General features: G+C 52.4%; 60 protein-coding genes (1 of these 60 only partly in view). 29 read left to right on the top strand and 31 right to left on the bottom strand.

Going from position 1 to position 56,381, the window contains the following annotated elements; all coding sequences use genetic code 11:
- Window positions 1-5 precede the first annotated feature (5 nt).
- Together U868_RS0102275 and U868_RS0102270 are read right to left on the bottom strand one after the other, a co-directional pair.
- A complete protein-coding gene (locus U868_RS0102275) occupies window positions 6-2,183 on the bottom strand; it encodes a TonB-dependent siderophore receptor (protein ID WP_025151873.1) in 2,178 nt (725 codons plus the stop codon).
- A 117-nt stretch (window positions 2,184-2,300) separates the two neighbouring features.
- Window positions 2,301-3,713, bottom strand: a complete 1,413-nt coding sequence (locus U868_RS0102270; RefSeq protein ID WP_240182642.1) for a DHA2 family efflux MFS transporter permease subunit — start codon at window positions 3,711-3,713, stop codon at window positions 2,301-2,303.
- Between the two features lie 124 nt (window positions 3,714-3,837).
- Here U868_RS0102270 and U868_RS0102265 point away from each other — a divergent pair, with 124 nt between their 5' ends.
- Both U868_RS0102265 and U868_RS0102260 read left to right on the top strand, forming a co-directional pair.
- Complete coding sequence (locus U868_RS0102265) at window positions 3,838-4,275, top strand: MarR family winged helix-turn-helix transcriptional regulator (protein ID WP_025151871.1); 438 nt, start codon at window positions 3,838-3,840, stop codon at window positions 4,273-4,275.
- 131 nt (window positions 4,276-4,406) lie between these two features.
- A complete protein-coding gene (locus tag U868_RS0102260; protein ID WP_025151870.1) occupies window positions 4,407-4,997 on the top strand; it encodes a class I SAM-dependent methyltransferase in 591 nt (196 codons plus the stop codon).
- A 63-nt stretch (window positions 4,998-5,060) separates the two neighbouring features.
- Here U868_RS0102260 and U868_RS0102255 read toward each other — a convergent pair whose 3' ends face one another.
- Window positions 5,061-5,411, bottom strand: a complete 351-nt coding sequence (locus U868_RS0102255) for a hypothetical protein (RefSeq protein WP_025151869.1) — start codon at window positions 5,409-5,411, stop codon at window positions 5,061-5,063.
- Window positions 5,412-5,810: 399 nt separating this feature from the next.
- Between U868_RS0102255 and U868_RS23340 the strand changes: the two genes are divergently transcribed.
- Window positions 5,811-6,605 (top strand): DUF4225 domain-containing protein, encoded by a 795-nt coding sequence (locus tag U868_RS23340; protein ID WP_025151868.1) that lies wholly within the window; start codon window positions 5,811-5,813, stop codon window positions 6,603-6,605.
- Window positions 6,602-6,928 carry a hypothetical protein gene (locus U868_RS0102240; RefSeq protein ID WP_025151867.1) on the top strand — a complete coding sequence of 109 codons (327 nt, stop codon included), beginning with the start codon at window positions 6,602-6,604 and terminating at the stop codon, window positions 6,926-6,928. The genes U868_RS23340 and U868_RS0102240 overlap by 4 nt, the downstream gene beginning before the upstream one ends.
- Before the next feature lie 41 nt (window positions 6,929-6,969).
- Here U868_RS0102240 and U868_RS0102235 read toward each other — a convergent pair whose 3' ends face one another.
- From U868_RS0102235 to aroQ, 7 genes are all read right to left on the bottom strand, one after another.
- Window positions 6,970-7,443: an Hcp family type VI secretion system effector gene (locus U868_RS0102235; protein WP_025151866.1), complete on the bottom strand. Its 474-nt coding sequence runs from the start codon at window positions 7,441-7,443 to the stop codon at window positions 6,970-6,972.
- A 589-nt stretch (window positions 7,444-8,032) separates the two neighbouring features.
- On the bottom strand, window positions 8,033-8,329 hold the full coding sequence (gene fis / locus U868_RS0102220) for a DNA-binding transcriptional regulator Fis (RefSeq protein ID WP_004240545.1): 297 nt from the start codon (window positions 8,327-8,329) through the stop codon (window positions 8,033-8,035).
- Window positions 8,330-8,349: 20 nt separating this feature from the next.
- Window positions 8,350-9,321, bottom strand: coding sequence for a tRNA dihydrouridine synthase DusB (gene dusB / locus U868_RS0102215; RefSeq protein ID WP_025151864.1), 972 nt, complete (start codon window positions 9,319-9,321; stop codon window positions 8,350-8,352).
- Window positions 9,322-9,611: 290 nt separating this feature from the next.
- Window positions 9,612-10,496, bottom strand: a complete 885-nt coding sequence (gene prmA, locus U868_RS0102210; RefSeq protein ID WP_025151863.1) for a 50S ribosomal protein L11 methyltransferase — start codon at window positions 10,494-10,496, stop codon at window positions 9,612-9,614.
- A gap of 63 nt (window positions 10,497-10,559) precedes the next feature.
- Entirely contained in the window at window positions 10,560-11,909 is a 1,350-nt protein-coding gene (gene accC, locus U868_RS0102205; protein ID WP_025151862.1) for an acetyl-CoA carboxylase biotin carboxylase subunit, read from the bottom strand.
- An 11-nt stretch (window positions 11,910-11,920) separates the two neighbouring features.
- Window positions 11,921-12,382: an acetyl-CoA carboxylase biotin carboxyl carrier protein gene (gene accB, locus U868_RS0102200; RefSeq protein WP_025151861.1), complete on the bottom strand. Its 462-nt coding sequence runs from the start codon at window positions 12,380-12,382 to the stop codon at window positions 11,921-11,923.
- A 17-nt stretch (window positions 12,383-12,399) separates the two neighbouring features.
- On the bottom strand, window positions 12,400-12,858 hold the full coding sequence (gene aroQ, locus U868_RS0102195) for a type II 3-dehydroquinate dehydratase (RefSeq protein WP_025151860.1): 459 nt from the start codon (window positions 12,856-12,858) through the stop codon (window positions 12,400-12,402).
- A gap of 1,015 nt (window positions 12,859-13,873) precedes the next feature.
- On the opposite strand from aroQ, the gene mreB reads away from it, so the two are divergent.
- The 10 genes from mreB to U868_RS0102135 all read left to right on the top strand — a co-directional run bounded on the left by mreB (window position 13,874) and on the right by U868_RS0102135 (window position 25,681).
- Window positions 13,874-14,917, top strand: a complete 1,044-nt coding sequence (mreB, locus tag U868_RS0102180) for a rod shape-determining protein MreB (protein WP_004236290.1) — start codon at window positions 13,874-13,876, stop codon at window positions 14,915-14,917.
- Between the two features lie 113 nt (window positions 14,918-15,030).
- On the top strand, window positions 15,031-16,143 hold the full coding sequence (gene mreC, locus U868_RS0102175) for a rod shape-determining protein MreC (protein WP_025151859.1): 1,113 nt from the start codon (window positions 15,031-15,033) through the stop codon (window positions 16,141-16,143).
- Complete coding sequence (gene mreD / locus U868_RS0102170) at window positions 16,140-16,628, top strand: rod shape-determining protein MreD (RefSeq protein ID WP_025151858.1); 489 nt, start codon at window positions 16,140-16,142, stop codon at window positions 16,626-16,628. The genes mreC and mreD overlap by 4 nt, the downstream gene beginning before the upstream one ends.
- Window positions 16,629-16,675: 47 nt before the next feature.
- Entirely contained in the window at window positions 16,676-17,287 is a 612-nt protein-coding gene (locus U868_RS0102165) for a Maf family protein (protein ID WP_025151857.1), read from the top strand.
- On the top strand, window positions 17,284-18,753 hold the full coding sequence (gene rng / locus U868_RS0102160; RefSeq protein WP_025151856.1) for a ribonuclease G: 1,470 nt from the start codon (window positions 17,284-17,286) through the stop codon (window positions 18,751-18,753). Before U868_RS0102165 ends, rng begins: the two co-directional genes overlap by 4 nt.
- Before the next feature lie 78 nt (window positions 18,754-18,831).
- Complete coding sequence (yhdP, locus tag U868_RS0102155; protein WP_025151855.1) at window positions 18,832-22,611, top strand: AsmA2 domain-containing protein YhdP; 3,780 nt, start codon at window positions 18,832-18,834, stop codon at window positions 22,609-22,611.
- The gene (gene nit1, locus U868_RS0102150; RefSeq protein ID WP_025151854.1) at window positions 22,608-23,465 is read left to right on the top strand and encodes a deaminated glutathione amidase; all 858 of its coding nucleotides are present in this window, start codon (window positions 22,608-22,610) and stop codon (window positions 23,463-23,465) included. The genes yhdP and nit1 overlap by 4 nt, the downstream gene beginning before the upstream one ends.
- A 3-nt stretch (window positions 23,466-23,468) precedes the next feature.
- Window positions 23,469-24,914 (top strand): metalloprotease TldD, encoded by a 1,446-nt coding sequence (gene tldD, locus U868_RS0102145; RefSeq protein ID WP_025151853.1) that lies wholly within the window; start codon window positions 23,469-23,471, stop codon window positions 24,912-24,914.
- Window positions 24,914-25,381, top strand: a complete 468-nt coding sequence (locus tag U868_RS0102140; RefSeq protein ID WP_025151852.1) for a ribonuclease domain-containing protein — start codon at window positions 24,914-24,916, stop codon at window positions 25,379-25,381. Before tldD ends, U868_RS0102140 begins: the two co-directional genes overlap by 1 nt.
- A 3-nt stretch (window positions 25,382-25,384) precedes the next feature.
- Window positions 25,385-25,681, top strand: coding sequence for a barstar family protein (locus U868_RS0102135; protein WP_029990494.1), 297 nt, complete (start codon window positions 25,385-25,387; stop codon window positions 25,679-25,681).
- Here U868_RS0102135 and yjgA read toward each other — a convergent pair.
- Window positions 25,678-26,226: a ribosome biogenesis factor YjgA gene (gene yjgA, locus U868_RS0102130; RefSeq protein WP_025151850.1), complete on the bottom strand. Its 549-nt coding sequence runs from the start codon at window positions 26,224-26,226 to the stop codon at window positions 25,678-25,680. The two genes, U868_RS0102135 and yjgA, sit on opposite strands and share 4 nt — an antisense overlap.
- 172 nt (window positions 26,227-26,398) lie before the next feature.
- On the opposite strand from yjgA, the gene pmbA reads away from it, so the two are divergent.
- Window positions 26,399-27,739, top strand: a complete 1,341-nt coding sequence (gene pmbA, locus U868_RS0102125) for a metalloprotease PmbA (RefSeq protein WP_025151849.1) — start codon at window positions 26,399-26,401, stop codon at window positions 27,737-27,739.
- 73 nt (window positions 27,740-27,812) lie between these two features.
- Here pmbA and U868_RS26115 read toward each other — a convergent pair whose 3' ends face one another.
- The 13 genes from U868_RS26115 to U868_RS0102060 form a co-directional block, all read right to left on the bottom strand.
- Complete coding sequence (locus U868_RS26115) at window positions 27,813-27,941, bottom strand: hypothetical protein (RefSeq protein ID WP_262860974.1); 129 nt, start codon at window positions 27,939-27,941, stop codon at window positions 27,813-27,815.
- Between the two features lie 108 nt (window positions 27,942-28,049).
- Complete coding sequence (gene rnk / locus U868_RS0102115; RefSeq protein WP_025151848.1) at window positions 28,050-28,460, bottom strand: nucleoside diphosphate kinase regulator; 411 nt, start codon at window positions 28,458-28,460, stop codon at window positions 28,050-28,052.
- 192 nt (window positions 28,461-28,652) lie between these two features.
- Window positions 28,653-28,925 carry a PTS phosphocarrier protein NPr gene (gene npr / locus U868_RS0102110; protein WP_004240520.1) on the bottom strand — a complete coding sequence of 91 codons (273 nt, stop codon included), beginning with the start codon at window positions 28,923-28,925 and terminating at the stop codon, window positions 28,653-28,655.
- A gap of 3 nt (window positions 28,926-28,928) precedes the next feature.
- Window positions 28,929-29,780 carry an RNase adapter RapZ gene (gene rapZ, locus U868_RS0102105; RefSeq protein ID WP_025151847.1) on the bottom strand — a complete coding sequence of 284 codons (852 nt, stop codon included), beginning with the start codon at window positions 29,778-29,780 and terminating at the stop codon, window positions 28,929-28,931.
- Between the two features lie 69 nt (window positions 29,781-29,849).
- Window positions 29,850-30,317 (bottom strand): PTS IIA-like nitrogen regulatory protein PtsN, encoded by a 468-nt coding sequence (gene ptsN / locus U868_RS0102100; protein WP_004236310.1) that lies wholly within the window; start codon window positions 30,315-30,317, stop codon window positions 29,850-29,852.
- Window positions 30,318-30,436: 119 nt separating this feature from the next.
- The gene (gene hpf / locus U868_RS0102095; protein WP_025151846.1) at window positions 30,437-30,724 is read right to left on the bottom strand and encodes a ribosome hibernation promoting factor; all 288 of its coding nucleotides are present in this window, start codon (window positions 30,722-30,724) and stop codon (window positions 30,437-30,439) included.
- Window positions 30,725-30,747: 23 nt separating this feature from the next.
- Window positions 30,748-32,184 (bottom strand): RNA polymerase factor sigma-54, encoded by a 1,437-nt coding sequence (gene rpoN, locus U868_RS0102090; protein ID WP_025151845.1) that lies wholly within the window; start codon window positions 32,182-32,184, stop codon window positions 30,748-30,750.
- 24 nt (window positions 32,185-32,208) lie between these two features.
- Entirely contained in the window at window positions 32,209-32,934 is a 726-nt protein-coding gene (gene lptB / locus U868_RS0102085) for an LPS export ABC transporter ATP-binding protein (RefSeq protein WP_025151844.1), read from the bottom strand.
- Between the two features lie 6 nt (window positions 32,935-32,940).
- Window positions 32,941-33,477 (bottom strand): lipopolysaccharide ABC transporter substrate-binding protein LptA, encoded by a 537-nt coding sequence (gene lptA, locus U868_RS0102080; RefSeq protein ID WP_036411301.1) that lies wholly within the window; start codon window positions 33,475-33,477, stop codon window positions 32,941-32,943.
- Window positions 33,458-34,039, bottom strand: coding sequence for an LPS export ABC transporter periplasmic protein LptC (lptC, locus tag U868_RS0102075; RefSeq protein WP_025151842.1), 582 nt, complete (start codon window positions 34,037-34,039; stop codon window positions 33,458-33,460). The genes lptA and lptC overlap by 20 nt, the downstream gene beginning before the upstream one ends.
- Before the next feature lie 40 nt (window positions 34,040-34,079).
- Entirely contained in the window at window positions 34,080-34,643 is a 564-nt protein-coding gene (gene kdsC, locus U868_RS0102070; RefSeq protein ID WP_025151841.1) for a 3-deoxy-manno-octulosonate-8-phosphatase KdsC, read from the bottom strand.
- A gap of 9 nt (window positions 34,644-34,652) precedes the next feature.
- Entirely contained in the window at window positions 34,653-35,621 is a 969-nt protein-coding gene (gene kdsD / locus U868_RS0102065) for an arabinose-5-phosphate isomerase KdsD (protein ID WP_025151840.1), read from the bottom strand.
- A gap of 51 nt (window positions 35,622-35,672) precedes the next feature.
- Window positions 35,673-36,632, bottom strand: coding sequence for a calcium/sodium antiporter (locus U868_RS0102060; protein WP_025151839.1), 960 nt, complete (start codon window positions 36,630-36,632; stop codon window positions 35,673-35,675).
- Between the two features lie 298 nt (window positions 36,633-36,930).
- On the opposite strand from U868_RS0102060, the gene mlaF reads away from it, so the two are divergent.
- From mlaF to murA, 7 genes are all read left to right on the top strand, one after another.
- Complete coding sequence (gene mlaF / locus U868_RS0102055) at window positions 36,931-37,734, top strand: phospholipid ABC transporter ATP-binding protein MlaF (RefSeq protein ID WP_025151838.1); 804 nt, start codon at window positions 36,931-36,933, stop codon at window positions 37,732-37,734.
- A gap of 7 nt (window positions 37,735-37,741) precedes the next feature.
- Window positions 37,742-38,524, top strand: coding sequence for a lipid asymmetry maintenance ABC transporter permease subunit MlaE (gene mlaE / locus U868_RS0102050; protein ID WP_015422977.1), 783 nt, complete (start codon window positions 37,742-37,744; stop codon window positions 38,522-38,524).
- Window positions 38,525-38,527: 3 nt separating this feature from the next.
- Window positions 38,528-39,052 (top strand): outer membrane lipid asymmetry maintenance protein MlaD, encoded by a 525-nt coding sequence (gene mlaD, locus U868_RS0102045; protein WP_024474518.1) that lies wholly within the window; start codon window positions 38,528-38,530, stop codon window positions 39,050-39,052.
- Between the two features lie 118 nt (window positions 39,053-39,170).
- Window positions 39,171-39,800: a phospholipid-binding protein MlaC gene (mlaC, locus tag U868_RS0102040; protein ID WP_025151837.1), complete on the top strand. Its 630-nt coding sequence runs from the start codon at window positions 39,171-39,173 to the stop codon at window positions 39,798-39,800.
- Entirely contained in the window at window positions 39,800-40,090 is a 291-nt protein-coding gene (gene mlaB, locus U868_RS0102035) for a lipid asymmetry maintenance protein MlaB (RefSeq protein ID WP_025151836.1), read from the top strand. Before mlaC ends, mlaB begins: the two co-directional genes overlap by 1 nt.
- Window positions 40,091-40,266: 176 nt before the next feature.
- Complete coding sequence (ibaG, locus tag U868_RS0102030) at window positions 40,267-40,521, top strand: BolA family iron metabolism protein IbaG (RefSeq protein WP_004236327.1); 255 nt, start codon at window positions 40,267-40,269, stop codon at window positions 40,519-40,521.
- 67 nt (window positions 40,522-40,588) lie between these two features.
- Entirely contained in the window at window positions 40,589-41,854 is a 1,266-nt protein-coding gene (murA, locus tag U868_RS0102025) for a UDP-N-acetylglucosamine 1-carboxyvinyltransferase (protein WP_025151835.1), read from the top strand.
- Between the two features lie 56 nt (window positions 41,855-41,910).
- Here the strand turns inward: murA and degS are convergent, their stop codons facing one another.
- From degS to U868_RS0102000, 5 genes are all read right to left on the bottom strand, one after another.
- Complete coding sequence (degS, locus tag U868_RS0102020) at window positions 41,911-42,999, bottom strand: outer membrane-stress sensor serine endopeptidase DegS (RefSeq protein WP_025151834.1); 1,089 nt, start codon at window positions 42,997-42,999, stop codon at window positions 41,911-41,913.
- A gap of 192 nt (window positions 43,000-43,191) precedes the next feature.
- Window positions 43,192-44,019, bottom strand: coding sequence for a taurine dioxygenase (gene tauD / locus U868_RS0102015; protein WP_205275472.1), 828 nt, complete (start codon window positions 44,017-44,019; stop codon window positions 43,192-43,194).
- 20 nt (window positions 44,020-44,039) lie between these two features.
- A complete protein-coding gene (gene tauC / locus U868_RS0102010) occupies window positions 44,040-44,831 on the bottom strand; it encodes a taurine ABC transporter permease TauC (RefSeq protein WP_025151832.1) in 792 nt (263 codons plus the stop codon).
- A gap of 23 nt (window positions 44,832-44,854) precedes the next feature.
- Window positions 44,855-45,628 (bottom strand): taurine ABC transporter ATP-binding protein, encoded by a 774-nt coding sequence (locus U868_RS0102005; protein WP_025151831.1) that lies wholly within the window; start codon window positions 45,626-45,628, stop codon window positions 44,855-44,857.
- A 2-nt stretch (window positions 45,629-45,630) separates the two neighbouring features.
- On the bottom strand, window positions 45,631-46,668 hold the full coding sequence (locus U868_RS0102000; protein WP_025151830.1) for an ABC transporter substrate-binding protein: 1,038 nt from the start codon (window positions 46,666-46,668) through the stop codon (window positions 45,631-45,633).
- Between the two features lie 356 nt (window positions 46,669-47,024).
- Here U868_RS0102000 and cysJ point away from each other — a divergent pair, with 356 nt between their 5' ends.
- Both cysJ and cysI read left to right on the top strand, forming a co-directional pair.
- Complete coding sequence (gene cysJ / locus U868_RS0101995) at window positions 47,025-48,821, top strand: NADPH-dependent assimilatory sulfite reductase flavoprotein subunit (RefSeq protein ID WP_025151829.1); 1,797 nt, start codon at window positions 47,025-47,027, stop codon at window positions 48,819-48,821.
- Complete coding sequence (cysI, locus tag U868_RS0101990; RefSeq protein WP_025151828.1) at window positions 48,821-50,548, top strand: assimilatory sulfite reductase (NADPH) hemoprotein subunit; 1,728 nt, start codon at window positions 48,821-48,823, stop codon at window positions 50,546-50,548. The genes cysJ and cysI overlap by 1 nt, the downstream gene beginning before the upstream one ends.
- Window positions 50,549-50,605: 57 nt before the next feature.
- On the opposite strand, the gene degQ is transcribed toward cysI, so the two are convergent.
- Both degQ and zapG read right to left on the bottom strand, forming a co-directional pair.
- On the bottom strand, window positions 50,606-52,000 hold the full coding sequence (degQ, locus tag U868_RS0101985) for a serine endoprotease DegQ (RefSeq protein ID WP_029990491.1): 1,395 nt from the start codon (window positions 51,998-52,000) through the stop codon (window positions 50,606-50,608).
- Between the two features lie 234 nt (window positions 52,001-52,234).
- Window positions 52,235-52,639, bottom strand: coding sequence for a Z-ring associated protein ZapG (gene zapG, locus U868_RS0101980; protein WP_025151826.1), 405 nt, complete (start codon window positions 52,637-52,639; stop codon window positions 52,235-52,237).
- Window positions 52,640-52,823: 184 nt separating this feature from the next.
- On the opposite strand from zapG, the gene zapE reads away from it, so the two are divergent.
- The 5 genes from zapE to sspB form a co-directional block, all read left to right on the top strand.
- The gene (zapE, locus tag U868_RS0101975; protein ID WP_025151825.1) at window positions 52,824-53,951 is read left to right on the top strand and encodes a cell division protein ZapE; all 1,128 of its coding nucleotides are present in this window, start codon (window positions 52,824-52,826) and stop codon (window positions 53,949-53,951) included.
- A 241-nt stretch (window positions 53,952-54,192) separates the two neighbouring features.
- Window positions 54,193-54,621: a 50S ribosomal protein L13 gene (rplM, locus tag U868_RS0101970; RefSeq protein WP_004236344.1), complete on the top strand. Its 429-nt coding sequence runs from the start codon at window positions 54,193-54,195 to the stop codon at window positions 54,619-54,621.
- 15 nt (window positions 54,622-54,636) lie between these two features.
- The gene (gene rpsI / locus U868_RS0101965) at window positions 54,637-55,029 is read left to right on the top strand and encodes a 30S ribosomal protein S9 (protein WP_015422974.1); all 393 of its coding nucleotides are present in this window, start codon (window positions 54,637-54,639) and stop codon (window positions 55,027-55,029) included.
- A gap of 346 nt (window positions 55,030-55,375) precedes the next feature.
- The gene (sspA, locus tag U868_RS0101960; protein WP_025151824.1) at window positions 55,376-56,026 is read left to right on the top strand and encodes a stringent starvation protein SspA; all 651 of its coding nucleotides are present in this window, start codon (window positions 55,376-55,378) and stop codon (window positions 56,024-56,026) included.
- 6 nt (window positions 56,027-56,032) lie between these two features.
- Window positions 56,033-56,381 carry the 5' portion of a ClpXP protease specificity-enhancing factor gene (sspB, locus tag U868_RS0101955; protein ID WP_025151823.1) on the top strand. Its footprint extends 140 nt past the window's final position, so the window shows 349 of its 489 coding nt (coding positions 1-349); its start codon is at window positions 56,033-56,035; its stop codon lies off the right edge, out of view.

Raw genomic sequence — 56,381 nt, 5'->3', positions numbered from 1 at the left:
CCCTTTTACCAGTGAAGTGTCAGTGTGGTGGTTATCTGACGGTCATTGCCCCGGCTGCATGCCGCATCCGTAAAGCAGGCGGAGACATAATGCTTATTGAACAGATTATTGATATTCAGCGCGATTTCCGCATCCTCAAGAGCAGGGAGGTTATCAAGCCGGTAGCTCAGCATCATATCCGCCACGGTATAGGCGGGAACGGTGAAGCTGTTGGTGTCATCCCCTTGTGTCTTACCGTTATAACGCACACCTCCGCCGACAGTCAGGCCGCTGAGCGGGGTACTGTCAAAAGTGTAATCTGTCCACAGCGAGGCAGTGTGCGCCGGAACCATGGCGGGGTGATGATTGGCATTCTCCTCCTGCTGACGGAAACGGGTATCGGTATAGGCATACCCGGCAATCAGGTTCCAGTTGTAGGTCAGCGCGGCTTTGGTTTCCAGCTCAATCCCCCGCGAACGGATTTTCCCGCCCTGAACACTGAAAAACGGATTCAGAGGATCACGGTGCAGGTTATTATCTTTGGTCAGTTCATACACTGCGAGTGTGGCGGACAGAGCAGAATTGTCCGGTAAGTATTTCAGTCCGGCCTCATATTGTTTTCCGCGTGACGGTGACAGCGGTTTTCCGCTGACAGTAGCCGCAGTGCTTGGCTCAAAGGATTCGCTGTAGCTGAAATACGGGGCGAAACCATAAGGCAGCTGATAGTTTACTCCGCCGCGCCAGGTGAACTCCCTGTCTGTCTGGTGATGGGCGCTGTCTGCGCCGCTGAGGTTATCGTGGCTGCGCGATTTGCTGGTGTTTTCGTCATAGCGGCCGCCGAGGGTGAATGTCCAGTCATTAAGGAAAAGCTGATCCTGGGCATAAATTCCGGTCTGATGATTCTTATTAACAGTGCCGCTGTCTGCCAGGGGCATTGTTGTCAGATTGCCGTACTGCGGGGATCGCAGATCCAGCGGAGCGGCAACGCCCATCTCATTGGTCATCCGGTTGCGCAGTTGTGAGTAATCCACGCCCGTCATCAGGGTATTACGCCAGCCGTGACCGCTGATGTTGTGGATGACATGGGTGTCAGTCACCAGGCCGGACAGCCGTTCGTCATTACGGATATGACTGCGGGAGAGGGTGGATGAGAGATCCTGCTGCGGCACGCCGTAACAGGCCGCCGGATTGCTGCTGCATAATCCGCTGCCGTAAATGGTGCGCCAGTTAGTGCTGATGTGCTGATAACGTAATCCCTGATGCAGCGACCAGTTATCATTGAATGCATGATCAAACTGCCAGCCGATCAGCCGCTGCTGCCGTTCAAAGCGGTTATAGCCCGGCTCGCCTTCGTTGAAACCGGCCGGCAATTTCCCGGCAGCGCCGCTGTCCACTGTTCCTTCACGCGGCAGCCAGCCATAATAGCCGTTGCGCGGGGCATTCATGGCCTGCGCGGTAAGCAGTAAAGAAGTGGCATCATCCGGCTGCCAGAGATAAGAGCTCTGCAAGGCATAATACCGTTCCCGTTCTCCCTGTTGTTGCTGATGCTGGTCATGCAGTGTGCCGGTCAGGCGGTAAGCCTGTGTTTCCTCATCATTCAGGGCGTCACTGAGATCAAACCCGGTCTGCCACAGGTGGTGATTCCCGGCCTGTAAGCGGATTTCCCGCAGCGGATCCATCTGCGGACGTTTGGAGGTCATGGTGACCACGCCGCCCGGATTGGATTGTCCGTAAAGTACCGACGCCGGGCCTTTAAGCACATCAATCCGCTGCATAAAGTCCGGCAGCATCCGGCTCTCCGCATACATATCCCCCTGTACTTTTAATCCGTCCAGATAGATATTCTGGCTGACATTATGGAAGCCGCGCATCATCACACTGTCGAAAACGGATGAACTGCCGGACGTACCGGTCACCACGCCGGGGGTATATCCCAGCGCCTGTTTCAGTGTGGCGGGATTGCGGGCGGTGATTTCCTCCTCACTGATCACCGAAACTGAAGAAGGAACTTTGTTCAGCGGTGTGGCGGTTTTGGTGGCGCTGTCGCTGTGTGTGGCGCGGTATGTGCCGTTGCTGTCCGGCGGGCTGACCGCAGGCGGCGCGGCGGTGACCACGATTTCATCTTCAGCGGCGTGGCAGACACCGGCAACCAGTAAAGCCGCCAGCGAAAGCCGGAACAGGGACGTGCGGTATAGTGCAGTCATACATCCTATCTCATTGAATGATAATTATTACCGTCATCAGTGACATGTGTGCGGATGACGGCTGTGATAAATAATGAAAAAGGCTGCCGGAGCAGCCATCAGAGTGAATTCAGGTGATTACGCCGCATCAGCATGCGGGCGCGGTTTTTTCATGAAGAAGGCGAAAACCAGTGATAACAGGCCGAGCAGCAGGCTCAGCCGGAATACGGCATGGATCCCCGATGCCAGTGCGGCGGTTGCTGTCTGCTGTGCCGCGGTGTCACGGTAAAAAGACATCAGAGAGATGGCCGAAGCGGTACCAACGGCACCGGCTACCTGATAAAAGGTATTCCAGACGGCAGAGCCATCAGCGTATAACCGGGCGGGCAGGGCACTCATGGCAGTGGTCTGCGCGGGCATGATCACACAGGTGACACCCAGGCACAGGAGCATAAAGGCGGCGACAATCTGCCACACCGGCGCATTTTCACCGATGGCATACAGGAACAACGCAGCACTCATCAGCATAAACAGAGAGCCGCAGACCACAAACGGGCGTGAATCAAACCGGTTATACAAAAAGCCGATCAGCGGTGAGAACACCACATTGATAATATTGCCCGGCAACAGCAGAACCCCGGCCAGTGCCGCACTCAGCATCAGCACATCTTTCAGGAACACCGGCAGAATAATCGCGGCGGAGAGCACACTCATCATGCTCAGGATCATCATGATCAGGCCGATAATAAACAGCGGATTACGGAAAACATCCGGGTGGATCATCGGCATCGCCATGTGTGTCTGACGGCGGGCAAATACGCCGAGGCAGAGAACCCCCGCCAGCAGGGAGCCCCAGACAGCGGGATCGCTCAGGCTGTGTTCCGCCAGGATAGCCAGCCCGTAGATGATGCCGCTGAATCCGGCGGAGGAAAGCAGGAGAGACATGATATCAATACGCGGCCGCGTGATGTCACCAATCGGCGCGATGGATTTCACGGCAAACAAAATGATGGCGGCATAGGCCAGCGCACTGAGCCAGAAAATAGCATGCCAGCTCAACAGGGTGATAATAAAGCCGGAGATTGTCGGCCCCAGTGCAGGCGCCAGGGTGATCGCAATACCTATCATCCCCATCACCATCCCGCGCTGATAGACCGGGAAAATGAGCAGCGCAGCACTCATCATTACCGGTAATATCACCCCGGTACCGACAGCCTGGATAACCCGCCCGAGCAGCAGCACGGCAAAACCGGGGGCCAGTGCGGCTACCAGACAACCGGCGAGAGAGACACACAGCGCAGTGAGGATCAGCACTCTGGTATTAAACCAGCGCACCAGAAACGCCGACACCGGCACGAACACCGCCAGGGTCAGCAGGTAGCCGGTCACCAGCCATTGCGCCTGACCGGCGGAGAGAGAGAACTGGCTCATCAGATTGGTGAGCGCCATATTTAATGCGGTTTCCCCGAACAGGCCGGTAAATGTCCCGGCCATCAGTACGCTCAGCATTATTTTCGGATAGCGTACCTGTATTGTTGCTTCTGTTGTCACATTCTTATCCTATTATTTCATCAACCAGGTTGACGAAAAGAAAAGTAACGCACTTTGCGATAATGGTCAACTTAGTTGACCAATTGTTTTTGGTATACTGCACAAAAAGGAAAGGGGGGAGCGCGTGAAAATTGCATTGAATGACCTGGATTTTATCGACCTTATCAGTGAGCGGCACACACTGCTCCGTGAACGGATTGATGCACTCTGGAATGCCCGCAGCGACATTCATATGAGTAATTCGGAGTGGTACATTTTATCGAGGGTGTATGACCAGCCGGTATCCATAGCCGATATTTCCGCGACAGTCACCATTTCCCGTCAGGCGATTCATAAATTCATCCGCCAGATGGAAGAGAAAGGATTAATCACCATCTTTGATGTTCAGGGCAGCAAAAAGCTCAAAGGGGTGAAAATGACACCGTACGGGCAGCAATGCTATGACGCCTATGAAGCTATCAAAACAGGATTGTGTGATGAAATTGCTGCTGCTGTCGGGCAGGAAAATCTCGCGCTGGTCATCCGGTTATTTCAGCAGCCCTGGTTTGATGAAACACAGTAACGCCGGATGGTAAAGAAACAGAATCCTCCGCTTGTTACTGTTTAACCGTTCCGTTATAACAGGCATCTGACTGCCGGGCGGAGTTCGTTTGTCGTGTGCTGTCCGGAAACTGACTGAAAAGGAAGCAATAAATGTCCGGTTTTATCGTAAATCGTGGTTATGGTGAGGATGAGCACCTGGGCGGGAATATCCTGGAGGGAGACCCGCATACCTATTCACCGACAGTATGGGATTATCTGATTAAACGTTTTGCGCTGCACTCTGTGCTGGATGTCGGTGCCGGCATGGGCTACGCGGCGAATTATTTTCACCGCGCCGGTTTACAGACACTGGCGGTGGAAGGGCTGGAATCCAATGTTGAGAACTCACTTTATCCCTCTCTGAAGGTTGATTTGACCCGCTCTTCCGTACAGTGCCGCGTGGATCTGGTTCATTGTCAGGAAGTGGTTGAACATATTGAGGAAATGTTTGTGGATCATCTTCTGCAGTCATTTGCCTGCGGGCGGATTCTGGTGATGACCCACGCACTGCCGGGACAGGGCGGATATCACCATGTGAATCTGCAGCCACCGGAATATTGGATTGAACATCTGAAAAGATACAATTTTGAATTTCTGTCAATCGATACCCACCGGATACGCAGAATGGCCGAACAGGACGGTGCTATTTATATGGCACAAAGCGGCATGGTTTTTGTTAACCGCGAACGTCTGCCGTTATAATCTGAACCGGACCCGGTTAATATCCGTAACGCCTTTTCTGCTGTTCAGAAAAGGCGTTTTTGTTCAGACGGCAGCGATATGTGTGAACAGCCAGCGGAGCAGCACATCGGTCAGAGCGGCATCATCCGCCGGGTTCAGTTTTGCGGCTTCTTTCCGGAAATGCTGCCATAACACCCCGTTCTGTGCGGGGATTTGCCGGTGCAGGCGCTGTGCTGCCGCCAGTTTACTGCTGATCACCTGCGGATCCGGAAAACGCGGCAGCGGCTGCCCGTACAGACACTGCAGGTCATCCTGCAGCTGTGAAATTTGTGACGGTGCAAAATTGAGTAATTGTCCGCTTTGTCTCAGTCCGGAGGAATACCCTGCCTGAACCGCCTGTAATGATTGATGTAATACCTGCTGCAGTGTGTTCATTTTTCTCTCCTGATAATCCGGGCTGCTGTGCCGGGGATAATAGCGGACAGAAAAATCAATGCTTCGCTGTCCGGCGAAATATCTGCGTTTATCATGGAAGAGGAAAAGAAACGGAACACTCCGGTTATTGCTTTTTAATTGTGCTTATCCCGGGGAAAAGGATTCAGGACTTATCATCATGTCCGCAGAATGATAAATAACGGTAAAGCTCAGGCAGTTCTGAATGCCTCCGGCGGATAACAACCCTTGTATCAGTCAAAAGAGGATGGGAATTCCGGAAAAATACGCTTTTTATGTGGTTATATTGTGGAAAATTTAGGTTTTGGTGATGTAATTATTGGCAAATATCCTTAGGAAAAGCATAATGGCGTAAATTTTACTTACTTCCTCAGGTAACAAATGAGCCAGTACGAATTAGATTATTCATTCAGTGACGCATATCAAAGTACCCTGAATAACATTTCAAATGAACTCCGGAAAGAAGCCGAAACAATCGCGTTTATGCATATACATAACTCCGAAGTGAGAATGAAGTTTTTAAGGGATATAAGTCAGTTCATTTCAAGAAATGAATGGGAGGTAAGAAACGCCTGCCTGAGCTTATCAGCAGGACTGGATAATATCGAAGATATGAGGGCGTTACTGAAAGAGCAGCAAAGAGCAATTCAGCTTCAGGAAGTCCGACAATATGCTTATGTTGAAGCTGTTAAGAATGAAAAAAATGGTGTCACAACTCTTTTTTTAAAACAAGTTGGATTTGTTGGTGGCGGTATGCAGATTATCGCTGGTTATGGCGCTTGCGCAGCCAGTGTTGGTCTGCTGTGTAGTTCATTAAGTGTGGGACTGATCGCTCAGGGCACGAATAATATGTATGAAAATGGTTACTATCTTTTATTCAGGGAAAACACCAGCGGATATTTAAGGGATGGTTACAGATATGTATCAAAAGAATTAGGGTATGGTAACGATGAAGCAGATATGATTTATAATTTCGTCGATCTGACATTATCCGCAGGCGGTATGGTAAATCCAGCATTAAAACCAGGAGCATTCAAACTTTATAACTACATAGACACTGATTTTATTGCAACATGGAGATTAATGTCTCCGGCTGCTTTATATTCAGAGGGGTTTTTAGATGCCGTGACGATATACTCAACCTATGATTTGTATAATAACAAGAGTAAAAAATGACAGATTTTAATACATTAACAAAAATACCATTTGGTTGGTATCAAATATTTTTATATTATATTATTTTTTTTGTTGTGTTTTTTGTTACAAGGAAATTAATGAATTTTTTAATAAAAATAAATAATTCATTTCTAGACTTTATTTACATATTAGTAATAATGGCTATTGGGGGAGGGTATCTAACAGTATTTAAACTTGGTGAAAATTTCATTCTTGGACGATTTTTTATATCATCAGGTGGAAATAAAGATATTATAATATGGAGTAGCCTTTTATTTTCTTTTATTCTTGCTTTTTTTTCATCACCAAATATAAGAAAATAATTTATTGGCTGAAAATTATTATTTTCAGCCAATAAATAAAACTATACGGTACTGGCGATGCTGTAACCTGATGTTGATGCCATGATATGATTACAGGTAATGCTTTCATAACGAAGTGTCAGCGTTTCACTGGGTAACGCATCATTTTGCATCAGAGAGTTAGCGTGTGTTTGTGAAAAGTTAATGATGCTCGCATTCCGTAAAAGAATGGTCATATATTTCTCCTGAGCACCAGCATCGGATGTACGGTAATAATCAATTTCACAATCCATTACTTCATTATTCGTTACAGCGGTAATCAATAATGGCGTGGATTTATCCACGTATTTTGTTATTGAAACCGGGCCGTGAGTTAGATTTTGTGCCCTTGATATATCAAAAGAAACCGCTATTACCAATATTTCATCAGTATGTGATGCCTGATACTTATTACCCAGTGATTTATAAGATGAGCAACCATCAGAAATCCCGCCTTGATTTTTGCCATTTATTGTCATATATATATTGTTAGCCATAACAACTACTCTCCAAAGAAATAATTGGTTTAATAAATTATTTCCCTTATGTTGATGTTTTAATGCCGCTATTTCCCATGAAATTAAAGTGCATTTTTAATTATTCTGAATGGCTTCAAATAATAATGGTAATGCCGAATCAATTAATTTAGTCAATGTAACGTTCCGGTTTACACTGTCATCATGTCCGGATGTCTGCAAAGCCGGGCTTGTGATATAAATTTCATGCTCATGTCCCGGTTGATAATCAGACCCCGGTGACTCTCCGGAAGATGCTCCCTGCGAGATCAATCCCTGATTTTCACCGGTTACTGACTGGTAAATAGCGCGTGACATTAACTATCTTCATAAGGTATATGGTAAATTTACCTTAAGTTCATCATTTTATTCATATTAGTGCAATAAAAAAATACGACGTTATCGTAAGTAAAAATTACAGCTGCACAGACAGCCGCCGGAACCGCATGATGTTCAACCGGCAGGCATTATTGCGCACCAAACGGTATCAGCGTTCGGATAAGCTGCAACAAAAAAGCCCTTTCAGTTATCCTGAAAAGGCTTTTCGATTCAGAGCATTAAACGGTATTACTTAGTTCATGCCGTATTTTTTCAGTTTTTTACGCAGAGTACCGCGGTTGATACCCATCATCAGGGCAGCGCGGGTCTGGTTACCACGGGTGTATTGCATCACCATGTCCAACAATGGCTGTTCAACTTCAGCCAGTACCAGCTCATACAGTTCATTAACATCCTGACCGTTTAATTGAGCAAAATAGTTCTTCAGTGCTTGCTTAACTGAGTCACGTAACGGCTTTTGAGTTACCTGATCTTGTGAATTTACAGTAGCAACGGTTAGTACGTCAGAATTTACGCGTTGTTCGAACATAGTTCTGTCAGCTCTTTTCTTTATTTACGCAAAAAATTTTCAAAATATGCCTCCAACGCCTCCAGCTGTTCGCCGGCATCCTCAATGGCGTTGAATGTGCGCCGAAACTGAACATCAGGTGCATGTTCCTGCATATACCAGGAAACGTGCTTGCGGGCTATGCGGGCTCCCTTGCTTTGACCGTAAAAGTCGTGCAATTCCCGCACATGCTCGCACATTATGCGTTTCACCTCTGCACCGGGCAGGGGCGGCAACAGTTCGCCTGTGTCCAGATAGTGCTGGATTTCCCGGAAGATCCAGGGTCTTCCCTGAGCAGCACGACCAATCATCAGCGCGTCTGCGCCGGTGTAGTCCAGTACTGCCCCGGCTTTAAGCGGGTCAGTAATGTCGCCATTGGCAATAACCGGGATGGCAACAGTCTGCTTAACTGTCCGGATGTTGTCGTATTCGGCTTCCCCATTAAACAGACAGGCACGGGTCCTGCCATGGATCGTAAGAGCCTGAATACCGCAACGCTCGGCCAATTGGGCAATCGTGACACAGTTCCGTTCTTCCGGTGACCAGCCGGTGCGAATTTTCAGTGTGACGGGTACGTCCACCGCATTAACCACCGCTTTCAGAATCTCTTCCACCAGCGCCGGATAACGCAGCAGGGCGGAGCCTGCCAGCTTACGGTTCACTTTTTTGGCCGGACACCCCATATTGATATCGATGACCTGCGCACCACCGGCAACATTAATCTTTGCCGCAGCCGCCATTTCACCGGGATCATTACCGGCTATCTGCACAGAACGGATACCTGGCTCATCACTGTGTACCATGCGTAATCTCGATTTGTCCGTCTTCCAGACCTGGGGGTTGGAAGAAAGCATCTCTGAGACGGCCATACCCGCGCCCATTTCATAGCACAACGACCGGAAAGGCCGATCGGTGATGCCTGCCATAGGGGCCGCGATAAGGCGGTTTTTCAACTGGTATTGTCCGATACGCATAGACGAAGAAGTGTGGCCATACTGTGACTGCAAGGGCGCGTATATTACGCATTTTTTCAAAGATATGAAAGGACAAACTTTGAGCAAATCGACCTTTACGGCGAAATTTTTTTTATTGCTTTTTTCGGATTTTATTAATTAGTCTGTTGTAACAATAAGTTAGCTCAGAACAGCATACCGTGCGGTTTTATGATTTAATTTTCAGAATAAAATGCGTTTGCGTGAAATTGCTTAAAATATATTCACTTAATCACGCAAACGCACGATTTATATACCAAAAAGTAAGAATATCAGCCGCGTTTTGTGGCGGTGATCCGGCACCATTCTTCTTTTTCGGCAATCTCATCAATCTCAAAGGCGTCACGGTAAGCCTCTGCCACGCCTTCCGCCTGAGTCGCGAGCACGCCGGATAACCCGAGTAATCCGCCGGCCTGCGGCAGCGCGCCGATCACCGGTGCCAGTTCACGCAGCGGACCGGCCAGGATATTGGCCACCACAACGTCCGCAGAGAGCGTCTGCGGCTTTTTATCAGAGAGGTAAAGGGTCAGCTTGTCTGAGACGCCGTTGCGCTCTGCGTTGTCCCTGCTGGCCTGAATCGCCTGCGGGTCGATATCGATACCGATAGCTTCTTTTGCGCCCAGTTTGAGGGCGGCGATCGCCAGGATCCCGGAGCCGCAGCCGAAATCGATCACGGTTTTACCGTTCAGATCCAGCCCGTCGAGCCATTCAAGACACAGAGAGGTAGTCGGGTGGGTACCGGTACCGAATGCAAGACCCGGATCGAGCATCACATTGACCGCATCCGGGTCAGGGATTTCACGCCAGCTCGGGCAGATCCACAGGCGCTGACCGAAACGCATCGGGTGGAAGTTATCCATCCATTCGCGTTCCCAGTCTTTGTCTTCAATCTGTTCGATTTTATGGACAAAGTGTTCGCCCAGCAGCGGATGCTGCTGTAATTGCGCAACAACGGCTTTCATGTCTGTTTCGGCGTCATACAGGCCGATCACGTCGGTGTCGCCCCACAGGCGGGTTTCCCCCGGCAGCGGTTCAAAAATCGGGGTATCGTGGCTGTCCTGAAAGGTCACAGAGACAGCACCGGTTTCAGTCAGTTCATCACCGATAACTTCGGCATCAGCACCGGTGGAATTTAAGCGTATTTGGATCCAAGGCATAACATACTCTTTATAAAAAAGCCCCTGTATAACAGGGGCCTGAGAAAGAAAAGCGACAGAAAATCAGACCTCGTGCAGGCCGAGTTTCTTCTCCAGATAATGGATGTTGGTGCCGCCTTTGCAGAAGTTCTCATCATTCATAATCAGCTGGTGCAGCTCGATATTGGTTTTGATACCGTCGATAATCAGTTCCGCCAGCGCATTTTTCATACGGGCGATAGCAATTTCACGGGTTTCACCATAGGTGATGAGCTTACCGATCATGGAATCATAATACGGCGGCACAGTATAACCGGCGTAAATATGAGACTCCCAGCGGACACCGAAACCACCCGGAGAGTGGAAGCGGGTAATTTTGCCCGGGCTCGGTAAGAAGGTGTGCGGATCTTCGGCGTTGATACGGCATTCGATCGCGTGACCTTTGACTTTGATATCGTCCTGTTTCACAGAGAGCGGCAGGCCGGATGCGACACGCAGCTGCTCTTTGATCAGGTCAACACCGGTGATCATTTCAGTGACCGGGTGCTCTACCTGAATACGGGTGTTCATTTCGATGAAATAGAACTCGCCGTTTTCAAACAGGAACTCAAAGGTACCGGCACCACGGTAGCCGATATCGATACACGCTTTGGCACAGCGTTCGCCGATGCTTTTGCGCAGCGCCGGGGTGATACCCGGCGCAGGGGCTTCTTCCACCACTTTCTGGTGACGGCGCTGCATGGAGCAGTCGCGTTCCGCCAGATAGATGGCGTTACCCTGACCATCCGCCATCACCTGGATTTCAACGTGACGCGGGTTCTCAAGGAATTTTTCCATGTAAACCATGTCGTTGTTGAAGGCCGCTTTGGCTTCGGCTTTGGTCATTGCAATCGCTTCTTCCAGATCTTCATCATTGCGGACAACGCGCATACCGCGTCCGCCGCCGCCGCCGGAGGCTTTGATGATGACCGGGAAACCGATACGTTTGGCAATGGTGTGGTTCAGCGGCATATCGTCGCTGAGCGGGCCGTCAGAGCCCGGTACACACGGAACGCCGGTTTCTTTCATCGCGCGGATAGCCGACACTTTGTCGCCCATCAGGCGGATGGTTTCCGCTTTCGGGCCGATAAACGTGAAGCCGGAGCGCTCAACCTGCTCGGCAAAGTCCGCGTTTTCAGATAAGAATCCGTACCCCGGGTGGATAGCCTGTGCGCCGGAAATTTCAGCGGCAGAGATAATGGCCGGGATATTCAGATAACTTTTCGCAGAGGCTGCCGGACCGATACAGATGGTCTCGTCAGCCAGCAGAACGTGTTTTAAATCACGATCTGCGGAAGAGTGAACAGCGACCGCTTTGATCCCGAGCTCTTTACAGGCCCGCAGGATCCGCAGTGCAATTTCACCCCGGTTGGCAATAAGGATTTTTTCCAGCATGATTCGCCCCGTTATTCGATGACGACCAGTGGCTCGTCAAATTCGACAGCATCGCCGTCTTTTAACAGAATTGCTTTAACCACACCGGCTTTGTCAGCTTCGATCTGGTTCATCATTTTCATGGCTTCGACGATGCACAGGGTGTCACCGGCATTGACCTGTTTACCGACTTCAATAAAGGCTTTCGCATCCGGGCTTGGTGAACGGTAGAACGTACCGACCATCGGAGAGCGGACCACATGACCGGCAATCTCTTTTTCCGGTGCCGGATCAGCCAGACCTGCGGATGGTGCGACAGCGGCTGCTAATGCAGGCTGCTGAACAGGTGCGCTGTATTGCTGTGGTACGGCCATAGCCTGAACCGGTAACGCGCGGCTGATGCGTACTGACTCTTCGCCTTCAGAAATTTCCAGCTCAGAAATACCGGACTCTTCGACCAGCTCGATCAGTTTTTTTATTTTACGAATATCCATGAGATGATTCCGTACTCTTAGTGTTGAGTTAATTGTGACAGACGGTGAACCGCTGCCTGTAAAGCATAACGGTAGCCTTCCGCACCCAGCCCGCAGATAACACCGGTGGCGATATCAGAGAGATAAGAGTGGTGACGGAACGGCTCCCGTGCGTGTACATTCGACAGATGGATCTCGATAAACGGGATGCTGACGGCCAGCAGGGCATCACGCAGAGCCACACTGGTGTGAGTGAATGCAGCCGGGTTTATCAGAATAAAATCGGTGTTTCCCCGTGCAGCATGAATTCTGTCGATGAGTTCGTGCTCGGCGTTGGATTGCAGATGGCTTAGTGTAACGCCACACTGACCGGCATCCCGGGTCAGCGTTGCAACGATATCCGCGAGCGTGAGCGTCCCGTATTTATCGGGTTCCCGCGTGCCCAGCAGGTTAAGATTCGGGCCGTTCAGTAACAAAATATGATAACTTTCGGTCATCCTGCCGGTATCTCCTGCAATCTAACGTAAACGCACAAGATAACGCGATGTTAATGCGTTGTCACCTTTTTCTCACCGCAGGCAATATTAATTTTTACAGAGGAAGGGCGACATTATAAACATTTCATTGCAGTTCGCAGCAAAATACTGGTCTGAACAGACCGGAACCGCGACAGGGCTGACCAGTTCATCATACGCATTATCTGAATATCCGGGAGAAATAACCGCCGTTTGCATCCGTTTGCTGATAGTAGTCTGCCTGCCGGTTTTTTAACAGGCACGCCCGGACATCAGGGTGTTTTTCTGCCGGTGTGCTCACATAACCGGCATTCCGGAGGCGGATATTACGTAAGATGACCCGTGTGAGAATAAGCAACGATAAATCGTTGCCCGCCGCAGTGGTACGCAGGTGGTGCGTTATAGTGCATCCGCGCCGGGAAATTGGCAAGTTCCGCAGATATTACGGCGGTCAATACGGGCAGAACGGGATATAACGGGGTTGTATCCGGGATACGGTTATTTATATTTACGGTTTTTTAAGATTATTCTTAGTCAGTGGTGTTGCTTGTCCATCATAATCCGGCGAATAACCCGGTGTTTTTGTCGTCTTATCGGGGGTTAAGCAGCTTGTTTTAATGCGAGGATAGAAACAACGGGCGTCAGGCCGATTGTAAGATTGCGTATATTATATAGAATCCGGTTGAACTTGATGCATAGTTACCGGTCAACTGTTCGGAAGTTTGCAGGAATTAATGACGAAAAGAAGGCAGCAGCCGGATTTTTTACATTAATTTTAATCTGCCTGCGCGTATTTTATCAAATATGTGAAAAAGTCTGCGTTTTTATGCAGCTTTATACTGCGCAGTATATAAAAATTATCTAGAATAGACCGCTCCCTGATGTGATGTGGACACGCTGCCGGCAAGGTGCAATCTGTGGCTTGTCGCAAAGAAACGTGGTTGGTAAAGTAGACGGGTTTTTTCCCCGTCCCCGGCTTGCAGGATTATCCTTTTGTATGTTTAAAAAAATTCGTGGCATGTTTTCCAACGACCTGTCGATTGACCTGGGTACAGCCAATACCCTGATTTATGTCAAAGGACAAGGCATTGTTCTGGATGAACCGTCTGTCGTGGCTATCCGCCAGGATCGTCCGGGTTCAACCAAAAGTGTTGCTGCTGTTGGCCATGAGGCCAAACGCATGCTGGGCCGTACCCCCGGCAATATCGCAGCAATCCGTCCGATGAAAGACGGTGTTATCGCTGACTTTTTTGTGACCGAAAAAATGCTCCAGCATTTTATCAAACAGGTTCACAGTAACAGTTTTATGCGCCCGAGCCCGCGTGTTCTGGTGTGTGTGCCGGTCGGCGCAACCCAGGTTGAGCGCCGTGCTATCCGTGAATCTGCGCTCAGCGCCGGTGCCCGTGAAGTGTATCTGATTGAAGAGCCGGTTTCAGCGGCTATCGGTGCCGGTTTACCGGTATCAGAAGCGACCGGTTCCATGGTGGTGGATATCGGCGGCGGTACCACCGAAGTGGCGGTTATCTCCCTGAATGGTGTGGTTTACTCCTCTTCTGTCCGTATCGGCGGCGACCGTTTCGACGAAGCTATCATTAATTATGTGCGCCGTAACTATGGTTCACTGATTGGTGAAGCAACCGCAGAACGCATCAAACACGAAATCGGTTCGGCTTACCCGACTGACGAAGTGCTTGAAATTGAAGTCCGCGGCCGTAACCTGGCGGAAGGGGTTCCGCGCGGTTTCACCCTGAACTCCAACGAAATTCTGGAAGCTCTCCAGGAACCGCTGACCGGTATTGTCAGCGCAGTGATGCTGGCGCTGGAACAGTGCCCGCCGGAGCTGGCATCCGATATTTCCGAACGCGGAATGGTGCTGACCGGCGGTGGTGCGCTGCTGCGTAACCTTGATCGCCTGCTGATGGAAGAAACCGGTATTCCGGTGATCGTCGCGGAAGATCCGCTGACCTGTGTCGCCCGCGGCGGCGGCAAAGCTCTTGAGATGATCGATATGCACGGCAGCGATCTTCTCAGTGAAGAATAAGCGGACTCCCGTCCGTTCAATACTGCAGGCCGGGGGAGTCCGCTCCCCCTGCTCGCCGGATTCACACTCTGTCTTCCCGGACGGAATTACTGTAGTGCCTGATATCGCATCCTATGAAGCCGATTTTTAGCCGGGGGCCTTCCCTTCAGATTCGCATTATTGTTGCGGTTATTTTTGCCATCGGACTGATTGTGGTTGATAACCGGATTGATGCTTTTACCAAAATCCGTAACTATCTGGATACGGCGGTCAGCCCGTTCTATTTTTTAGCCAACGGCCCGCGTCAGTTACTGGACGGTATCTCTGATAATTTTGCCACCCGCGAGCAGCTGGAATTTGAAAACCGCGCGCTGCGCCAGGAACTGCTGGTTAAAAGCAGTCAGAATCAGCTGCTTGAACAATTTAAGCAGGAAAATGCCCGGTTGCGGGAACTGCTCGGTTCACCGCTGCGTCAGGATGAGCACATGATGGTCACTCAGGTCATGGCGGGGGCCAACACCCCGTACCGTGACCAGGTGGTTATCGATAAAGGCAGCCGTGACGGCGTGTATGACGGCCAGCCGGTGATCAGTGATAAAGGCGTGGTGGGGCAGGTAATTGCCGTGTCCCAGTTAACCAGCCGTGTTCTGCTGATCTGCGATACCACCCACGCACTGCCGATTCAGGTACTGCGTAACGATATTCGCGTCATTGCATCCGGCACCGGATGTACTGACGATTTACAGCTTGAACCCCTGCCGAACAATATTGATATCCGCGTGGGGGATGTGCTGGTCACATCCGGCCTCGGCGGTCGTTTCCCGGAAGGGTATCCGGTCGGGATCGTCTCTTCGGTGAAAGTGGATAATCAGCGCGCTTATACCATTATCAGTGCCAAACCAACGGCAGATCTTCAGCGTCTGCGTTATCTGCTCTTATTATGGGGCGGAGACAGCAACCCGCGTGACCCTTCCGGCCCGTCTGAAGTGTACCGCGCAGCCAATGAGCGTATTATGCAGGTGATGCCGCAGGTGATCCCGTCCGTTGCGGCGCCGGAAACGGACCCGGCAGCGGTACTGCCGGACGCGCCGCCATCCTCCGCCGGTACGACACCGCCGACCCCGGCTAAGCCAAAGCCTGAACAGCCAAAACCGGCAGACAGCCCGGCCACTGCCGCCCCGGCTGCTCAGGAGCCGGCAGCGGATACCGCACCGGCCCGGCCGCTGAGGATGAGGCCGCAGCAATGAATACCTACCGGGGACAAAACCGGATTATTGTCTGGCTCTCCTTTCTGATAGCACTGGTCCTGCAGATTATGCCCTGGCCGGAGCAGATTCAGTTTTACCGTCCGTCGTGGGCGATGCTGTTTCTTATCTACTGGGTGATGGCGCTGCCGCACCGGGTCAGTGTCGGCTCCGCTTTCTTTCTCGGTTTGATTATTGACCTGATTGAAGGTTCCACACTGGGTGTACATGCCCTGAGCCTGTCTATCGTCGCTTATCTGGTCTCATTCAGACATCAGCTGCTGCGTAATATGGCGCTGTGGCAGCAGTCGCTGGTTATTATGGTGCTGTCAGTGCTGATGCAGTTCTTTGTTTTCTGGTCAGAATTTCTGTTGTCCGATATTGTGTTTCATCCGGAAGTCTTCTGGAACAGTCTGGTCAATGGTATCTTATGGCCATGGATTTTTTTATTACTGCGTAAGACCCGCCGTCACTTTTCTGTTCATTAATCAGGGAACGGCGGCGTGATACGTGAACAAAACGTCAGGACCCCTGAATGCTGCCGATTTACCTTGCTTCAACCTCTCCCCGCCGCCGGGAACTTATCCGGCTGCTGAATGTTCAGTGTGACACGCTCTCTCCCTGTATCGATGAAATCCGCCGTGACGGTGAACCCGCAGCGGATTACGTGGTACGTCTGGCGCGGGAGAAAGCACAGGCCGGTGTGGCGCTGGCAGCAGAAGATCGTCCGGTTATCGGCTCTGATACCATTGTGGTACTCGGCGGTGATATTCTGGAGAAGCCCCGTGATGCGGCACATGCCTTTACCATGCTCAGCGCACTATCCGGCTGTACACATCAGGTGATGACGGCGGTCGCGGTTTCTGATCGTTTCCGGACACTGAGTACATTGATTGTGACGGATGTGACATTCCGCCGGTTATCAGATGACGAAATAAACGAGTATATTCAGACAGGTGAGCCGATGGACAAAGCCGGTGCGTACGGCATCCAGGGCCTGGGCGGGCGCTATGTCCGCAAAATTAACGGTAGCTATCATGCTGTGGTGGGATTACCGTTAGTGGAGACCGAAGAATTAATTAAACGGTACACGGATACCCTGAACGGGGTTGTACCGGAACATATTGACGGGAAAGAAATACCATGACAGCCGAGCTTTTAGTCAACGTGACCCCGTCTGAAACACGGGTCGCTTATATTACCGGCGGGATCCTTCAGGAAATTCATATTGAGCGCGAGGCTAAACGCGGTATCGTCGGCAATATCTATAAAGGGCGTGTGAGCCGGGTGCTGCCCGGAATGCAGGCGGCCTTTATCGATATTGGCCTGGATAAAGCAGCCTTTCTGCATGCCTCGGATATTATTCCGCACACGGAATGTATTTCCGGGGATGAAAAAGAGAAATTCCGCACCCGTGATATCGGGGAACTGGTCCATCAGGGGCAGGATCTCATTGTGCAGGTGGTCAAAGATCCGCTGGGTACCAAAGGTGCGCGTCTGACCACCGATATCACGCTGCCTTCCCGCTACCTGGTATTTATGCCGGGCGCGTCTCATGTCGGGGTTTCCCAGCGCATTGAGAGTGAGGAAGAGCGTGAGCGCCTGAAAAATATTGTGGCGGGTTATTGTGATGAGGACGGCGGTTTTATTATCCGCACGGCAGCGGAAGGCGTCGGGGAAGAAGAACTGACCTCTGATGCCGCGTTTCTGCGCCGGTTGTGGACCAAAGTTATCCAGCGCAAAAAACGCAATACCACCCGCACCAAAATCTACGGTGAACTGGCGCTGGCGCACCGTATTCTGCGGGATTTTGCCGGTGAGTCACTCGACCGTATCCGGATTGACTCCCGCCTGAGCTTCAAAGAGTTACAGGAATTTGTGGATGATTACATCCCGGAAATGACCGCCAAACTGGAGTTGTACCAGGGCAGTCAGCCGATTTTTGATCTCTACGATACTGAAAATGAAATTCAGCGGGCGATGGAGCGCAAGGTTGAAATGAAGTCAGGCGGATACCTGATTATCGACCAGACCGAGGCGATGACCACTATCGACATCAATACCGGCGCGTTTGTCGGGCACCGCAATCTGGAAGAAACCATTTTCAATACCAATATCGAGGCCACACAGTCGATTGCGCGGCAGTTACGTCTGCGTAACCTCGGTGGTATCATTATCATTGATTTCATTGATATGATCGATGATGACCACCGCCGCCGGGTGCTGAGCTCGCTGGAACTGGCGCTGGCAAAAGATCGCGTGAAGACCACGATTAACGGTTTTTCACAGCTCGGGCTGGTGGAGATGACCCGCAAGCGCACGCGGGAGAGCCTTGAACATGTCCTGTGTGAGAAATGCCCGACCTGTCAGGGGCGCGGCAGTGTCCGCTCGGTGGAAACGGTCTGTTATGAAATTCTGCGTGAAATTGTCCGCGTGCACCACCTGCTGGATGTTGACCGCTTCCTCGTTTATGCCTCACCGGCAGTGACTGAGGCATTGCAGGGGGATGAATCCCATGCACTGGCAGAGGTGGAAATTTTTGTCGGTAAACAGGTTCAGGTTCGCGCCGAACCGCTCTACAGTCAGGAACATTTTGATGTCGTTATGATGTAATTCATTGGCGGTACACTGCCGGATATAAGCGGATATCCGGTTCCGCCGGCCTTGACAGCTGCAGGAGAAGGAGAGCCAGTGAGGCGACTGCCCGGGATTTTACTGACATGTGTGATTGTAATCGTGATTGCTGCGGCACTGGTGCTCGGCGGTCTGCGCTACCTGTTGCCTCAGATTAATGAATACCGCCCGCAGATCGAACAAAAACTTTCGCAGATGACCGGTGCCACGGTCAGAATCGGGGAGATCAGCGGCCGCTGGCAGGGATTCGGCCCGGCGCTGACACTCCGTGATCTGACGGTTACCGCCCCGGATGCAGACATTTCAGCTGAAAAAATCGACCTCTCTCTGGATATCTGGCGGACACTGTTCCGTTTTCAGGTCAGTTTCCGGGATCTGACATTCTGGCATATGAAGCTGGATTACAAACAGCCGCTGAGCAGTGACGGCAGCAGCATTGAAACGGATGATGCTCTGTCCGGGCTCTGGCTGGAGCGGTTTGATAATTTTGATCTGCGCGACAGTGAAATCCGTTTTCTCACACCGTCCGGCGATCCCGCCACTTTGCTGGTTTCCCGTCTGTCATGGCTCAATCAGAGCAAACGCCACCGCGCCCAGGGGGAGATCAGTCTCTCCTCGGTGAATAACCCGCGCGGCTGGCTGCAGGTGCGTCTGGATCTGCGTGATGTCAATGGTCTGCTGGATGAGGGTACGGTCTATCTCCAGGCGGATGATATTGATATGACACCGTGGTTCAGCCGCTGGCTGCGCGATAACACCGGGCTGAACAAGGCCGGTTTCAGCCTGGCCGGCTGGATGACGGTGGAGAAGGGGATGATAACCCGGGGCCTGGTCAGACTGAACTCCGGCGAGGCGGACTGGCTGGTCGGTAAGGACACGCACACCCTGGAAGTTCAGGATCTGCTGGTGCAGATGCGCCGCCAGGGGGAAGGCTGGCTGTTTAATATCCCGGATCTGCTGAACCTGAAAACTGACGGGCAGCAGTGGCCGGAGGGCAGTCTGTCACTGCTTTATATCCCGCCGTCAGCTAAATACGGCGGCAATCCGCATCTGCGTATCCGTGCCAATGATATTGAGCTGGCGCGTCTGAGCAGTATTGTGCCGACATTCTCTTTCCTCACCAATGATATTGTCAAAGGCTGGCAGGAGCGCGAGCCGTCAGGTCTTATCCGTGATTTTGCCCTTGATATCACCCCTGCCGCCCCGGAAAACCTCGAACTGGATGTTTCCTGGCAGGATGTCAGCTGGAAAGCCCGGGAAGAATTACCGTCAGTATCCCATTTCAGCGGCGTATTACGCGGCGGCCAGGCACGCGGCATTCTGCGTTTTGCCCTCGATGACAGTGTGCTGGACTACCGCCCGATGTTTACCGCACCGCTGGCGGTATCAGAAAGCCGCGGACAGGTGCAGTGGCGTAATACCGGCGGCAACTTCAGCCTCTGGAGTGATAATTTAGATCTGCAATCCGGCGCACTGCGGGCGAACGGGAACTTCCGCTATCAGCATGATAAGGACAGGCCGCCGTCACTTGGTATCCTCGGTGGTGTGACGCTGACAGATGCCGGAGAAGCCTGGCGCTATTTCCCGGTACCGCTGATGGGGGAATTTCTGAGCGAATACCTGACGCAGGCACTGATTGCCGGGAAAGCGGAAAATGCCACGGTCATATTTCAGGGCAACCCGGCGGACTTTCCGTTCCGTAAAAACGAAGGGCAGTTTCAGATTTGGGTGCCGCTGCGTGATGCCACCTTTAAATATGATCCGGAATGGCCGGCACTGATAAACATGGATGCGGATCTGAATTTCCATAATCAGGGGTTGTGGATCAGTGCGCAGGAAGCAAAACTGGGTGAAGCCACCGCCCGTAATCTGAAAGCGGATATTCCGGATTTTACGGTTGAGCGCCTGTATATTCAGTCCGATATTGAAGGTAAAGGTGAATCTCTGGGCCGGTATTTTGATGAAACCCCGATGAAGGGTTCTATCGGTAATACCCTGGAGCAGCTGAAAATCGGCGGAGAGGTAAACGGTGATCTTAAACTGGAAATCCCGCTTAACTTCAATGAGATGGTGCGGGCAACCGGGCATGTTAATCTGAAAAATAATGATATTGATGTGGTACCGCTCGGCAGCACACTCAACGGTGTCAGCGGCCAGTTCCGCTTTGATAACGGTGACCTGGAAAGCGACCGCATCACGGCACACTGGTTCGGGCAGCCGCTGAATATCCGCTTTACCACCAAAGAAAACCCGTCTGATTTCGCCGTCAATATCGATCTGGACGCTGACTGGCAGATGAAGGGCATAGACGGGATACCGGCGGCGATAAAACAGCACGTGACCGGTTCGTTCCCGTGGACGGGGGATGTGAAGATTACCCTGCCGCAGAAAGGGGAAATGAGTTATACCGTGGATCTGGAGGGTCAGACCGGCAAACTGACCAGCAGCACCTTACCGGCTGTCCGGCGCTGGGCCGCGGAGAGCGGCACCCTGAATGTGCATGCCACCGGGACAGAACACACCCTGAAAGCCGGGGGCACGGTCGGTAAATCGTTCAGCGTCCTGACGGACTGGCACCTCGGCGATATTCTCACGCTTAATGGTGCGGCAATTGTTCCGGGGACAAAAGTGCCGGAGAAAGTCACCCGGGATGTTATCAGTATTGCCCTGCCGCCGATCAGTGGTGAGGAGTGGGTCGGCGCGCTGGCGGTTGCCGGTCAGAATCATCAGCAGTCTGCCGCACTGAAACTGCCGGGGAATATTGATATTTCCGCGCCTTATGCGGACTTTGCCGGACAGCGCTGGAATCAGATAAAACTGCGTATTCATCCGCAGGAAAATGGCTGGCTGCTCAGCTCAGACAGTCAGGAGCTGCGCGGGGATGTCCGTATTCCGGCCTCCGGACCATGGCAGGCGAGTATCGATTATCTCTACTATAATCCGGAGTCGATTCAGAACGCCCTGCCGGAATCACAGCGCAATGAAACCACCAAAACGGATTACCGTGTCGGCAGCTGGCCTGCGGTCACGCTGCGCTGTGAAGCCTGCTGGGTAAGCGGTCTGAATATCGGTACGGTGAATGCGAAAGTCTGGCCGGACAATAATTCACTGGTGCTGGATGCGGCAACAGTTAAAAACAGTGCCAGTGAACTGACCCTCAGCGGTCGCTGGGATGCCGGGCCTGCGCCGCTGTCGCACTTTAAAGGTCAGTTTAAGGGGCCGGTTTTTGATAATATGGCGGCGTATTTCGGGGTACTGGTGCCTATCACCGGCTCACCGTTTACTGTGGATTTTGACCTGAACTGGCGGGATGTTCCGTGGTCACCGGATGTGGCGACCCTGAACGGCATCATCAGCACGTCGCTCGGTAAAGGGGCGATTGAGCGGATGGGCGGCGGTAACGCCGGTAAACTGCTGCGGCTCGTCAGTTTTGATGCGTTACTGCGCAAATTACAGCTCGATTTTACGGATACTTTCAGCAATGATTTCGTTTTTGACAGCATACGCGGCAAAGGCGTGATAAAAGAGGGTGTTTTAAAGACAACCGATACCCGCGTGGACGGATTAATTGCGGATATCAGCTTCAGCGGTTCAGTTTATCTTGTGGATCGTCGCATTGATATGTCGGTGGTTGTCACACCGGAACTCTCTGCGACGGTCGGGGTGGCGACAGCCTTTGTGGTTAACCCGATAGCCGGAGCGGCAGTCTTTGTGGCCAGTAAGGTGCTCGGCCCGCTCTGGAGTAAAATTTCGGTGATACGGTATCACCTGAGCGGTAGTTTAGAAGAGCCGAAGATAGATGAAGTTTTGCGTCAGTTAAAGGAGACCCGGGAATGAAAAACGCAAATGTGGCTTTATTGCAGCTGTGCAGCGGCACAAATATTAAACACAATTTGGCGCAAATCGAACAACAGATCAAACAACTGCCTGATAATATCAAACTGGTGATGACACCGGAAAATGCGCTGATTTTTGCATCAGGCAACACCTATCAGAAGTATGCGGAAGTGCAGGGCGAAGGCCCGCTGCAATCCGCGGTGGCTGATATGGCCCGCCGTTACGGGGTGTGGATTCTGGTCGGCTCAATGCCGCTGATCAGCCGCGAAGACCCGGCGCGCATCACCAGCAGCAGCCTGCTGTTTGATGATAAAGGGGAAATCAAAGCCCGTTATGATAAAATTCATATGTTTGACGTGAATATTGATGATGAGCAGGGCTCATACAATGAATCAAAAATCTTCCAGCGCGGTGAGCACATTACCGTTGTCGATACCCCGGTGGGCCGTCTCGGCATGACCATCTGTTATGATCTGCGTTTCCCGGGCCTGTTCCAGGCACTGCGTGAGCAGGGCGCGGAGATTATCTCTGTTCCGGCAGCCTTTACTCGGCTGACCGGAAAATCTCACTGGGAGCCGCTGTTGCGCGCCCGTGCGATTGAAAACCAGTGCATTATCCTGGCGCCGGCACAAGTCGGTGTACACGGTACCCGCCGCACATGGGGACATACCATGGCGGTTGACGGCTGGGGCAAAGTGATGAAAAAAAACACGGATGCGGTGGCCGCCATCGGCGTTGATATCCGTCCGGACAGCTTAACCTCAATGCGTGAGCAGATCCGCGTGGTGAAACATAACCGTTTCCGCCCGCAGCTGACGTCACTGATTGAGAAAAACACCACAGGTAAAGAGTAAATTATGAGTTTTTCAACTGTCAGTAACCATCTGCTGACCGCCCATGATCTTGACGAACAGGATCTCTTTTCTGTCCTCACACAGTTAGCAGATCGCCATATTGATTATGGCGATCTGTATTTTCAGAGCAGTTTTCATGAAGCCTGGGTGCTGGAAGATAAAATTATCAAAAACGGCTCTTACAATATTGACCAGGGTGTCGGTATCCGCGCCGTCAGCGGTGAGAAAACCGGTTTTGCCTATGCGGATCAGATAAGCCTGACCGCATTACAGCAGAGTGCATCCGCCGCCCGCAGTATTGTCCGTGAGCAGGGTAACGGACAGGTGCAGAGCCTGCATCGTGTCAATAACACGGCACTCTATGCCGCGCTCGATCCGCTGCGTGCAATGCCGCGCGAGGAAAAAATCGCACTGCTGCACCGCCTTGACCGTGTGGCACGGGCGGAAGATCCGCGTGTGCAGGAAGTGAATGCCAGCCTGACCGGTGTGTATGAAGAAGTGCTGGTGGCTGCCACTGACGGCACACTGGCAACAGATATCCGTCCGCTGGTGCGCCTGTCTGTCAGTGTGCTGGTGGAAGAGGACGGCAAACGTGAACACGGCGGCAGCGGCGGCGGTGGTCGTTTTGGTTATGAATATTTTCTCGGTACGGAAGACGGTGAGATCCGCGCAGACCATTTTGCCCGCGAAGCGGTGCGCATGGCGCTGGTGAATCTCTCTGCTGTTGCGGCACCGGCCGGATCAATGCCGGTTGTGCTGGGCGCGGGCTGGCCGGGCGTGTTGCTGCATGAAGCGGTCGGGCATGGCCTGGAAGGGGATTTCAACCGCCGTGGTGCATCGGTATTCAGCGGAAAAATCGGTCAGCAGGTCACATCATCACTCTGTACCATTGTTGATGACGGTACTATCGGTGATCGCCGCGGTTCACTGGCAATTGATGATGAAGGTGTACCGGGACAGTATAATGTCCTGATCGAGAACGGTATTCTGAAAGGTTATATGCAGGATAAGCTCAACGCCCGCCTGATGGGGGTTGACCCGACCGGTAACGGCCGCCGTGAATCCTATGCCCATCTGCCGATGCCGCGCATGACCAACACCTATATGCTGGCGGGGGAATCATCGCCGGAAGCGATTATCGCCAGTGTGAAAAATGGCCTGTATGCCCCGAATTTCGGCGGTGGTCAGGTGGATATCACCTCCGGTAAGTTTGTGTTCTCGACATCTGAAGCGTATCTCATTGAAAACGGTAAGATTACCAAACCGGTAAAAGGTGCGACACTGATTGGCTCCGGTATTGAGGCCATGCAGCAGGTATCGATGGTCGGTAATGACCTGAAACTGGATAAAGGTGTCGGTGTGTGCGGTAAAGAAGGCCAGAGCGTGCCGGTGGGTGTCGGTCAGCCGACCCTGAAACTGGACAGCATTACTGTCGGCGGAACGGCCTGATGATGAAAAAATACGGTACGCTGGTGATTGTTCTGATTGTCGCGGTCTCTGCCTGGCTGGCAGGGTTACCGGGGCAGTTTATCGATACCCGTCCGTCAGAGCCGGTACCGCAGCATACAGAGCAGCCGCAGAGCATTGATGCCCTGACAGCACAGGCACGGGTGGTCAGCTATGTGCAGCAGCACCAGCGCCTGCCGGATTACTATGTGACGAAAAAAGCCGCCCGTAATGCGGGCTGGCAGCCGTCAAAGGGCAACCTCTGTGAGGTGATGCCGGGTAAAGCCATCGGCGGTGACCGCTTCGGCAACCGGGAAAAAGGGTTGCCGGATGCACCATCACGGCAGTGGTTTGAAGCGGATATTAACTATAACTGCGGTCATCGCGGCAGTGATCGTCTGCTTTATTCCGGGGACGGGCTGATTTATGTCACCACCGATCATTACCGTTCCTTTCAGCAGGCCAATTAATCCATGACACCTGATATCAGCATTGTGCGTTTTGATTTCCGTACCATCCGGACAACAGACGATTTTTATCAGCAGTTCAGTGATAAATTTCAGCTGCCGTACTTCGGGTGTAACACGGATGCACTGTGGGACGTGCTGACAGGCGGGATTGATCTGCCGGTGATACTGGCGTTTGAACATATTACCGCACGTCAGCGGCGGCTGTTTTCAGCCATTATCGGCACCTGCCGGGATGCGGAGGAAGAGTGGCCGGGGGATATTCAGCTGGTGCTGACCCCCCTGACCATGACGGCGGATTAAGCGCTTTCTGCCAGTTCTTTCAGATACTGGAACAGCTGGCGGTAAGCTTTCGGCGGTTTATTGCCTTCGCGCTCTTTTTTCGCATTGCGGATAAGCGTACGCAGCTGCTGGCGATCAAGGTGCGGGAACAGCGCAACGGCTTCTTCCGTCACGGTATCATCACCGGTGACCAGGCGTTCGCGCAGATCTTCGAGTTTATGCAGCAGGACAACCTGCTGGTTATGGCGGTTTTTCAGTTTGTCGAGTGCGGTGGTAATCGGCTCCGGGTCACGGGCCCGCAGCAGTTTACCGATGAGCTGTAACTGACGGCGCAGGCCTTCGCGCTTGATTTTTTGTGCAAGCAGGATGGCCTCGAGCAGCTGTTCATCCAGCGGAATACGTTCCAGCTGGGTTTTGCTCAGTGCAACCAGTTCAGCACCGAGTTTTTTCAGGGCTTCCGCATCGCGTTTAATTTCGCTTTTGCTGACCCAGATTATCTCGTCATCCTCTTCCTCCTGAGGAAGTGCATCGGGTTCTTCAAACCAGTCTTCAGGCTGCTTTGCCATAATAGTATTTCCTGTGGCGAAACACAGAGCGGCGGGTGCCGGATGATCTCTGTGTTTGTGAGTGTTAACATTTGATTATTGCGTATTGTAACCGGGGAAAAGGCCGGATAACACCTATTCAGCTGTCTGATTAGCTGACGGCCCCTTAATTTATTGAATTGGAACCTGATTGATGAATATCACTTCTCAGATTATGGCGCAGCGTACGCGCCTGGAACAAGCGGTTTCGCAGGCACTGAGTATTGCACAGAAAGGGTGTGACAGCGCCGAAGTTGCTGTCAGCCGGACCACCGGGATGAGTGTGAGCACCCGTATGGGTGAGGTGGAGAATGTCGAGTTTAACAGTGACGGTGCACTGGGGATCACGGTGTATCATAACCAGCGCAAAGGCAGCGCATCCTCCACAGATTTAAGCGAAGAGGCGATTGCCCGTACCGTACAGGCGGCGATCGATATTGCGAAATATACATCTGAAGATCCGTGTTCCGGCCCGGCAGATCGTGATTTGCTGGCTTTTGAGGCACCGGATCTGCAACTGTTTTATCCGTCCGAAGTGAGTGCTGACCAGGCGATCGACTACGCTGCCAATGCGGAAAAAGCGGCGCTGAGTGCCGACCCGCGCATCACCAACACAGAAGGCGGCAGCTTTAACAGCCATTACGGCATCCGGGTGTTCGGTAACACGCTGGGTATGCTGCAAAGCTACTGCAGCAGCCGTCACTCCATGTCCGCCTGTGTGATCGCGGAAGAGAACGGCGATATGGAGCGTGATTACGCTTACACCATTGCCCGTAAGCTGGATGACCTGAAATCCGCACAGTGGGTGGGGGAAGAGTGTGCCCGGCGGACGTTGTCCCGCCTTGCGCCGCGCAAACTGGCAACACAGAAAGCGCCGGTGATTTTTGCCCCGGAAGTGGCAACCGGCCTGTTCGGGCATCTGGTCGGCGCGATCAGCGGCACCTCCGTGTACCGCAAATCCACCTTCCTGCTCGACAGCCTCGGTAAACAGATCCTGCCGGACTGGCTGACTATCCGCGAACTGCCGCATGTGATCGGCGGCCTGGCCTCCACCCCGTTTGACAGCGAGGGGGTCCGCACCGAGGATCGCCTGATTATCGAAAACGGCGTTCTGAATAACTGGCTGATGACCACCTACGCCGCGCGTAAACTGGGGCTGAAAAGTACCGGTCACGCAGGCGGTATTCACAACTGGCACATTGCCGGTCAGGGGCTGGGGTTTGATGACATGCTCCGGGAAATGGGCACTGGTCTGGTGGTGACCGAACTGATGGGACAGGGTGTCAGCGGAATCACCGGTGATTACTCCCGCGGCGCATCCGGTTTCTGGGTGGAAAACGGCGAGATTCAGTATCCGGTCAGTGAAATCACCATTGCCGGCAACCTGAAAGACATGTGGGCCAACATTATTGCCACCGGCGACGATATTGAAACCCGCAGCAATATTCAGTGCGGCTCAGTCTGGCTGCCGGAAATGAGTATTGCGGGGCAGTAAGTGTTTTAGTGCATTAAAATAAAAAACCCTGACTTTTATGTCAGGGTTTTTTATGCCGGAAAGAAGCACAGCACTATATCATCAGCATGATCAGGCCCTTTGTGAGCATAAATAACTGGTTTTCGAAATTAAGCACCAGTGGCAGCGGGGATTCTGTTAACGGGGAAAAGGCAAGAACGTGCAGCAGACTGAATGTTGACATAGTGGCTCCGGAAAGAGGAAAGATAAGCCATCATGCAGAAAAAGAAGGGAAAATGGAAGCTGCGCCCGCAGATTGCCTGAAACGGACGCAGAGCAGGCTTAAAGCAGATTAACGGTGTAACTCACCGGCAGCTTCAGGCTGATAGATAATTTCTGATACTTTTACGCGCGTTGCTTCACCGTTCGGCAGTTCCCATGAGATCTCATCGCCGACAGAAAGCCCGAGTAACGCAGCTCCCAGCGGTGCCATCACAGACAGCTGTTCTGCACTGTCTTTCAGCGATGCCGGGTACACCAGGGTACGGATACTCTCTTTCCCGCTCGATAAATCTTCAAAGCGCACGCGGCTGTTCATCGTCACAACCGTGGCCGGCATTTCTGCAGGCGGCAGAATTTCCGCGCGATCTAACTCGTCATTCAGGGCTTCAGCCACCGGATTGTCAGCATAAGCAGGCTGTTCCAGCAGCATATCCAGACGCTCCGCGTCCAGCTCATTAATAATTATATTGGGCTTTTTCATACCACACTCCAAATCATTTCCAATACAAAAGAACACCCCCACACCAGAAGGAGGGGGGTGCTCATTTGATAATTAATCTGATAGTAGGCTGTTCTCTCCGGAAAGGAAAGAGATCAGGATCACGAACCGCCGGGCTGCGTGAACGAAACAGCGTATCAGTTTTCTTTAAGTAAAATATTTCGGTTAGTATAACTAATCTTCATCAAAACCTGAATCAAAAAGGGAAATAATTGCCTCAATGGCAGAATTTTCATCAGGCCCTGTTGCTTCCACTTCAATAAAACTGCCCTGTTCGGAATCCAGCATCAGCATGGCAAGCACACTGTCTGCCCGGGCTTCTTCATTTTGCTTATTACGGAATACCACCGTTGACCGGAAGGTCTGGATCAGTTCAAACAGTTTCATGGCCGGCCGGGCATGCAGCCCAAGCCGGTTTTTGATTTCAACCTGACAACGGATGGTCATGGATTACTTCCGTTTTTCCAGGGTCCGGTGGCGCGACTGCACGTTTTTCCCGCGTGAGCGGAAGTAATCCGCCAGCTGTTCCGCCACATAGACAGAACGGTGTTTGCCGCCGGTACAGCCGATAGCGACGGTCAGGTAGCTGCGGTTGTTGGTTTCCAGCATCGGCAGCCACAGTTCCAGATAACTGCGGGTCTGGTAAATAAAGTTGTGTACTTCGGTATGGCGGTCGAGGAACGCCGCCACCGGTTTATCCAGACCGGTCATCGGACGCAGTTTCGGATCCCAGTGCGGGTTCGGCAGAAAACGGACATCAAACACATAATCCGCATCAATCGGGATGCCGTGTTTAAAGCCGAACGACTCGAACACCATGGTCAGCTCGCGTTCGCGCTTGCCGAGCAGGCGGGTTCTCAGCATTTCTGCCAGTTCATGCACTGACATCTCAGAGGTATCGATAATCAGATCGGCACGGGAACGCAGCGGCTCCAGCAGATCGCTCTCTTCGTCAATCGCACTTTCCAGCGAGAGATTTTTGCTGGAGAGGGGATGCAGACGGCGTGTATCACTGTAACGGCGGATCAGGGTGTTGCGATCCGCATCCAGGAACAGCAGCTGGGGTGAGAAACTGTCCGGTAATCTGGTCAGGGCTTCCTCAAAGACTTCCGGGGACTCCGGCATATTGCGGACGTCAATACTCACTGCGGCAGAGATATCGCGTGTTGCCAGGGTAGCGGCAAGCTCCGGCAGAAGAGTGACCGGCAGGTTATCAACGCAGTAGAAACCCATATCTTCCAGCGCCCGCAGGGCAACAGATTTACCCGAACCAGAGCGGCCGCTGACAATCATCAGCACCATGAGGGGACTCCCTATCGTTTCTCTTTCAATGGCAATACGCCATTATCCGTTGTCGTCAGCCGGTTATCATCACTCTGTGATGATACTGTACAGCTCTTCATCGCTTTGCGCCTGACGCAACCGGCGGCAGAGCGCTTTGTCAGCCAGTTTTTTGGCCACTAACGACAGTGTGTGTAAATGCGTCTGACACTGATCAGACGGAACAAATAACGCAAACAGAATGTCCACATTCTGATTATCAATCGCATCAAACGCGATAGGTTGCTCCAGATGTAAAAATACGCCGCAGGCGGTTTGCGCCTCGCTTTTATCCAGTTTTCCGTGGGGGATGGCAATCCCGCCACCGATACCGGTTGTCCCGACTTTTTCCCGTGTAAGGAGTGCCTCAAACAGCGTGTTTTCCGGCAGCGCCAGCGCGGTGGCAGCCAGTTCACTGATAATCTCCAGTGCGCGCTTCTTACTGGTACAGTGAATATTATTGCGTGTACAGCTGATACTCAGTACATCGCTCAGGGACAAATTTGCTTCGTTATTCATTTCATTGTTCACTTAGGATCAGAATCCCGGCAACCACCATGGTAACCGGGATCAGAGCACTGCTTTTTCCTGAGAAAATTCAGACTGTTAATTCAGTCATGCACCCGGATGCAGAAAGTTTACCGGTTTCTCAGTTTTTCTTTGTGTTTGGACAGCTGGCGGCCGAGTCTTTCTGCCATCTCATCAATTGCCGCGTACATATCCTCTTTTTCCGCTGAGGCGTGAAGATCCGCACCGTTTACCTGAGCCGTTGCCTCCGCAATTTTACTGACTTTCTCAACCTTAAGGATCACCTGAACGCTGTTGATTTTATCGAAAAACTGCTCCAGTTTTTTACACTTGGCTGTCACAGTCTCACGTAATGCATCTGTAATTTCAACGTTGTGGCCGGTAATTTGTAATTCCATAGTGTCTTCCTTCTCAATGTGTATCAGATCAGCTGTTTACGCTGATTTGAGGGCGGGATGGATAACGACTCGCGATATTTTGCGACAGTCCGTCTGGCGACCTGAATACCCTGTTCGGCAAGCATGTCGGTCAGTTTGCTGTCGCTGAGCGGTTTCGCCGGATTCTCGGCGGCAACCAGTTTTTTCACCAGTGCACGGATGGCGGTGGAGGACGCCTCGCCCCCGCTGTCAGTACTGACGTGGCTGGAGAAAAAGTACTTCAGTTCAAAGATCCCCCGCGGACTGTGCAGAAATTTCTGCGTTGTCACCCGGGAAATCGTGGATTCATGCATCTCAACCCGCAGTGCGATATCAGCCAGCACCATGGGCTTCATATATTCTTCGCCCTGTTCAAAGAACGCCTGTTGCTCTTCCACAATACAGGTCGCGACTCTGAGCAGCGTATCGTTCCGGCTTTCCAGACTTTTAATGAGCCACTTTGCTTCCTGCAAATTGTTGCGGATAAACTGACTGTCGCTCTCACTGCGGGCCCGCGAACCCATTGCGGCATAGTGATTATTAACCCGCAGACGGGGAATGCTGTCGGAATTGAGTTCCACTGTCCAGCGTTCGCCGTGTTTTCTCACGAGGACGTCAGGAATAACATACTCTGATTCTCCGGTGTTGACTACCAGGCCCGGACGCGGTTCCAGTGACTGAATCAGATCAATGGCGGATTTCAGCGCCTCTTCTTTCAGTTTGGTTACACGGCCCAGGGTCCGGAAATCCCGGTTCCCCAACAATGCCAGATGCTGATCCGTGATAGCAAGGGCTTCTTTCAGGCTCGGGGTCTCCGGCGGCAGAATTTTCAGCTGCACCATCAGACATTCCCGCAGATCGCGGGCGCCCACACCCACCGGATCAAAACGCTGAATGCGCTTGAGTACCGCTTCGACATCTTCGGTGGTGACGTCATCGTCACCGATACTCAGGCGGATATCATCGACAGAGACGGTCAGATAGCCGGTTTCATCAATCGCATCAATGATTGAGAAGGCAATCGCGGCATCGGTTTCGGTAAAGGGGGTCAGGCGGGCCTGCCAGATCAGATAATCCTGTAAGGTCTCGGTGGTTTCGCCCTGATAGAGCGGCAGTTCATCGTCGCCGTAATCATTGCCGGTGCCGGACGGCGTACCGGCGGTGTAGATTTCTTCCCACTGCGCATCCAGCGGCAGATCATCCGGCATGGCGGTTTGCTCGAGTGCTTCGGCGCTGTCCAGTTCTTTTTGTGTTTCAGATTCAGCAGGCGTGTCAATTTCCTGATGGTTATCATCAAGTTCCAGCAACGGGTTAGATTCCAGCGCCTCGCGGATCTCCTGCTGGAGTTCAAGCGTGGAAAGCTGCAACAAACGGATAGCCTGCTGAAGTTGTGGCGTCATCGCCAGTTGCTGGCTGAGTTTAAGCTGCAGACTCTGCTTCATTACGGACACGGGCTCCTTACGGCATTACAGGCGGAAACCTTCGCCCAAATAAACACGTTTAACCTGCTCATTATTCAGAATGGATTCCGGGCTGCCGTGGGCGATCATATGACCCTGGCTGACAATGTAAGCCCGTTCACAGACATCCAGTGTTTCGCGGACGTTGTGGTCAGTGATCAGGACGCCGAGTCCGTAATCACGGAGGTGCTGAATAATCTTTTTAATATCAATAACGGAAATCGGGTCAACACCGGCAAACGGTTCATCCAGCAGGATGAATTTCGGGTTGGCGGCCAGCGCGCGGGCAATTTCCACACGGCGGCGTTCACCCCCGGACAGTGACTGGCCCAGGCTATCGCGCAGATGACTGATATGGAACTCTTCCATCAGCTCTTCCGCCCTGTCCCGGCGTTCATCATTGTTCAGATCTTTGCGGATTTCAAGCACCGCCATCAGGTTCTGCCATACCGTCAGACGACGGAAAATAGAGGCTTCCTGCGGCAGATAGCCAATCCCCTTGCGGGCACGTTCGTGCAGCGGCAGCAGGGAAATATCTTCATCATCGATGCTTATTGCACCGGCATCACGGGGAACAATACCCACGACCATATAGAAGGTCGTGGTTTTCCCGGCACCGTTCGGGCCGAGCAGCCCGACGATTTCGCCGGAACTGACTTCAAGCGTCACATCTTCGACGACTTTGCGCCCTTTGTAGGCTTTGGCTAATTTGCTTGCAATTAATTTTGCCATAAATCGTTACTTACCTTTCTGGCCGGTTGCCGCCGGGCCTTTTTCCTGAATCTGTGACGGCAGCAGTACGGTAGTCACCTGTTTGCCTTTGTCACTGAATGCCTGCATTTGTTGTGTCGGCACCACATAGGTAATCTTGTCACCGGTGATATTGCTGTCCAGCTGTTCCAGGTAGGCATTACCGGTCAGCGTGACCAGCTCATTGGCCATTTCGTAACGCAGTTTGCTGCCGCGTCCTTTGATTGGCTTGCCGTTATCCTGCATCTGGTAGAACGTCACCGGATTACCGAATGCTTCGATCACCATTTTATTGGAATCGCCGCCCGGACGGGTGACCACCACTTTGTCAGCGCGGACATCAATCGTTCCCTGTTTTACCACAACATTATCCGTAAATGTGGTGATATTTTTTTCTAAATCAAGGGCTTGTTTTAATGATGTTACCGTCACCGGCTGCTGTGTATCTTCTTTTAACGCCAAAGCAGGGACACTGACGGCCAGAATTGCTGTTGCAATCAGAGTATTAAGGATGTTTGCTTTCATTTGGGATCTCATAGTAAGTCTGTACATCTTTGATCAGTTCCGCATTACGACTGCGTAAATTACCCCGCATCTGCAATCCGGCGGAACGCAGTCCTGTGCCCGTGATGGTGACTTTGTCGTCAGAACTCACATCCTGGGTTATCAGATTGACTTCGGCGTTATCCGTGGTGATCTGCCTGAGCTGCGTATCGGTGGTCAGGCTGTCAACCTGCACATCACCGTATAAATATAACATTCTGTCATTGGTTAATTTGGCCCGCTTTGCCCGGATAGTCCAGGTGGCGGTTTTATCAGGATCGTAGGTGGTCAGCACCGGATTAGTAAACCATGTTACTTTTTCCTGAGCAAAGTTCTGCACATCATCCGCATTCAGCCGGTACGCCAGCAGCCCTGTCGGTTCGTAAGCCAGGGTTGAGGACGTTTGGGTTTTATACGTCGGCGTACCGTCTTCCACAATTCTGCCGTCGGCGTCACCTGAACGGGTGACCGACAGGTTCCAGCCGAGCAGACCGAGGGCAATAAGTGCCAGAATAATGATCAGCCAAAGCTTAAATTTACTCATGAGATCCCTGATAAAGCCATTATAACCAATAAAATACTTTTCAGACGGACAGGCCTTTCGCCGCATCCAGCTTATTTTGTGCCAGCAGAATCAGATCACACAATTCGCGGACAGCGCCGCGGCCGCCTGCAATCTGTGTAACATAATCCGCTTTGGGTAACAATAACGGGTGGGCATCCGCAACTGCGGCGGATAAGCCGACCTCTGCCATGACCGGCCAGTCAATCAGGTCATCGCCGATATAGGCGACTTCGCCGGGGCGAATCGCCAGTTTAGCTAATAGTTCGCGATACGCCAAAAGCTTATCGCTCTGTCCCTGGTAAAGATGTGTAATGCCGAGTGTATTGGCACGATCTTCCAGTAATTTTGCTTTGCGGCCGGTAATTATAGCCACTTCTACGCCGGAGGTCAGCAGGCAGCGGATACCGTAGCCGTCACGGACATTAAATGCCTTCAGTTCTTCACCGCTGTTGCCCTGATAAATCAGGCCGTCAGACATCACGCCGTCCACATCACAGATAAGAAGCCGTATTTTACCGGCTTTTTCCATTACTGTTTGCGCTATCGGGCCATAGCAGGTGTCAATAGTGGTAATTTGTGTCATCGTCAGTCCTTATACCACCCCGGCCTGGAGCAGATCATGCATATGCAGTACACCGAGCAGTTTATCACCTTCTGTGACTAATAAAGAGGTGATATGACGGGACTGCATTAAATTCAGTGCCTCAACCGCCAGGGTATTGGCTTTGATGCGGATCCCGCCCGGGGTCATCACATCGGCAATCCGGCAGTTATTGAGGTCGGTGCCCGCATCGAAAATCCGGCGCAGGTCACCGTCAGTGAAAATGCCCTGAATGATCATGTCATCATCACAAATCACGGTCATACCCAGTTTTTTACGGGTGATTTCCACCAGTGCTTCGCGCAGTGAGGCGGTTTTCGGCACATGCGGGATATCATCCCCGGTGTTCATCAGGTCGGAAACCAGTAACAGCAGTTTGCGGCCGAGCGCACCGCCCGGATGCGAGAGGGCAAAATCTTCAGCGGTAAAGCCGCGGGCCTGCAATAAGGCAATCGCCAGTGCATCCCCCATCACCAGCGTGGCGGTGGTGCTGGTGGTCGGCGCCAGGCCGAGCGGGCAGGCTTCCTGCGGAACTTTAATACACAGATGGACATCCGCCGCTTTCCCCATGGTACTGTCCGGGTTGCCGGTCATGCAGATAAGCGGGATGTTCTGACGTTTGATAACCGGGATCAGCGCCTGAATTTCTGAGGATTCACCGGAGTTTGAAATCGCAATAACCACATCTTTCTTTGTGACCATCCCCAGGTCGCCGTGCGCGGCTTCGCCCGGATGCACAAAGAAGGAGGAGGTGCCGGTGCTGGCAAATGTCGCGGCCATTTTATGACCGATATGACCGGATTTTCCCATCCCCATGATGATCACTTTGCCTTCACAGCGGAATATCAGTTCACAGGCTTTATCGAAATCATCATTAATATACTGTTCGAGTGACGCGAGACCTTCACGTTCAATCCGGAGGACACGTTTACCTGTTAGTTGAAAATCAGTTCGGGACATCAGTTTTTTCTCACTTTCAGTATCTGTCTGTGTATTAATGGCTGACACTTATCAGCCGGTAAAAAGACTTATCAGCCAGGCGGTGAAGGCGCTGAGCAGAATAATGCCTTTCAGCCGGTTCAGCCGCTGGTTCCGGCCGGCCGCAAAGAAAATAAATAACACACCGGCCGCGATCATTACGGCGAAATCGGTCATAAAACGGTCTGTCGCCATCGGCGCGGTGGCTAACAGCGCCGGGATCCCCGCGACGACCGTGGTATTAAACAGTGTCGCGCCGATAAGGTTCCCCAGTGCGATATCTTTTTCACCTTTGACTGCCGCCGCAATCGTGGTGCACAGTTCCGGCAGACTTGTACCGATAGCCAGGATAGTCAGCCCGGTGATGCGCCCGCTGATCTCCGCATAGCGGGTGAATGCAGAGGCGTTATCGATCACAATCCGGACCGCCACCGGCATAATCAGCAACCCGGCGACCAGCCACAATAAAGCAACCGGCAAATTATTTTCCTGCGGCAGTTCATGGTTTTGTTCAGTTGTGAAGCCGTCATACTGATCCCGCCGCGCCATTGCGGCAATTTTCACCACCAGCCAGAGACTGGCGAGCCCCGCAAGCACCAGAAACCCGCCCTGAACCCGCGTGATACCGCCGGACCAGATAAACAGCCCGAACAGCGCCATTACCGCCAGCATCAGCGGAAGCTCACGGCGCAGCACCGCAGACTGCACACTCAGCGGACGGATAAGGGCGGCAAGCCCTGCAATCAGCAGTAAATTGATAATATTGGAACCGATAATGGTGCCGAGCGCCAGATCCGGCTGCCCTTCAAGGACCGCACCGGCGGAGGTCAGCAGTTCCGGCAGCGACGTGCCGGGACCGGCCACCAGAATACCGGTGATAAACGGGGAGATGCCGAGCGCGCGGGAAAATACCGCGGCACCGTACACAATCCGGTCAGAGGCATAAACCAGCAGAATCAGCCCGGTCAGTAAAAGGATGCTGGTGAGTAACATGGCTCTCCTCCGGGCTGAAAAACAGTCAGAAATAATGAAATGCGGGAAATTGAGGGTATTGTACGGGCTGAGGCGCAAAAGTAAAACAGACGTTTTGTACCCGGCAGGGCGTTAATGTTAAATGCTGATATACTTGTGTATCACACTATTTATGCCCCGTTACTCAGGGGGGATAAATAATTCAGACAGTAACACCCGCATTTAAAGGCGAAAACTGCCGGATTTTTTTATATTATGATGGGTCAGTCCTGTATGTGTTGTAAAAACACGAAAAACATAACGTTAAGGTTGTGAGGTCATGAACCGACAGACGGAAAATATTATTGAGATCCGGAACATGTGTTTCCGGCGCGGTTCGCGCATGCTGTTTAATGATATCAGCCTGGATGTGCCGCGCGGCAAAGTGACCGCGATTATGGGGCCGTCCGGGATCGGGAAAACCACGCTGTTGCGTCTGATTGGCGGGCAGCTGCGCCCGGACAGCGGTGAAATCTGGTTTGACGGTGATAATATCCCGGCACTCTCCCGCAGCAAACTGTATCAGTCGCGCCGTAAAATGAGCATGCTGTTTCAGTCCGGGGCGTTATTTACCGATATGACAGTCTATGACAACGTGGCGTTCCCGCTGCGTGAACATACCCGGCTGCCGGAATCCCTGATCCGGACAACCGTGATGATGAAACTGGAAGCGGTCGGTTTACGGGGGGCGGCAAACCTGATGCCGTCTGAACTTTCCGGCGGAATGGCGCGTCGTGCGGCACTGGCGCGGGCCATTGCACTGGATCCGGATCTTATCCTGTTTGATGAGCCGTTTGTCGGCCAGGATCCGATTACCATGGGTGTGCTGGTAAAACTGATTGATGAACTCAATCAGTCGCTGGGTGTAACCTGCGTTGTGGTCTCTCACGATGTGCCGGAAGTGCTCAGTATTGCGGATAAGGCTTATATCGTCGCGGAGCAGTCCGTGATTGCACAGGGCACCGCAGAAGAGTTGCAGGAGAACACCGAACCGCGCGTGCGCCAGTTCCTGGATGGTATTGCTGACGGGCCGGTTCCTTTCCGCTATCCGGCGGGTGATTACCAATCAGATTTATTAGGATAAACGAGACATGTTGACACAGGCACTTGCTGCTTTGGGACGCCGCGCGTTAGCGACATGCGCGTCTTTCGGGCGGTCAGGATACATGCTGTTCCGTGCGCTGTTCGGCAAACCGCAGTTTGCCCGGCAGTGGCCGCTGCTGCGTAAGCAGCTGTACAGCGTCGGTGTGCAGTCCCTGCTGATTATTTCAGTGTCCGGGCTGTTTATCGGGATGGTTCTGGCCTTACAGGGATATCTGGTTCTGAAAACCTTCAGTGCGGAAGCCAGTCTCGGCATGATGGTGGCGCTGTCGCTGCTGCGTGAACTGGGGCCGGTGGTGACCGCTCTGCTGTTTGCCGGACGCGCCGGTTCCGCACTGACAGCGGAAATCGGGCTGATGAAAGCCACAGAACAGTTATCCAGCCTGGAAATGATGGCGGTCGATCCGCTGCGCCGTGTGATCGCACCGCGCTTCTGGGCCGGTTTGATCAGCATGCCGCTGTTATCCATGATTTTTGTCGCCGTGGGTATTCTTGGCGGGGTCATGGTCGGGGTGGACTGGAAAGGGATCGATGAAGGGTTCTACTGGGCTTCCATGCAGGCCAATGTGGACTGGCAGAAGGATGTGATGAACTGCATTTACAAGAGTGTGGTTTTCGCCTTCACCGTCACCTGGATTGCCCTGTATAACGGGTATGACGCTATTCCGACGTCTGAAGGGATTAGTCGGGCAACAACACGCACGGTCGTTCATTCATCGCTTGCCGTGTTAGGGTTAGATTTTGTGCTTACGGCACTGATGTTCGGGAATTAAACAATGCAAAGCAAGAAAAATGAAGTTTGGGTCGGGCTTTTCGTCTTAATTGCCATTGCGGCGATTATCTTCCTGGCACTGAAAGTGGCGGATATCCGCTCTGTCGGCAGCGAAAAAACCTACCGCGTGTCTGCCACCTTTGATGATATCGGCGGCCTGCAGGCCCGTTCACCGGTAAAAATCGGCGGTGTGGTGATTGGCCGCGTCAATGACATCCGTCTGGACAAGGACTATAAACCGGAAGTGACGCTGGATATCTACAGTCAGTATGATCAGATTCCGGACACCAGTTCGTTGTCTATCCGCACCTCCGGTCTGCTGGGTGAGCAGTATCTGGCACTCAGTAAAGGGTTTGAGAATACAACAGACCCGGATCTGCCGATGACTGAGATGCTGAAAGACGGCAGCCGTATTCAGGACACCAAACCGGCGATGGTGCTGGAAGATTTAATCGGTCAGTTCCTGTATAAGAGCGGTGACGGCGAAGGGGGTAATACCCCGGAAGCGGCACCGGCTGCACAGCACTGATACGAAAAGTAATGTAAAAGCGGATGTTTTTGCCCGCAGGGGCGGACATCCTGCATAATACTGTTTACCGAAGACACCTTCACGGCGGAAAGTGCCGGTGATTAATCAGGAGTTGATTATGTTTAAGCGTTTACTGATAGCGGCAATGCTGGTGGTGATAGCCCCGTTTGCCGGCGCTGTTGACCAGACAAACCCGTATACACTGATGAATGATGCGGCGGCGAAAACCTTCAGCCGTCTGAAAGCAGACCAGGCGCAAATCCGGCAGAACCCGGACTATCTGCGCACCGTGGTTCAGGAAGAATTACTGCCGTATGTGCAGATCAAATACGCCGGTGCACTGGTGTTAGGCTCTTACTACAAAGATGCGACACCGGCACAGCGCGACGCCTATTTCAAAGCCTTTGAGGCGTATCTGGCCCAGGCATACGGCCAGGCACTGGCAATGTACACCAACCAGACTTATCAGATTGATCCGGCACAGCCGCTGGGTGATAAAACCATCGTGGCTATCCGTGTGACACTGACCGAGCCGGGCGGGCGTCCGCCAATCCGTCTGGATTTCCAGTGGCGTAAAAATACCAAAACCGGTCACTGGCAGGCGTATGACATGATTGCTGAAGGTGTGAGCATGATCACCACCAAACAAAATGAGTGGGCATCTATTCTGCGTCAGAAAGGGGTTGATGGCCTGACTGCGGAGCTTGAGCGCAGTGCGAAAACCCCGATTACCCTGGATCAGAAATAATGACAGCTGCGCTGACGTGGGAAAAACAGGGTGAAACCCTCGCCCTGAACGGGGAACTGGATCGCGATACACTGCTGTCGTTCTGGAATGCACGTCAGCAGCAGATGAGCGCCGTGCAGACGGTGGATGTTTCCGGTCTCAGTCATGTGGATTCCGCCGGGCTGGCTATGCTGGTCCGTCTGCGGGGAGAGCGTCCGAAAGCACCGTTTGTGTTATCCGGAGTAAGCGCTAACTTGCAGATGCTGATGTCACTCTACGGTGTTGAGTTCGAATTCAGTCAGAACGCGTGAATTAAAAATAATGTAAATAACGGCAGGACAGATACTTATTTGCCGTTATTTTCCGTAAGGTAACTGCCTCCGCCTGTGTCACTACAGCCGGAGGCATTTTTAATGGTTTAAGAGCGGGGCATATTCGATTACGATAGTGCCTATAACACACAATCTGATAACCAATTTGAGAAATTATGGATACGAACGAAATCAAACAGGTGCTGATGGATAAGTTAGCACTTACTGACGCAATTGTGACCGGTGACGGCAGCCATTTTCAGGTGATCGCTGTCGGCGATCTTTTTGACGGCATGAGCCGCGTTAAACAGCAGCAGGCCGTGTATGCGCCGCTGATGGAATATATTGCGGATAACCGTATCCACGCGTTGTCTATCAAAGCCTATACCCCGGCTCAGTGGGAACGGGATCGTAAACTGAGCGGGCTGTAACCGCGGCGGCTGACAATACAGTGATAAGTCACGCGGCAGCAATTAATGATAATGAGAGTGTCTACAGATGGATAAATTTCGGGTAAAAGGTCCTTCCGTTCTTCAGGGCGAAGTGACTATCTCAGGGGCAAAAAATGCGGCATTGCCTATCCTGTTCGCGGCAATTCTGGCGGAAGAGCCGGTTGAGTTACACAATGTGCCGGAACTGCGGGATATCGACACCTCTGTGAAGCTGTTAACGCGGCTGGGTGCCAAAATTGAGCGTCAGGGAACCACACTGCGTGTGGATGCTTCTGCGATTAATGAATATTGCGCACCTTATGATCTGGTCAAAACCATGCGCGCGTCTATCTGGGCGCTGGGGCCGCTGGTGGCCCGTTTTGGTCACGGTCAGGTTTCTCTGCCGGGCGGCTGTGCTATCGGTGCCCGTCCGGTTGATTTGCATATCACCGGCTTAGAGCAGTTAGGGGCGAAAATCACCCTCGATGAAGGGTATGTCAAAGCGGAAGTGGACGGTCGTCTGACCGGCAACACTATCGTGATGGATAAAGTCAGTGTGGGTGCCACCATCACTATTATGTGTGCGGCAGCGCTGGCAAAAGGCAAAACCGTTATCGAAAACGCGGCCCGTGAACCGGAAATTGAAGATACCGCTGCATTCCTGAATGCGCTGGGTGCCAAAATCACCGGTGCAGGGACTGACCACGTGGTGATTGACGGTGTTGAACGCCTCGGCGGCGGCTCTCACACCGTTGTGCCGGATCGTATTGAAACCGGCACATTCCTGATCGCCGCAGCGGTTTCACGCGGTAAAATTCTGTGCCGTAACGCCAAGCCGGATACGCTGGATGCCGTGCTGGCCAAGCTGCGCGAAGCCGGGGCGGAAATCAAAACCGGTGACGACTGGATAAGCCTGGATATGAAAGGGCAGCGTCCGAAAGCGGTCACCTTCCGTACCGCGCCGCATCCGGGTTTCCCGACAGATATGCAGGCGCAGTTCAGCCTGCTGAACCTGGTGGCGGAAGGATCCGGCATGATCACGGAAACCATCTTTGAAAACCGCTTTATGCACATTCCGGAACTGATCCGTATGGGTGCACATGCGGAAATTGAAAGTAATTCTGTGCTGTGTCACGGCGTGGAAAAACTGTCCGGTGCTCAGGTGATGGCGACCGATCTGCGCGCATCTGCAAGCCTGGTACTGGCGGGTTGTATCGCGGAAGGCACCACAATCGTTGATCGTATTTATCATATCGATCGCGGTTATGAGCATATTGAAGAGAAATTACGCGGCCTGGGTGCGGATATCGAACGTATTCATTCAGCAGAGTAATTCCCTGATATAAGTGATAAACAGAAAAGAGCGGATATCCGCTCTTTTTTTGTGCCTTATTCCTGTCCGCCGGGGGAAGGCGTGAACTCTTCGATGGTCACATCGACAGACCGCATCTGACCATTACGCAACAGGGTGACCGGCACAACACTGCCCGGGCTCAGTTCCGCCACCTGATCCATCATTTCCAGTGGTGAGGTGCTTGGCTTGTTATTGACGCTGGTGATGATATCCCCGACCTGAATCCCGCCTTTATCCGCCGGGCCGTCACGGGCAACCTGAAAGACCCGCAGACCGGTTATCTGATTGATATCACTGTTGTTAGTCCGGATCGGCGGCAGCTCTTTGGAAGTGATGCCGATATAGCCCCGGATCACACGGCCGTCTTTTATCAGTTTATTCATAATGCGCAGGGCAAGCTCTGCGGGGATCGCCAGCCCGATGCTGTCACTCATCCGTGACGGATCGTTGCTGTCGTAAGACATGGTATTGATGCCGACTAACTCGCCCTCAGTATTGACGAGGGCACCGCCGGAGTTACCGGCCATAATCGAGGCATCAGTCTGAAGAAAATTCTGGCGGCGGGTCGGACTCAGCCCGACACGGCCCATTGCACTGATTATGCCCTGGTTTACTGTCTGCCCGACATTAAACGGGTTACCGATCGCCAGCACCACATCACCCACATGGGACTGACGTTTCGGGTTGATCGGGATCACCGGCAGTTTATCGGTGGTATTGATTTTCAGCACCGCGAGGTCAGTCAGATCATCCGCACCAATCAGCATACCTTCATACAGGCGGCCGTAATTGCCGTATTGCAGTGCGATCAGAATCTGATCGGCATTTCTAATCACATGCTGGTTGGTCAGGATGTAGCCCTGATCATTCATGATCACGCCGGAGCCGAGGGAGTTCAGCTCGGGGCCCTGCTGGGAGAGGCTGCCCATACTACTGCTGTAAACGTTGACCACGGCAGGTGCGGCACGGCGTACTGCCTTGTTGTAGCTGACCGGTTCGTCATTATTAAACAGATTCGTAAACCACTGGGTCACAAATTGCGGGCGAATAGACGGGACGCTGACCAGAAGCAGGGCAGCCACAAGAAGTCCCATAAAAACGGAGCGCAATAATTTAAACCACATAGTCCTTAACCGGTGTTGTGAGTACGGGAAGAAAATACTCCCGGCAGAATAGCATAATCCGGGCGAATTATATGTGGGTAATTGCGGTATTTTATGATGTGGTACAAATAAACAGGTGCGGTATCAGGCGGTTATTTATCGCTTCCGGTCATGACGCGCCGGGCCGCCGGCTGCGTCATGTTATACAGGTGTTTAAACCGGCTTATCACCGATCACGGTTGCTCTGTGCATAATGCGGTGAAAATCGCCGTAATCAAAACTGGCGAGATGCTGGGTGCAGCGGTTATCCCAGACGGCCATATCACCGTTCTGCCAGTGCCAGCGGACAAAATATTTCGGCTGTGTGCTGTGTTTAAACAGGAACGTCAGCAATGTATCACTCTCTTCCGGACTTAATTCACAGATACGGCGGGTAAAACCTTCGGTCACAAATAAGCTCTTCTTACCGGTAACCGGATGGGTTCTGACCAGCGGGTGGCGTTTCGGCGGGAAATCACGGCGGGCTTTTTCCAGCGCGTCTTTTGCTTCGCCGGTCTGCGCAAAGCGGCTGTCCGGGAACGAGAGGCTGATATCATGCTCCGCCGTCAGGCCGGATAAAAATGCCTGTAACGGCGGTGATAAATCATCATAAGCACGGGTCAGACTGGCCCACAGGGTATCGCCGCCGAAAGGGGGAACCTGTACGGCGGATAATACACAGCCCATGGCCGGTTTTTCCAGAAATGTCACGTCGGTGTGCCACAGTTCGTTATCTTTCAGATCCAGCAGGTGGCTGTCGAGCACAATCAGTTCCCGCACGTCTTTGTGGGAAGGATAAACCGGATGGATATGCAGTTCACCCAGCGCAGCGGCAAAGTCCCGCTGGGCTTCCGGTTCAATATATTGCTGACGGAAAAACAGTACCTGATGTTCCAGTAACGCATCCTGTAATGCCGCCAGCGTGGCGGCATCCGGCGTTTTATTCAGGTTAATACCCCCGACCAGCGCACCGATGGCGGGTGTCAACGGTTGGATCTCCATATGCATGACCTCTCTGTCAGTTAAGATTCTTTGCCGTACCACGGCACTAATGCCTGCTGCAAATGACGCAATGCCAGTTCGATGGCGAGCGCCACCACGGCAATCACAGCGATGCCGGTGATGACGATGCCGGTGTTAAGAAACTGCGCGGCGGACTGCACCATAAACCCCAGTCCCTGCTGTGCCGCGACCAGCTCTGCCGCCACCAGGGTTGACCAGCCCACGCCGAGGCCGATCCGGATGCCGGTCAGCATCTGCGGCAGTGCTGACGGCAGGATCACATATCTCAGTACCTGAAGCCGGTTTGCCCCCAGAGACTGTACAGCGCGGATCCGGTTTCCCGGCGCAGCCATAATGCCCTGCATTGTTGAAATCAGAACCGGCGCAAGGATCGCCAGCCAGATCAGCAGGATCTTGGTGGTTTCCCCGATCCCGAACCAGATCACGATCAGCGGCAGATAGGCAAGCGGGGGAACCGGGCGGTACAGTTCAACCACCGGATCCAGTATGCCGCGTATCCGGGAACTCAGTCCCATCAGTACGCCCAGCGGGATCCCGGTGATAACCGCCAGAAGCAGCGCTTTGAGCATGCGGTCAAGACTGGCCGCCAGGTGCTGCCACAGCGTGGCATTCATATAACCGGATTCGGATAACGCCAGAAACTGGTGTCCTATCTGAGCCGGGGCGGGTAAATAGAGCGGATTGACCCACTGCAATGCGGTGATCAGCCACCAGCCGGCAATCAGCACGGATAAACTCACAATACTGAGAAATAAACGGCTGTAGCGGTTCTGTTTATTTATATCTGCCATTGATGTCACTCCGTACCGGTGAATTAACCGCGCTGGTATGCCATTATTTTGTCTGACAGTGTGTCGCGGTGATGAATAAAGGCCGGGTCTGATTTAATTTGCCGGACAGGCCTGCCATCTGACCACTGCTGATAAAACGGGGGTTCTTCTTCCGATATTATCCGTCCCGGAGACGGCGCCATTAATATCAGCTTCGTCGCCATTAACAGTGCTTCTTCAATATCGTGAGTGATAATAAAAAAGGCACTCTGCTGTTTTTTCCACAAGGTCAGAATTAAGGTTTGCATCTGCTCCCGGTTGGCGGCATCGAGTGCGCCGAAGGGTTCGTCCATCAGAATAAAATCAGACTTTACAGCCAGTGCCCTGGCAATGCCGACCCGCTGCCGCATTCCGCCGGACAGTGACCAGATATTATCGGTAATGGCATGCAGTAATCCGACTTTTTGCAGATTCTCTTCGACCGCTGCTTTTTCTTCCTGTTTACCGAGTTTTTTAATTTTCAGTCCCAGTGCGACATTTTCATAGACATTCAGCCAGGGCATGAGGGCATCATTCTGAAATACCACGACTCTGTCAGAGGCGGGATGCCGGATTTCGTTTCCGTCCCGTGTTATTTTTCCGCCGGAGGGGGGCAGAAAACCGGCGACAATATTCAGCAACGAGGTTTTCCCGCAGCCGGAAGCACCGAGGATCACGGTAATACCGTTATCCGGAATGGTTAAATCAATACCGGATAAGGTTGTCTGCGGCTGACCGTGATAAACCAGATCAATATTTTCCAGTACGATATCCGCCATTGTTATTTCCCCGCTGCCGTGGTGACAGCGTCCGTATTGATATTGCCGGCATAGGAATCTTTAACCGAATCAATACTGCCCTGCTGCTGTAAAAACAGTGCGGTATTGCGGATATCATCTGCCAGGGTGGTTGTCAGGATCTGTTTTTGCTCTTTCAGGGCGGGATAATCATTACCCGCCAGCACGCCTGCCACATCTTCCGGGCGGGCACCGGTCAGCTGTGCAATTTTGCCTGTGATGTCAGGAAAGTCCGTAATAGTATTTTTATTCCGCTGATACCACTGAACCTCAGTGTCAGTAGCGGCGGCGAACTGCGCCAGCACATCAGGATGCTGTGAGGCAAAGTTGCTGTCCGCGACCCACAGGTCATAGGTTGGTTTTCCCCATGCCCGCACATCACGGCCGGAAATCCGGATCTGCCCGTTGGCTTTCAGCTGACTTAAGGCCGGTTCCCAGACATACGCCGCGTCAATATCGCCTCTCTCCCATGCCGCGACAATGTCAGCAGGGCGAAGATTGACCAGCTGAACGGATTTTTCATCAATATTCAGATGTTCCAGTGCTGCCAGCAGGCTGTAATGAGCGGTGGAGGTAAAAGGTACAGCAATTTTTTTACCGGCCAGCCCACCGGACGGATCACGGTCATTGCGGATAATCAGTGCTTCGGCGGTGTCCGGGATGCCGGAAATATAAAAAACCTCTACCGGCAGTCCGCGGCTGGCGGCAACAGTAAACGGTGCGGATCCCATATTGGCAATATCCGCTTCACCGGCAGCCAGGGCGGTCAGCACATCGGCACCGCTGTCGAATTTCTTCCAGATGATCGGTTTACCGGTGGCAGCTTCGTAGGTATGGTTTGCCTGCGCGATTTTACCGGGGTCGATAATCGCCTGATAAGCGATTACCACCGGTTTTTCCGTTGTTGCCGGTGGTGCCGGTGCTTTCTGGCTGTAAATAAACCCGCTGATAATGACCAGTGCTGCCAGCAAAGAGATGACCACCTTTAATTTATTTTTTCTCTGAGGCTGATATAACGACATTGTTCTCTTCCGTTGCGAAGTCACGAATAGTTATCTATTTAGTGTTATGGAATATATTCCGGGAAAGAATTACTTTTTATATTGAAATTCCTTTTTGTTATACATGAAGAATATTCCCGGCAAAGATACTTATTTCATTAAAATGAAGGGTGGGGTCATTATTTTTTTTATACGTAATGCATTGTTTATCTGTGTGTAACCCGGAGATATACGGTTGGCAAATAATCATCATGATATATCAGATTATTTTGTTATGAGTTATGGCTTTATTTTCTTATTCTCAATAAGCCGTAATGCGATAACCTGGAAAATAACGGAATAATAATCACAATGAGCAATGCGGGAGTAACGGGATTATGGCAGCACAGATACCGCCGGAGCAGGTATTTCCGGTTTCTGCGGAGCAGCTTGCTGCTTTGCAGACAGCAACAGCAGGTTTTACCTCTCAGCAACTGGCCTGGTTATCCGGTTATTTGTGGGGACGGGGGAATACGTCTGTACCGGCAGATATTTCCCCGGCATTAAATACAACAGACCGTGAGATTATTACCCTTATTTCTGCCTCGCAAACCGGTAATGCACGGCGCGTATGTGAAGAATTAAAAAGACGTTTTCTCAGTGAGAAACTCGCGGTGAATTTAGTGAATGCCGGAGACTATAAATATAAGCAACTCGCCCGGGAGAAGATTGTCATTATTGTGACATCCACGCAGGGTGACGGTGAACCACCGGAAGAAGCGGTGGCATTTTATAAATATCTGCATTCATCAAAAAGGCCGGATCTCAGCGGCACCGCTTATGCTGTTTTCTCGCTGGGGGATTCGTCATACGAAAAATTCTGTCAGGCAGGAATCGATTTTGATACTCAGCTGACAAAGGCCGGTGCGACCGCGCTTGTGCCGAGGACGGATGCGGATGTGGATTATCAGGCAGCGGCAGCGGCGTGGACTGAATCACTGACACAGGTGCTGAAAGCTCGGGGCATTGCGGCGGGAGATCCGCAGCAGACTGCCGCTCAGGCGGTCAGTGTCACTGAAAACCGTTACAGCAAAGAGGCACCGCTGACGGCATCTCTCTCCGTTAATCAGAAAATTACCGGCCGCAATTCACTGAAAGATGTGCGGCATATTGAAATTTCTGCGGGGGATTCCGGTCTGCATTATCAGCCCGGTGATTCGCTCGGGGTCTGGTTTGAGAATGATCCGGCACTGGCGGATGAGATTATCAGCCTGCTGCATGCCGATGCGGCGGCGGAGATCACCGTATCCGGCAATACCTGCAGCCTGCGCGAGGCATTGATCCGGCATCTGGAGCTCACACAGAATAACGGGGTGACGGTCAGCAAATACGCACAGTTATCGCAACATGACGTGTTATCCGCTCTGATCAGTGATAAGCAGGCCGCGCTGCATTACGCGCAGACCACGCCTGTCGCGGAAATGCTGCGTCAGGCACCTTCTCGGCCTTCAGCACAGGCTTTTGCCGGTATTCTCCGGCCACTGACCCCGAGGCTCTATTCAATTTCATCATCGCAGGCCGAGGCGGAGGATGAGATCCATCTGACGGTCGGCGTGGTGCGGTATGAGACGGATGGCCGGGCACGGACCGGCGGGGCTTCCGGCTTTCTCGCTGACCGTATACAGGAGGGCGGGGATGTACGGGTTTTCATTGAATCTAATGATCATTTCCGTCTGCCTGCCGATCCGGATGTGCCGGTTATTATGATCGGTGCAGGTACCGGTATTGCGCCGTTCCGCGCGTTTATGCAGCAGCGGGAAAATGACGGTGCTTCCGGTAAAAACTGGCTTTTCTACGGCAATCAGCATTTTACCGAGGATTTTCTGTATCAGACCGAATGGCAGCGTTATGTCCGCGATGGCGTGCTGACCCATATCTCACTGGCCTGGTCGCGGGATAAACCGGCAAAAACCTATGTCCAGGACAAACTGCGCGAGCAGGGAGCGGACGTGTGGCGCTGGATTGAGGATGGCGCACATATTTACGTCTGCGGTAATGCGGGTCTGATGGCCCGCGATACTGAGGACGCATTACTGGCGATCATCAGCCGGTACGGTAACCGGGACGGTGAATCGGCGGATGAATTTTTAAGTGAGCTGCGCACGGCGCGCCGGTATCAGAGGGATGTCTATTAATGAGCGATAAACACAACGGGCCTTTAATCGTGGAAGGCAAACTGAGCGACAGCGAAAGAATGAAGCGCGAGAGCAACTATCTGCGCGGCACCATCAAAGAGGATCTGAGCAACGGTCTGACCGGCGGATTTGAGGGGGATAACTTTTTGCTGATCCGCTTTCACGGCATGTATCAGCAGGATGACCGCGATATCCGGGCGGAACGCACAGAACAAAAACTGGAGCCTCGCCACGCCATGATGCTGCGCTGCCGGCTGCCGGGAGGGGTGATCACCCCGGAACAGTGGCTGAAAATAGATAAATTTGCCGCAGAACAGACTTTGTACGGCAGTATCCGGATCACCAACCGGCAGACGTTTCAGTTTCACGGTATTCTGAAAGGGGATGTTAAACCGGCGCATCAGATGCTGCATGAGGCCGGGCTGGATTCACTGGCAACCGCCAACGATGTGAACCGCAATGTACTCTGCACTTCGAACCCGGTTCAGTCCGGCCTGCACCGGGAAGCGTATGAATGGGCGAAAAAAATCTCTGAGCATCTGCTGCCCCGTACCCGCGCGTATGCTGAAATCTGGCTGGACAAAGAAAAAGTGGCGGCAACCGATGAGGAACCGATCTTAGGTGAAACCTATCTGCCGCGTAAGTTTAAAACCTCGGTGGTGATCCCGCCGCTGAATGATGTTGATTTACACGCCAATGATATGAATTTTGTGGCGATTGAAGAAAACGGCAAGCTGATTGGTTTTAATGTACTGGTGGGCGGCGGTCTGGCGATGACGCACGGTGATACGGCAACGTTTCCGCGTCTCGCCAGTGAGTTCGGGTTTATCCCGCTGAAAGACACACTGGCAGTGGCGGAGGCGATTGTCACCACCCAGCGCGACTGGGGAAACCGGACGGAGCGTAAAAATGCCAAAACCAAATACACGCTGGAGCGGGTAGGGGTTGATACATTCAGACAGGAAGCAGAGCGGCGGGCGGGTATCACGTTTGCCCCGATCCGCCCGTATGAATTCACCCTGCGCGGTGATCAGATAGGCTGGTTAAAAGGGATTGACGACCACTGGCATCTGACGCTGTTTGTTGAAAACGGCCGTCTGATTGATTTGCCGGGCAAACCGCTGAAAACCGGCGTGGCGGAAATCGCCAAAATCCACCGGGGGGACTTCCGGTTAACCGCCAATCAGAACCTGATTGTCGCCGGTATTCCGGAGGCGGACAAATCCCGTATTGAATCCCTTGCGCGGGCACACGGTCTTATCAGCGATAATGTCACGCCGCTGCGGGAAAATTCCATGGCCTGTGTGTCGTTTCCGACCTGCCCGCTGGCGATGGCGGAAGCGGAGCGGTTTCTGCCTGAGTTTGTCACAGAGGTTGAGAAGATTATGTCTTCACACGGTGTGGAGAATGAAGAGATCGTCCTGCGGGTCACCGGCTGCCCGAACGGCTGCGGAAGAGCCATGCTGTCGGAAGTGGGGTTAGTGGGCAAAGCGCCGGATCGTTATAATCTGCATCTTGGTGGTAACCGCACCGGCACCCGTATCCCGCGCATGTACCGCGAAAATATCAGCTCAGCAGCGATTTTATCAGTGCTTGATGAGCTTATCGGACGCTGGTCACAGGAGCGGACGGACGGGGAGGATTTCGGTGATTATCTGATCCGCGCCGGGGTGGTGAAACCGGTACTGAATTCTGCTGTGGATTTTTATGAGGCCGGCGCTGCCTGAAATAAAAAACCGCGCCGTGTTACGCGGCGCGGTTTCAGTATTCACTGCAAAAATGTATCAGCGGCCGGCATTATTCAGCAGCAGATAGATATTGTCATCGCCGCGTAAAATATTCAGTGCCAGCACGTTTGGTTTGCCGTCGATAATTTTGCGCAGTTCAACAATGCTCATCACCCGGTGATTGTTGACGCCGATAATCAGATCGCCCGGCTGAAGCCCTGACCCGGCTGCCGGAGAATCTTTCTGTACCGCATCAATATTGACACCTTTATTACCCTCTTTATTACTGCCGTTACTCAGGGTTGCACCCTGCAGCAGAGTGGTCAGGTTTTCCGCTTTGGTCGTCTGGCCTTCGCTGTCATCCAGTATCACGGTGACTTCCAGCGGTTTACCTTTGCGCAGCAGACCGATTTTCACTTCTTTGCCCGGCGCGGTGGTGCCGATTTTGGCTCTCAGTTCCGCAAAGCTGCTGACACGTTTGCCGTCAACGGAGACCAGCACGTCACCGGATTTTATCCCCGCTTTGGCAGCGGCGGATTTCGGCATTACTTCACTGACAAACGCCCCGCGCTGGGCTTCCACATTCATTGCCTTGGCAATATCGGCGTTCATTTCAGTCCCGCGGATACCAAGGGAGCCGCGTTTGACTTCGCCGGTGGCAATCAGCTGGGAGGTCAGGTCTTTGGCCATGTTACTCGGGATAGCAAAGCCGATCCCGATATTACCGCCGCCCGGTGCCAGAATCGCGGTGTTGATACCGATCAGTTCACCGTTGAGATTCACCAGCGCACCGCCGGAGTTACCCCGGTTGATGGAGGCATCGGTCTGGATAAAGTTTTCCAGCCCTTCCACATTCAGACCGCTGCGGCCTAATGCTGATATAATCCCGGAGGTTGCGGTCTGACCCAGACCAAACGGGTTACCGACAGCAACGGTGAAATCACCGACGCGCAGTTTGTCGGAATCCGCCAGGGTGATGGCTGTCAGGTTCGGGGCATTTTTCACCTGTAACAGGGCAATGTCGGTCTGCGGATCGCGGCCGATTAAGGTCGCATCATATTTGCGGCCGTCATTGAGCTGGATCTGGATTTTATCCGCATTCTGAATAACGTGGTTGTTGGTCAGAATATAGCCTTTCTGTGCATCAATAATGACGCCGGAACCCTGTCCCTGGAACGGACGGACACTTTCCTGCTGTGACGGCATATTCGGGCCGAAGAAGAATTTAAACTCTTCCGGCACCTGCTGACGGGCAACGGCTGTCCCGGAAACTTCCACGCTGACCACGGCAGGCAGTACTTTTTCCAGCATCGGTGCCAGGCTCGGCAGAGATTCGCCGGTGGCCATTTTGGCCGGTAACGCTGCATTTGATACCGCAGGCAGTGCCGCGAGAGATAACCCGAGGCTGATGGCAACAGCACTGAGCAGGTTTTTTTTCTTTTTATTCATCATTCGTTTTGTGTCTCATCAATTAATAAGCTGAATCTGCAGGCATGAGAAGCCGCAGCATACGCAGATATCTGTATGACTCTATGTGTGTGTAAAAGTTCCGCATTCAACGGAAATAAAACAACCTTTACAAGGCTTTACGTGAACTGAAGATTAGTGCGGGGAATGGTTCGGAAGACCGTATTAAGCAGCTGAATTCAGGCGAAAAAAAACCGCAGTCGCCTGCGGTTTTAACGATTAACTTTCTTTGTTCCCGGCGGGACGGAACAGGCCGGATGAGCCGTCTGAATAATCACGCGGCGGCATTTTTACCGGTGCCTGATCATTATCGGCCTCAGCTTCCGTCAGGCGGTAACTGAACGGATTATCCTGTGCGGACAGTTCCGGCATCAGTTCTGATGAACTTTTCGCCATGTGCTGATATAACTGGCGGTAATCTTTCGCCATGTTATCCAGCAGTTCTGCACTGCGGGCAAAGTGGCTGACCAGCTCTTTGCGGTACTCTTCCAGCTCGGCCTTGTTCTTTTCCAGGTCCCGTTTCATGGCTTCCTGCTCTCTGAACTTAGAACTGCCCAGACGAACGGCCAGCGCACCAATGATTAAACCAACTGCTAATCCGATGAGTGCATATACCCAAATCATGGCTACTCCTTTAAGTGCATCATGCGCGTTAGAATCTGTTGTCACTATAACCGGATTTGCCGTCCGGGGGGAATAGTGAAGGTAAGGCTTTCCGGCATTATCCCGGATTTCCGGGTATAATACCCGCCGCTACATCATAAAAATCTCAATAAAAACCTCTGATAATATTAAGGGATTACTGTTTATGAGCACAACACCGCGTGAGTTGTATCAGCAGGCACTGAACGGCAGCGGATTTGCACCGGACGAGGTGCAGCGGCGTACCGTTGACCGGCTGACAGAGATGCATCAGGCGCTCCTGATGCATACGCCATGTACTCCGGAGCCGGAAAAAGGGCTGCGCGGCACCCTGAACCGCTGGCTGAAAAAAGCGCCTGAACCGGTGAGTTGTCCGCCGGTACAGGGCATTTATATGTGGGGCGGGGTCGGGCGCGGCAAAACCTGGCTGATGGATCTGTTTTATGACAGCCTGCCCGGGCCGCGCAAGCTGCGGCTGCATTTCCACCGCTTTATGCTGCGGGTGCATGAGGCGCTGACGACGCTTCAGGGACATGAAAATCCGCTGGAAAGTATTGCGGACGGCTTTGCACAGGAAACGGATGTTCTCTGTTTCGATGAGTTTTTTGTCTCCGATATCACGGATGCCATGATCCTGGGTACCCTGCTGGAAGCGCTGTTTCAGCGCGGCATTGCGCTGGTGGCGACCTCCAATATCCCGCCGGATGACCTGTACCGTAACGGATTACAGCGTGCCCGGTTTCTGCCGGCCATTGAACAGATTAAAAAATACTGTGATGTGCTGAATGTGGATGCGGGAATTGATTACCGCCTGCGTACCCTGACACAGGCTCATCTGTGGCTGACCCCGGCGGATGCGGACACGTCAGCGGCAATGGACAGCATGTTTTCCCGGCTGACCGGCGGACAGAAAGCCGGACAGGCGGCGCTGACCATCAATCACCGTCAGCTGCCGGTGGTGCGGGAAACTGATGGTGTGCTGGCAGTGACATTCCGGACACTGTGTGAGGATGCGCGCAGTCAGCTTGACTATATCGCGCTGTCAAAAATCTATCACACGGTACTTTTATATGAGGTTCCGGTGCTGACCACGGAAAATGAGAATGCGGCACGGCGCTTTCTGGCGCTGGTGGATGAGTTTTATGAGCGGAAAGTCAAACTGATTATTCAGGCACAGAGCGGGATGGATTCTCTCTATCAGGGGCAGTTATTGGCTTTCGAGTTCGCCAGATGCCTCTCCCGGCTGCAGGAAATGCAAAGTGAGGAGTACCTGAAACTGCCGCATCTGGTATAATGCGCGCCCCTGAAAAGGGTTTCGGGGAAATTTTTTTAATTTGGGGTCGATTTTTTGCAGGGACTTCTCTATAATCTTGCGACCCCACGTTACAGCGGTTTTCTTTATTTCCCAAAGAAGACTGCAACTAGCGCCAGATGATTCTGCTCGAAGGGGTAGGTTTACTGGACAAGCGTCGTGTGAGCCTCAGTTTCTGAACATTGGTTCACCAACATGTAACTTATTTATTGGGTAAGCTTTAATGAAAACTTTTACAGCTAAACCAGAAAGCGTACAACGCGACTGGTTCGTTGTTGATGCAACCGGCAAAACTTTAGGCCGTCTTGCAACTGAATTAGCCCGCCGTCTGCGCGGTAAGCACAAAGCGGAATATACTCCTCACGTTGACACCGGTGATTACATCATCGTTCTGAACGCAGAAAAAGTTGCTGTAACCGGCAACAAGCGTACAGACAAAGTGTACTATCGCCACACTGGCTACGTTGGTGGTATTAAGCAAGCGACCTTCGAAGAGATGATCGCACGCCATCCTGAGCGCGTTATTGAAATCGCTGTGAAAGGCATGTTGCCGAAAGGCCCTCTGGGTCGTGCAATGTACCGTAAACTGAAAGTTTACGCAGGTAACGAGCACAATCACGCGGCACAGCAACCGCAAGTTCTGGACATTTAATCGGGATTATAGGCAATGGCTGAAAATCAATACTACGGCACTGGTCGCCGCAAAAGTTCATCCGCTCGTGTCTTTATTAAGCCGGGTAGTGGTAACATCGTCATCAACCAACGCAGCCTCGAAAACTATTTCGGCCGCGAAACAGCACGCATGGTCGTTCGCCAGCCGCTGGAACTGGTTGAAATGTTAGAAAAACTGGACCTGTACATCACTGTTAAAGGTGGTGGTATCTCTGGTCAGGCAGGCGCAATCCGTCACGGTATCACCCGTGCTCTGATGGCGTACGACGAATCTCTGCGTTCTGAGCTGCGTAAAGCCGGCTTCGTAACGCGTGATGCACGTGAAGTTGAACGTAAAAAAGTGGGTCTGCGCAAAGCACGCCGCCGTCCACAGTTCTCCAAACGTTAATCACTGGTTTCGTTGGAATACAAAAAACCCGCCACCGGCGGGTTTTTTTATAACCGTATAACTGCCGCAAATTATCCCGTCATAACCTGTAGTTTCATGTTTATTTCATGAATCTGTCGCTGTTAACCCCCATTTTTAGTGTTTTTGAATGATTTTTTGCCCGGAGTCACCCTAAGTTGGGCAAAATCTGGTAAACTGGCACAAACATTTTCTCGCCCCTGAACACACTGCCGCGCGCCCGGACTGGCTCGCTGTGGTTTTCTTTCCCGGATTCAGTGAGAGATTACAGGTAGGAATGGCGTAGTGCGCTGTTCATTCCTTTATTTTGATAAACTTGGAGGTTTTCATGGCTGTCGCTGCCAACAAACGTTCGGTAATGACTCTGTTCTCCGGCCCGACCGATATTTTCAGCCACCAGGTACGGATTGTACTGGCGGAAAAAGGGGTAAGTTTTGAAATTGAGCATGTCGAAGCAGGCAATCTGCCACAAGACCTGATCGATCTGAACCCATACCAGACGGTACCGACACTCGTGGATCGCGAGCTGACCTTATATGATTCACGTATTATCATGGAATACCTTGATGAGCGTTTCCCGCACCCGCCACTGATGCCTGTTTACCCGGTGATGCGTGCGCAGAGCCGTGTGATGATGCACCGCATCGAGCAGGACTGGTACTCGCTGATGAATAAAATTGAAAAGGGCTCTGCCCAGGAAGCGAACCAGGCCCGCAAACAGTTAACGGAAGAGCTGGTTGCAGTTTCGCCGGTATTCAAAGAATATCCGTATTTTATGAATGAAGAATTCAGCCTGGTGGACTGCTATCTGTCCCCGCTGTTATGGCGTCTGCCGGTACTGGGTATCGACCTGTCCGCACGTCCGTCTTCGGATACCAAACATCTGCAGTTCTACATGCAGCGCGTGTTTGAGCGTGACTCTTTCCTGGCTTCCCTGACGGAAGCTGAGCGTGAGATGCGTTTACAGTCACGGGGTTAATCACTGATGGATATTCAGGAATTAACACCGCGCCGCCCTTATCTGTTGCGGGCACACTATGAGTGGTTACTGGATAATGAGCTGACACCCCATCTGGTGGTGGATGTGAACACCCCCGGTGTCAATGTGCCGATGGAGTATGCTCAGGATGGACAGATTGTCCTGAATATTGCACCGCGTGCTGTGGGCAATCTGGAAATGACCAACGAGTGGGTCGGTTTTAATGCCCGTTTCGGCGGCGTTCCGCGTCAGGTGGATGTGCCGATGGCCGCCATTATTGCGGTCTACGCCCGTGAAAACGGTGCCGGAATGATGTTTGAGCCGGAAGTGGCTTATGAGGCTGCGGAAGACGAAG

It is taken from the genome of Morganella morganii H1r (genome assembly GCF_000633515.1).
Taxonomy (GTDB): domain Bacteria; phylum Pseudomonadota; class Gammaproteobacteria; order Enterobacterales; family Enterobacteriaceae; genus Morganella; species Morganella morganii_B.
This window is presented reverse-complemented; position numbering and strand designations above follow the sequence as displayed.

What these genes read in the sequence shown, in the direction of transcription:
- U868_RS0102275 (WP_025151873.1), bottom strand. Translation starts at nt 2,183, where the DNA reads ATGACTGCACTATACCGCACGTCCCTGTTCCGGCTTTCGCTGGCGGCT.
- U868_RS0102260 (WP_025151870.1), top strand. Translation starts at nt 4,407, where the DNA reads ATGTCCGGTTTTATCGTAAATCGTGGTTATGGTGAGGATGAGCACCTG.
- U868_RS0102255 (WP_025151869.1), bottom strand. Translation starts at nt 5,411, where the DNA reads ATGAACACACTGCAGCAGGTATTACATCAATCATTACAGGCGGTTCAG.
- U868_RS23340 (WP_025151868.1), top strand. Translation starts at nt 5,811, where the DNA reads ATGAGCCAGTACGAATTAGATTATTCATTCAGTGACGCATATCAAAGT.
- U868_RS0102240 (WP_025151867.1), top strand. Translation starts at nt 6,602, where the DNA reads ATGACAGATTTTAATACATTAACAAAAATACCATTTGGTTGGTATCAA.
- U868_RS0102235 (WP_025151866.1), bottom strand. Translation starts at nt 7,443, where the DNA reads ATGGCTAACAATATATATATGACAATAAATGGCAAAAATCAAGGCGGG.
- fis (WP_004240545.1), bottom strand. Translation starts at nt 8,329, where the DNA reads ATGTTCGAACAACGCGTAAATTCTGACGTACTAACCGTTGCTACTGTA.
- dusB (WP_025151864.1), bottom strand. Translation starts at nt 9,321, where the DNA reads ATGCGTATCGGACAATACCAGTTGAAAAACCGCCTTATCGCGGCCCCT.
- prmA (WP_025151863.1), bottom strand. Translation starts at nt 10,496, where the DNA reads ATGCCTTGGATCCAAATACGCTTAAATTCCACCGGTGCTGATGCCGAA.
- accC (WP_025151862.1), bottom strand. Translation starts at nt 11,909, where the DNA reads ATGCTGGAAAAAATCCTTATTGCCAACCGGGGTGAAATTGCACTGCGG.
- accB (WP_025151861.1), bottom strand. Translation starts at nt 12,382, where the DNA reads ATGGATATTCGTAAAATAAAAAAACTGATCGAGCTGGTCGAAGAGTCC.
- aroQ (WP_025151860.1), bottom strand. Translation starts at nt 12,858, where the DNA reads ATGACCGAAAGTTATCATATTTTGTTACTGAACGGCCCGAATCTTAAC.
- mreB (WP_004236290.1), top strand. Translation starts at nt 13,874, where the DNA reads ATGTTTAAAAAAATTCGTGGCATGTTTTCCAACGACCTGTCGATTGAC.
- mreC (WP_025151859.1), top strand. Translation starts at nt 15,031, where the DNA reads ATGAAGCCGATTTTTAGCCGGGGGCCTTCCCTTCAGATTCGCATTATT.
- mreD (WP_025151858.1), top strand. Translation starts at nt 16,140, where the DNA reads ATGAATACCTACCGGGGACAAAACCGGATTATTGTCTGGCTCTCCTTT.
- U868_RS0102165 (WP_025151857.1), top strand. Translation starts at nt 16,676, where the DNA reads ATGCTGCCGATTTACCTTGCTTCAACCTCTCCCCGCCGCCGGGAACTT.
- rng (WP_025151856.1), top strand. Translation starts at nt 17,284, where the DNA reads ATGACAGCCGAGCTTTTAGTCAACGTGACCCCGTCTGAAACACGGGTC.
- nit1 (WP_025151854.1), top strand. Translation starts at nt 22,608, where the DNA reads ATGAAAAACGCAAATGTGGCTTTATTGCAGCTGTGCAGCGGCACAAAT.
- tldD (WP_025151853.1), top strand. Translation starts at nt 23,469, where the DNA reads ATGAGTTTTTCAACTGTCAGTAACCATCTGCTGACCGCCCATGATCTT.
- U868_RS0102140 (WP_025151852.1), top strand. Translation starts at nt 24,914, where the DNA reads ATGATGAAAAAATACGGTACGCTGGTGATTGTTCTGATTGTCGCGGTC.
- U868_RS0102135 (WP_029990494.1), top strand. Translation starts at nt 25,385, where the DNA reads ATGACACCTGATATCAGCATTGTGCGTTTTGATTTCCGTACCATCCGG.
- yjgA (WP_025151850.1), bottom strand. Translation starts at nt 26,226, where the DNA reads ATGGCAAAGCAGCCTGAAGACTGGTTTGAAGAACCCGATGCACTTCCT.
- pmbA (WP_025151849.1), top strand. Translation starts at nt 26,399, where the DNA reads ATGAATATCACTTCTCAGATTATGGCGCAGCGTACGCGCCTGGAACAA.
- U868_RS26115 (WP_262860974.1), bottom strand. Translation starts at nt 27,941, where the DNA reads ATGTCAACATTCAGTCTGCTGCACGTTCTTGCCTTTTCCCCGTTAACA.
- rnk (WP_025151848.1), bottom strand. Translation starts at nt 28,460, where the DNA reads ATGAAAAAGCCCAATATAATTATTAATGAGCTGGACGCGGAGCGTCTG.
- npr (WP_004240520.1), bottom strand. Translation starts at nt 28,925, where the DNA reads ATGACCATCCGTTGTCAGGTTGAAATCAAAAACCGGCTTGGGCTGCAT.
- rapZ (WP_025151847.1), bottom strand. Translation starts at nt 29,780, where the DNA reads ATGGTGCTGATGATTGTCAGCGGCCGCTCTGGTTCGGGTAAATCTGTT.
- ptsN (WP_004236310.1), bottom strand. Translation starts at nt 30,317, where the DNA reads ATGAATAACGAAGCAAATTTGTCCCTGAGCGATGTACTGAGTATCAGC.
- hpf (WP_025151846.1), bottom strand. Translation starts at nt 30,724, where the DNA reads ATGGAATTACAAATTACCGGCCACAACGTTGAAATTACAGATGCATTA.
- rpoN (WP_025151845.1), bottom strand. Translation starts at nt 32,184, where the DNA reads ATGAAGCAGAGTCTGCAGCTTAAACTCAGCCAGCAACTGGCGATGACG.
- lptB (WP_025151844.1), bottom strand. Translation starts at nt 32,934, where the DNA reads ATGGCAAAATTAATTGCAAGCAAATTAGCCAAAGCCTACAAAGGGCGC.
- lptA (WP_036411301.1), bottom strand. Translation starts at nt 33,477, where the DNA reads ATGAAAGCAAACATCCTTAATACTCTGATTGCAACAGCAATTCTGGCC.
- lptC (WP_025151842.1), bottom strand. Translation starts at nt 34,039, where the DNA reads ATGAGTAAATTTAAGCTTTGGCTGATCATTATTCTGGCACTTATTGCC.
- kdsC (WP_025151841.1), bottom strand. Translation starts at nt 34,643, where the DNA reads ATGACACAAATTACCACTATTGACACCTGCTATGGCCCGATAGCGCAA.
- kdsD (WP_025151840.1), bottom strand. Translation starts at nt 35,621, where the DNA reads ATGTCCCGAACTGATTTTCAACTAACAGGTAAACGTGTCCTCCGGATT.
- U868_RS0102060 (WP_025151839.1), bottom strand. Translation starts at nt 36,632, where the DNA reads ATGTTACTCACCAGCATCCTTTTACTGACCGGGCTGATTCTGCTGGTT.
- mlaF (WP_025151838.1), top strand. Translation starts at nt 36,931, where the DNA reads ATGAACCGACAGACGGAAAATATTATTGAGATCCGGAACATGTGTTTC.
- mlaE (WP_015422977.1), top strand. Translation starts at nt 37,742, where the DNA reads ATGTTGACACAGGCACTTGCTGCTTTGGGACGCCGCGCGTTAGCGACA.
- mlaD (WP_024474518.1), top strand. Translation starts at nt 38,528, where the DNA reads ATGCAAAGCAAGAAAAATGAAGTTTGGGTCGGGCTTTTCGTCTTAATT.
- mlaC (WP_025151837.1), top strand. Translation starts at nt 39,171, where the DNA reads ATGTTTAAGCGTTTACTGATAGCGGCAATGCTGGTGGTGATAGCCCCG.
- mlaB (WP_025151836.1), top strand. Translation starts at nt 39,800, where the DNA reads ATGACAGCTGCGCTGACGTGGGAAAAACAGGGTGAAACCCTCGCCCTG.
- ibaG (WP_004236327.1), top strand. Translation starts at nt 40,267, where the DNA reads ATGGATACGAACGAAATCAAACAGGTGCTGATGGATAAGTTAGCACTT.
- murA (WP_025151835.1), top strand. Translation starts at nt 40,589, where the DNA reads ATGGATAAATTTCGGGTAAAAGGTCCTTCCGTTCTTCAGGGCGAAGTG.
- degS (WP_025151834.1), bottom strand. Translation starts at nt 42,999, where the DNA reads ATGTGGTTTAAATTATTGCGCTCCGTTTTTATGGGACTTCTTGTGGCT.
- tauD (WP_205275472.1), bottom strand. Translation starts at nt 44,019, where the DNA reads ATGGAGATCCAACCGTTGACACCCGCCATCGGTGCGCTGGTCGGGGGT.
- tauC (WP_025151832.1), bottom strand. Translation starts at nt 44,831, where the DNA reads ATGGCAGATATAAATAAACAGAACCGCTACAGCCGTTTATTTCTCAGT.
- U868_RS0102005 (WP_025151831.1), bottom strand. Translation starts at nt 45,628, where the DNA reads ATGGCGGATATCGTACTGGAAAATATTGATCTGGTTTATCACGGTCAG.
- U868_RS0102000 (WP_025151830.1), bottom strand. Translation starts at nt 46,668, where the DNA reads ATGTCGTTATATCAGCCTCAGAGAAAAAATAAATTAAAGGTGGTCATC.
- cysJ (WP_025151829.1), top strand. Translation starts at nt 47,025, where the DNA reads ATGGCAGCACAGATACCGCCGGAGCAGGTATTTCCGGTTTCTGCGGAG.
- cysI (WP_025151828.1), top strand. Translation starts at nt 48,821, where the DNA reads ATGAGCGATAAACACAACGGGCCTTTAATCGTGGAAGGCAAACTGAGC.
- degQ (WP_029990491.1), bottom strand. Translation starts at nt 52,000, where the DNA reads ATGATGAATAAAAAGAAAAAAAACCTGCTCAGTGCTGTTGCCATCAGC.
- zapG (WP_025151826.1), bottom strand. Translation starts at nt 52,639, where the DNA reads ATGATTTGGGTATATGCACTCATCGGATTAGCAGTTGGTTTAATCATT.
- zapE (WP_025151825.1), top strand. Translation starts at nt 52,824, where the DNA reads ATGAGCACAACACCGCGTGAGTTGTATCAGCAGGCACTGAACGGCAGC.
- rplM (WP_004236344.1), top strand. Translation starts at nt 54,193, where the DNA reads ATGAAAACTTTTACAGCTAAACCAGAAAGCGTACAACGCGACTGGTTC.
- rpsI (WP_015422974.1), top strand. Translation starts at nt 54,637, where the DNA reads ATGGCTGAAAATCAATACTACGGCACTGGTCGCCGCAAAAGTTCATCC.
- sspA (WP_025151824.1), top strand. Translation starts at nt 55,376, where the DNA reads ATGGCTGTCGCTGCCAACAAACGTTCGGTAATGACTCTGTTCTCCGGC.